General features: G+C 68.9%; 56 protein-coding genes (2 of these 56 cut by a window edge). 36 read left to right on the top strand and 20 right to left on the bottom strand.

The genetic code is table 11. From position 1 onward, the window contains the following. A protein-coding gene (gene rpoB, locus IM25_RS00855) for a DNA-directed RNA polymerase subunit beta (RefSeq protein ID WP_065995654.1) crosses the window boundary here: on the top strand, positions 1-1,490 show its 3' portion. Its footprint begins 2,017 nt before the window's first position; only the last 1,490 of its 3,507 coding nucleotides appear in the window; its start codon lies beyond the left edge, outside the window; the stop codon is at positions 1,488-1,490. A gap of 115 nt (positions 1,491-1,605) precedes the next feature. Continuing rightward, entirely contained in the window at positions 1,606-5,577 is a 3,972-nt protein-coding gene (locus IM25_RS00850; protein ID WP_065995653.1) for a DNA-directed RNA polymerase subunit beta', read from the top strand. A gap of 150 nt (positions 5,578-5,727) precedes the next feature. Here the strand turns inward: IM25_RS00850 and IM25_RS00845 are convergent, their stop codons facing one another. After that, positions 5,728-6,219, bottom strand: coding sequence for a SixA phosphatase family protein (locus IM25_RS00845; RefSeq protein ID WP_016694772.1), 492 nt, complete (start codon positions 6,217-6,219; stop codon positions 5,728-5,730). Then, entirely contained in the window at positions 6,216-7,028 is an 813-nt protein-coding gene (locus tag IM25_RS00840) for an acyl-[acyl-carrier-protein] thioesterase (RefSeq protein WP_065995652.1), read from the bottom strand. The genes IM25_RS00845 and IM25_RS00840 overlap by 4 nt, the downstream gene beginning before the upstream one ends. A gap of 166 nt (positions 7,029-7,194) precedes the next feature. On the opposite strand from IM25_RS00840, the gene IM25_RS00835 reads away from it, so the two are divergent. The 4 genes from IM25_RS00835 to IM25_RS00820 all read left to right on the top strand — a co-directional run bounded on the left by IM25_RS00835 (position 7,195) and on the right by IM25_RS00820 (position 10,153). Then, positions 7,195-8,871, top strand: coding sequence for an FAD-dependent oxidoreductase (locus IM25_RS00835; protein ID WP_019291241.1), 1,677 nt, complete (start codon positions 7,195-7,197; stop codon positions 8,869-8,871). An 89-nt stretch (positions 8,872-8,960) separates the two neighbouring features. After that, the gene (locus IM25_RS00830; RefSeq protein WP_019291242.1) at positions 8,961-9,416 is read left to right on the top strand and encodes a Rieske (2Fe-2S) protein; all 456 of its coding nucleotides are present in this window, start codon (positions 8,961-8,963) and stop codon (positions 9,414-9,416) included. 25 nt (positions 9,417-9,441) lie between these two features. Continuing rightward, the gene (locus IM25_RS00825; RefSeq protein ID WP_016690879.1) at positions 9,442-9,807 is read left to right on the top strand and encodes a YidH family protein; all 366 of its coding nucleotides are present in this window, start codon (positions 9,442-9,444) and stop codon (positions 9,805-9,807) included. Between the two features lie 13 nt (positions 9,808-9,820). Next, on the top strand, positions 9,821-10,153 hold the full coding sequence (locus IM25_RS00820; RefSeq protein WP_016690880.1) for a DUF202 domain-containing protein: 333 nt from the start codon (positions 9,821-9,823) through the stop codon (positions 10,151-10,153). A gap of 37 nt (positions 10,154-10,190) precedes the next feature. On the opposite strand, the gene IM25_RS00815 is transcribed toward IM25_RS00820, so the two are convergent. Continuing rightward, positions 10,191-11,216, bottom strand: a complete 1,026-nt coding sequence (locus tag IM25_RS00815) for a YeiH family protein (RefSeq protein WP_065996449.1) — start codon at positions 11,214-11,216, stop codon at positions 10,191-10,193. Positions 11,217-11,317: 101 nt separating this feature from the next. Here IM25_RS00815 and IM25_RS00810 point away from each other — a divergent pair, with 101 nt between their 5' ends. Then, on the top strand, positions 11,318-12,211 hold the full coding sequence (locus tag IM25_RS00810) for a LysR family transcriptional regulator (protein WP_016690882.1): 894 nt from the start codon (positions 11,318-11,320) through the stop codon (positions 12,209-12,211). 23 nt (positions 12,212-12,234) lie between these two features. On the opposite strand, the gene IM25_RS00805 is transcribed toward IM25_RS00810, so the two are convergent. Further along, entirely contained in the window at positions 12,235-13,098 is an 864-nt protein-coding gene (locus IM25_RS00805; RefSeq protein ID WP_065995651.1) for an EamA family transporter, read from the bottom strand. A 94-nt stretch (positions 13,099-13,192) separates the two neighbouring features. Here IM25_RS00805 and IM25_RS00800 point away from each other — a divergent pair, with 94 nt between their 5' ends. The 3 genes from IM25_RS00800 to IM25_RS00790 all read left to right on the top strand — a co-directional run bounded on the left by IM25_RS00800 (position 13,193) and on the right by IM25_RS00790 (position 16,447). Then, on the top strand, positions 13,193-13,987 hold the full coding sequence (locus IM25_RS00800; RefSeq protein ID WP_065995650.1) for a TIGR03084 family metal-binding protein: 795 nt from the start codon (positions 13,193-13,195) through the stop codon (positions 13,985-13,987). Between the two features lie 82 nt (positions 13,988-14,069). Then, positions 14,070-15,218 carry an acyl-CoA dehydrogenase family protein gene (locus tag IM25_RS00795; protein WP_026060885.1) on the top strand — a complete coding sequence of 383 codons (1,149 nt, stop codon included), beginning with the start codon at positions 14,070-14,072 and terminating at the stop codon, positions 15,216-15,218. 68 nt (positions 15,219-15,286) lie between these two features. Then, positions 15,287-16,447: an acyl-CoA dehydrogenase family protein gene (locus tag IM25_RS00790; protein ID WP_016690886.1), complete on the top strand. Its 1,161-nt coding sequence runs from the start codon at positions 15,287-15,289 to the stop codon at positions 16,445-16,447. Here IM25_RS00790 and IM25_RS00785 read toward each other — a convergent pair. Continuing rightward, positions 16,444-17,118 carry a TetR/AcrR family transcriptional regulator gene (locus IM25_RS00785; protein ID WP_016690887.1) on the bottom strand — a complete coding sequence of 225 codons (675 nt, stop codon included), beginning with the start codon at positions 17,116-17,118 and terminating at the stop codon, positions 16,444-16,446. The two genes, IM25_RS00790 and IM25_RS00785, sit on opposite strands and share 4 nt — an antisense overlap. A gap of 161 nt (positions 17,119-17,279) precedes the next feature. Between IM25_RS00785 and IM25_RS00780 the strand changes: the two genes are divergently transcribed. From IM25_RS00780 to tuf, 7 genes are all read left to right on the top strand, one after another. Further along, entirely contained in the window at positions 17,280-17,909 is a 630-nt protein-coding gene (locus tag IM25_RS00780) for a TetR/AcrR family transcriptional regulator (protein WP_016690888.1), read from the top strand. Between the two features lie 10 nt (positions 17,910-17,919). Then, complete coding sequence (locus IM25_RS00775; protein ID WP_052039926.1) at positions 17,920-18,471, top strand: DUF3558 domain-containing protein; 552 nt, start codon at positions 17,920-17,922, stop codon at positions 18,469-18,471. Further along, positions 18,468-19,001, top strand: a complete 534-nt coding sequence (locus tag IM25_RS00770; RefSeq protein WP_065995649.1) for a DUF3558 domain-containing protein — start codon at positions 18,468-18,470, stop codon at positions 18,999-19,001. The genes IM25_RS00775 and IM25_RS00770 overlap by 4 nt, the downstream gene beginning before the upstream one ends. Positions 19,002-19,325: 324 nt before the next feature. Continuing rightward, on the top strand, positions 19,326-19,700 hold the full coding sequence (rpsL, locus tag IM25_RS00765) for a 30S ribosomal protein S12 (protein ID WP_006552258.1): 375 nt from the start codon (positions 19,326-19,328) through the stop codon (positions 19,698-19,700). Beyond that, positions 19,700-20,170: a 30S ribosomal protein S7 gene (rpsG, locus tag IM25_RS00760; protein WP_006552257.1), complete on the top strand. Its 471-nt coding sequence runs from the start codon at positions 19,700-19,702 to the stop codon at positions 20,168-20,170. The genes rpsL and rpsG overlap by 1 nt, the downstream gene beginning before the upstream one ends. Positions 20,171-20,316: 146 nt before the next feature. Then, complete coding sequence (fusA, locus tag IM25_RS00755; RefSeq protein WP_024101663.1) at positions 20,317-22,419, top strand: elongation factor G; 2,103 nt, start codon at positions 20,317-20,319, stop codon at positions 22,417-22,419. A 92-nt stretch (positions 22,420-22,511) separates the two neighbouring features. Further along, positions 22,512-23,702, top strand: coding sequence for an elongation factor Tu (tuf, locus tag IM25_RS00750; protein ID WP_065995648.1), 1,191 nt, complete (start codon positions 22,512-22,514; stop codon positions 23,700-23,702). A 102-nt stretch (positions 23,703-23,804) separates the two neighbouring features. Here the strand turns inward: tuf and IM25_RS00745 are convergent, their stop codons facing one another. After that, positions 23,805-24,968, bottom strand: a complete 1,164-nt coding sequence (locus tag IM25_RS00745) for a serine hydrolase domain-containing protein (RefSeq protein WP_033096099.1) — start codon at positions 24,966-24,968, stop codon at positions 23,805-23,807. A 109-nt stretch (positions 24,969-25,077) separates the two neighbouring features. Next, complete coding sequence (locus IM25_RS00740) at positions 25,078-25,656, bottom strand: TetR/AcrR family transcriptional regulator (RefSeq protein WP_033096098.1); 579 nt, start codon at positions 25,654-25,656, stop codon at positions 25,078-25,080. Positions 25,657-25,755: 99 nt separating this feature from the next. Here IM25_RS00740 and IM25_RS00735 point away from each other — a divergent pair, with 99 nt between their 5' ends. Then, on the top strand, positions 25,756-26,931 hold the full coding sequence (locus tag IM25_RS00735) for an oxygenase MpaB family protein (protein WP_033096097.1): 1,176 nt from the start codon (positions 25,756-25,758) through the stop codon (positions 26,929-26,931). Between the two features lie 22 nt (positions 26,932-26,953). Here the strand turns inward: IM25_RS00735 and IM25_RS00730 are convergent, their stop codons facing one another. The 5 genes from IM25_RS00730 to IM25_RS00710 are packed head-to-tail and all read right to left on the bottom strand — an operon-like array spanning position 26,954 to position 29,474. Continuing rightward, complete coding sequence (locus IM25_RS00730) at positions 26,954-27,517, bottom strand: hypothetical protein (protein WP_065995647.1); 564 nt, start codon at positions 27,515-27,517, stop codon at positions 26,954-26,956. Continuing rightward, positions 27,514-28,521, bottom strand: a complete 1,008-nt coding sequence (locus IM25_RS00725; protein WP_033096095.1) for a DUF6286 domain-containing Asp23/Gls24 family envelope stress response protein — start codon at positions 28,519-28,521, stop codon at positions 27,514-27,516. Before IM25_RS00725 ends, IM25_RS00730 begins: the two co-directional genes overlap by 4 nt. After that, positions 28,514-28,708, bottom strand: a complete 195-nt coding sequence (locus IM25_RS00720; RefSeq protein WP_065995646.1) for a DUF2273 domain-containing protein — start codon at positions 28,706-28,708, stop codon at positions 28,514-28,516. Before IM25_RS00720 ends, IM25_RS00725 begins: the two co-directional genes overlap by 8 nt. After that, positions 28,705-29,016, bottom strand: coding sequence for a hypothetical protein (locus tag IM25_RS00715; protein WP_065995645.1), 312 nt, complete (start codon positions 29,014-29,016; stop codon positions 28,705-28,707). Before IM25_RS00715 ends, IM25_RS00720 begins: the two co-directional genes overlap by 4 nt. Then, positions 29,013-29,474 carry an Asp23/Gls24 family envelope stress response protein gene (locus IM25_RS00710; RefSeq protein WP_026060889.1) on the bottom strand — a complete coding sequence of 154 codons (462 nt, stop codon included), beginning with the start codon at positions 29,472-29,474 and terminating at the stop codon, positions 29,013-29,015. The genes IM25_RS00715 and IM25_RS00710 overlap by 4 nt, the downstream gene beginning before the upstream one ends. Positions 29,475-29,685: 211 nt before the next feature. Between IM25_RS00710 and IM25_RS00705 the strand changes: the two genes are divergently transcribed. From IM25_RS00705 to IM25_RS00695, 3 genes are all read left to right on the top strand, one after another. Further along, positions 29,686-30,891: an NAD(P)/FAD-dependent oxidoreductase gene (locus IM25_RS00705; RefSeq protein WP_033096094.1), complete on the top strand. Its 1,206-nt coding sequence runs from the start codon at positions 29,686-29,688 to the stop codon at positions 30,889-30,891. Positions 30,892-30,958: 67 nt separating this feature from the next. Beyond that, positions 30,959-31,762, top strand: coding sequence for a glutamate racemase (locus tag IM25_RS00700; protein ID WP_033096093.1), 804 nt, complete (start codon positions 30,959-30,961; stop codon positions 31,760-31,762). A 188-nt stretch (positions 31,763-31,950) separates the two neighbouring features. Continuing rightward, positions 31,951-33,201, top strand: a complete 1,251-nt coding sequence (locus tag IM25_RS00695) for an MFS transporter (RefSeq protein WP_016690903.1) — start codon at positions 31,951-31,953, stop codon at positions 33,199-33,201. Positions 33,202-33,253: 52 nt separating this feature from the next. Here the strand turns inward: IM25_RS00695 and IM25_RS00690 are convergent, their stop codons facing one another. After that, positions 33,254-34,309 carry a ferredoxin--NADP reductase gene (locus IM25_RS00690; RefSeq protein WP_016690904.1) on the bottom strand — a complete coding sequence of 352 codons (1,056 nt, stop codon included), beginning with the start codon at positions 34,307-34,309 and terminating at the stop codon, positions 33,254-33,256. Between the two features lie 299 nt (positions 34,310-34,608). Here IM25_RS00690 and mdo point away from each other — a divergent pair, with 299 nt between their 5' ends. The 3 genes from mdo to madC all read left to right on the top strand — a co-directional run bounded on the left by mdo (position 34,609) and on the right by madC (position 38,622). Beyond that, on the top strand, positions 34,609-35,880 hold the full coding sequence (gene mdo, locus IM25_RS00685) for an NDMA-dependent methanol dehydrogenase (RefSeq protein WP_016690905.1): 1,272 nt from the start codon (positions 34,609-34,611) through the stop codon (positions 35,878-35,880). 80 nt (positions 35,881-35,960) lie between these two features. After that, positions 35,961-37,049: a MadB family AAA-type ATPase gene (locus IM25_RS00680; protein ID WP_016690906.1), complete on the top strand. Its 1,089-nt coding sequence runs from the start codon at positions 35,961-35,963 to the stop codon at positions 37,047-37,049. Positions 37,050-37,167: 118 nt separating this feature from the next. After that, positions 37,168-38,622 carry a MadC family VWA domain-containing protein gene (madC, locus tag IM25_RS00675; protein ID WP_231911933.1) on the top strand — a complete coding sequence of 485 codons (1,455 nt, stop codon included), beginning with the start codon at positions 37,168-37,170 and terminating at the stop codon, positions 38,620-38,622. Between the two features lie 7 nt (positions 38,623-38,629). On the opposite strand, the gene IM25_RS00670 is transcribed toward madC, so the two are convergent. Together IM25_RS00670 and IM25_RS00665 are read right to left on the bottom strand one after the other, a co-directional pair. Next, entirely contained in the window at positions 38,630-39,115 is a 486-nt protein-coding gene (locus tag IM25_RS00670; protein ID WP_016690908.1) for an SRPBCC family protein, read from the bottom strand. Positions 39,116-39,169: 54 nt separating this feature from the next. Beyond that, positions 39,170-39,529, bottom strand: a complete 360-nt coding sequence (locus IM25_RS00665) for an ArsR/SmtB family transcription factor (protein WP_016690909.1) — start codon at positions 39,527-39,529, stop codon at positions 39,170-39,172. A gap of 159 nt (positions 39,530-39,688) precedes the next feature. On the opposite strand from IM25_RS00665, the gene ggt reads away from it, so the two are divergent. The 4 genes from ggt (at position 39,689) to IM25_RS00645 (ending at position 45,190) form a co-directional block, all read left to right on the top strand. Continuing rightward, entirely contained in the window at positions 39,689-41,683 is a 1,995-nt protein-coding gene (gene ggt / locus IM25_RS00660) for a gamma-glutamyltransferase (RefSeq protein WP_065995644.1), read from the top strand. Between the two features lie 230 nt (positions 41,684-41,913). Beyond that, positions 41,914-43,146 (top strand): iron-containing alcohol dehydrogenase, encoded by a 1,233-nt coding sequence (locus IM25_RS00655; RefSeq protein WP_016690911.1) that lies wholly within the window; start codon positions 41,914-41,916, stop codon positions 43,144-43,146. Then, positions 43,143-44,516 carry a MadS family sensor histidine kinase gene (locus IM25_RS00650; RefSeq protein ID WP_016690912.1) on the top strand — a complete coding sequence of 458 codons (1,374 nt, stop codon included), beginning with the start codon at positions 43,143-43,145 and terminating at the stop codon, positions 44,514-44,516. The genes IM25_RS00655 and IM25_RS00650 overlap by 4 nt, the downstream gene beginning before the upstream one ends. Then, positions 44,513-45,190, top strand: coding sequence for a MadR family response regulator transcription factor (locus IM25_RS00645; RefSeq protein ID WP_016690913.1), 678 nt, complete (start codon positions 44,513-44,515; stop codon positions 45,188-45,190). The genes IM25_RS00650 and IM25_RS00645 overlap by 4 nt, the downstream gene beginning before the upstream one ends. A gap of 19 nt (positions 45,191-45,209) precedes the next feature. Here IM25_RS00645 and IM25_RS00640 read toward each other — a convergent pair whose 3' ends face one another. Then, on the bottom strand, positions 45,210-45,554 hold the full coding sequence (locus IM25_RS00640) for a winged helix-turn-helix transcriptional regulator (RefSeq protein ID WP_016690914.1): 345 nt from the start codon (positions 45,552-45,554) through the stop codon (positions 45,210-45,212). Positions 45,555-45,687: 133 nt separating this feature from the next. On the opposite strand from IM25_RS00640, the gene IM25_RS00635 reads away from it, so the two are divergent. After that, positions 45,688-46,578 (top strand): NAD(P)H-dependent oxidoreductase, encoded by an 891-nt coding sequence (locus IM25_RS00635; RefSeq protein ID WP_016690915.1) that lies wholly within the window; start codon positions 45,688-45,690, stop codon positions 46,576-46,578. Here the strand turns inward: IM25_RS00635 and IM25_RS00630 are convergent. The 3 genes from IM25_RS00630 to mftR form a co-directional block, all read right to left on the bottom strand. Next, a complete protein-coding gene (locus IM25_RS00630) occupies positions 46,501-46,944 on the bottom strand; it encodes a hypothetical protein (RefSeq protein ID WP_016690916.1) in 444 nt (147 codons plus the stop codon). The two genes, IM25_RS00635 and IM25_RS00630, sit on opposite strands and share 78 nt — an antisense overlap. Before the next feature lie 82 nt (positions 46,945-47,026). After that, the gene (mftM, locus tag IM25_RS00625) at positions 47,027-47,830 is read right to left on the bottom strand and encodes a mycofactocin oligosaccharide methyltransferase MftM (protein WP_006553548.1); all 804 of its coding nucleotides are present in this window, start codon (positions 47,828-47,830) and stop codon (positions 47,027-47,029) included. After that, complete coding sequence (gene mftR / locus IM25_RS00620; protein ID WP_065995643.1) at positions 47,827-48,492, bottom strand: mycofactocin system transcriptional regulator; 666 nt, start codon at positions 48,490-48,492, stop codon at positions 47,827-47,829. The genes mftM and mftR overlap by 4 nt, the downstream gene beginning before the upstream one ends. A 120-nt stretch (positions 48,493-48,612) precedes the next feature. Here mftR and mftA point away from each other — a divergent pair, with 120 nt between their 5' ends. From mftA to IM25_RS00585, 7 genes are read left to right on the top strand one after another with little or no spacing between them, the layout of a single operon-like run. Further along, a complete protein-coding gene (mftA, locus tag IM25_RS00615) occupies positions 48,613-48,708 on the top strand; it encodes a mycofactocin precursor MftA (RefSeq protein WP_006553546.1) in 96 nt (31 codons plus the stop codon). A 40-nt stretch (positions 48,709-48,748) separates the two neighbouring features. Next, positions 48,749-49,042, top strand: a complete 294-nt coding sequence (gene mftB / locus IM25_RS00610) for a mycofactocin biosynthesis chaperone MftB (protein ID WP_065996448.1) — start codon at positions 48,749-48,751, stop codon at positions 49,040-49,042. Between the two features lie 19 nt (positions 49,043-49,061). After that, positions 49,062-50,303, top strand: a complete 1,242-nt coding sequence (mftC, locus tag IM25_RS00605) for a mycofactocin radical SAM maturase (protein ID WP_019291268.1) — start codon at positions 49,062-49,064, stop codon at positions 50,301-50,303. 23 nt (positions 50,304-50,326) lie between these two features. Beyond that, positions 50,327-51,535 carry a pre-mycofactocin synthase MftD gene (mftD, locus tag IM25_RS00600; RefSeq protein WP_033096090.1) on the top strand — a complete coding sequence of 403 codons (1,209 nt, stop codon included), beginning with the start codon at positions 50,327-50,329 and terminating at the stop codon, positions 51,533-51,535. Between the two features lie 13 nt (positions 51,536-51,548). Continuing rightward, on the top strand, positions 51,549-53,450 hold the full coding sequence (locus tag IM25_RS00595; protein ID WP_033096089.1) for a mycofactocin system FadH/OYE family oxidoreductase 1: 1,902 nt from the start codon (positions 51,549-51,551) through the stop codon (positions 53,448-53,450). Positions 53,451-53,500: 50 nt separating this feature from the next. Then, positions 53,501-54,313, top strand: coding sequence for a mycofactocin-coupled SDR family oxidoreductase (locus tag IM25_RS00590; RefSeq protein ID WP_024101647.1), 813 nt, complete (start codon positions 53,501-53,503; stop codon positions 54,311-54,313). 2 nt (positions 54,314-54,315) lie between these two features. After that, complete coding sequence (locus IM25_RS00585; protein WP_033096088.1) at positions 54,316-56,301, top strand: mycofactocin system FadH/OYE family oxidoreductase 2; 1,986 nt, start codon at positions 54,316-54,318, stop codon at positions 56,299-56,301. Here the strand turns inward: IM25_RS00585 and IM25_RS00580 are convergent. Further along, a protein-coding gene (locus IM25_RS00580; RefSeq protein WP_033096087.1) for a GNAT family N-acetyltransferase crosses the window boundary here: on the bottom strand, positions 56,276-56,589 show its 3' portion. Its footprint extends 670 nt past the window's final position; only the last 314 of its 984 coding nucleotides appear in the window; its start codon lies beyond the right edge, outside the window; its stop codon occupies positions 56,276-56,278. The two genes, IM25_RS00585 and IM25_RS00580, sit on opposite strands and share 26 nt — an antisense overlap.

Here is a 56,589-nt window from a genome sequence, read left to right as displayed (position 1 = left end):
AGCGTCCGATCGTGGACGAGGGACAGCGCGTCGAGTCCGGCCAGGTCCTCGCCGACGGCCCCTGCACCGAGAACGGTGAGATGGCGCTCGGCAAGAACCTGCTCGTGGCGATCATGCCGTGGGAGGGCCACAACTACGAGGACGCGATCATCCTGTCGCAGCGCCTCGTGGAGGAGGACGTGCTCACCTCGATCCACATCGAGGAGCACGAGATCGACGCCCGCGACACCAAGCTCGGTGCCGAGGAGATCACCCGCGACATCCCGAACGTCTCCGACGAGGTCCTTGCCGACCTCGACGAGCGTGGCATCGTCCGCATCGGTGCCGAGGTCCGCGACGGCGACATCCTCGTCGGCAAGGTCACGCCGAAGGGCGAGACCGAGCTGACCCCCGAGGAGCGCCTGCTCCGCGCGATCTTCGGTGAGAAGGCGCGCGAGGTCCGCGACACCTCGCTGAAGGTGCCCCACGGTGAGAACGGCAAGGTCATCGGTGTTCGCGTGTTCTCGCGCGAGGACGACGACGATCTGCCTCCGGGTGTCAACGAGCTCGTCCGCGTATACGTGGCGCAGAAGCGCAAGATCCAGGACGGCGACAAGCTCGCCGGCCGCCACGGCAACAAGGGCGTCATCGGCAAGATCCTCCCGCAGGAGGACATGCCGTTCCTGCCCGACGGCACCCCGGTCGACATCATCCTGAACACCCACGGTGTTCCGCGTCGTATGAACATCGGCCAGGTCCTCGAGACGCACCTGGGCTGGATCGGCAAGGCCGGCTGGCAGATCCAGGTGGCCGACGACGGCAGCCGTCCCGAGTGGGCACAGAACCTCTCCGAGGAGATGCTCGCCGCCGAGCCCGACACCAACATCGCCACGCCGGTGTTCGACGGTGCCCGCGAGGAGGAGCTGACGGGTCTGCTGTCCTCGACGCTGCCGAACCGCGACGGCGAGGTCATGGTCGGCCCCGACGGCAAGGCGACGCTGTTCGACGGTCGCTCCGGCGAGCCGTTCCCGTACCCGGTGTCGGTCGGCTACATGTACATCATCAAGCTGCACCACCTGGTCGACGACAAGATCCACGCGCGTTCGACCGGTCCGTACTCGATGATCACGCAGCAGCCGCTCGGTGGTAAGGCGCAGTTCGGTGGTCAGCGCTTCGGTGAGATGGAGTGCTGGGCGATGCAGGCCTACGGCGCCGCCTACACCCTCCAGGAGCTGCTCACGATCAAGTCCGACGACGTCGTCGGTCGCGTCAAGGTCTACGAGGCGATCGTCAAGGGCGAGAACATCCCCGAGCCGGGTATCCCCGAGTCGTTCAAGGTGCTCCTCAAGGAACTCCAGTCGCTGTGCCTGAACGTGGAGGTCCTCTCCAGCGACGGCGCGGCCATCGCGATGGCCGACGGCGACGACGAGGACCTCGAGCGGGCGGCCGCCAACCTGGGCATCAACCTTTCCCGCAACGAGTCGGCCACGGTCGACGACCTCGCGAACTAGGAGCCGAGCCGATGCGGTACGCACCCCGACACCACCGGGCGCGTACCGCATCGGGCCCCGGCAGCGATAGCGACAACTAGCAGCAATACAACCCGCACAGGGGAAAGGAAGTTACGTGCTCGACGTCAACTTCTTCGATGAACTCCGGATCGGCCTGGCCACCGCCGAGGACATCCGTAACTGGTCGTACGGCGAGGTCAAGAAGCCCGAGACCATCAACTACCGCACGCTCAAGCCCGAGAAGGACGGCTTGTTCTGCGAGAAGATCTTCGGTCCCACCCGGGACTGGGAGTGCTACTGCGGCAAGTACAAGCGTGTCCGCTTCAAGGGCATCATCTGCGAGCGCTGCGGCGTCGAGGTGACCCGCGCCAAGGTCCGCCGTGAGCGCATGGGCCACATCGAGCTCGCCGCTCCGGTGACGCACATCTGGTACTTCAAGGGTGTGCCGAGCCGCCTCGGCTACCTGCTCGACCTCGCGCCGAAGGATCTCGAGAAGATCATCTACTTCGCCGCGTACGTCATCACGTCGGTCGACGACGAGCTGCGCCACAACGAGCTCTCCACTCTCGAAGCCGAGATGGAGGTCGAGAAGAAGTCGGTCGCCGACCAGCGCGACGCCGACCTCGAGGCCCGCGCGCAGAAGCTCGAAGCCGACCTCGCCGAACTCGAGGCCGAGGGCGCCAAGTCCGCCGTCCGCCGCAAGGTCAAGGACGGCGGCGAGCGCGAGATGCGTCAGCTCCGCGACCGTGCGCAGCGCGAGCTCGACCGCCTCGACGAGATCTGGACGACCTTCACGAAGCTGAAGCCGAAGGATCTGATCGTCGACGAGATGATCTACCGCGAGCTCCAGGACCGCTACGGCGAGTACTTCACCGGTGCCATGGGTGCCGAGGCGATCCAGAAGCTCATCGAGAACTTCGACATCGACGCCGAGGCGGAGTCGCTGCGCGAGACCATCCGCAGCGGCAAGGGACAGAAGAAGCTCCGTGCTCTCAAGCGCCTGAAGGTCGTCGCGGCGTTCCAGCAGTCCGGCAACTCGCCCATGGGCATGGTGCTCGACGCCGTGCCGGTGATCCCGCCGGAACTGCGTCCGATGGTGCAGCTCGACGGTGGCCGCTTCGCGACCTCCGACCTCAACGACCTGTACCGCCGCGTCATCAACCGCAACAACCGCCTCAAGCGACTGATCGACCTCGGTGCCCCCGAGATCATCGTCAACAACGAGAAGCGGATGCTGCAGGAGTCGGTCGACGCCCTGTTCGACAACGGCCGTCGTGGCCGGCCGGTCACCGGTCCCGGTAACCGTCCGCTCAAGTCGCTGTCCGATCTGCTCAAGGGCAAGCAGGGCCGCTTCCGTCAGAACCTGCTCGGTAAGCGCGTCGACTACTCGGGCCGTTCGGTCATCGTCGTCGGTCCGCAGCTCAAGCTGCACCAGTGCGGTCTGCCGAAGCTCATGGCGCTCGAGCTGTTCAAGCCGTTCGTCATGAAGCGTCTCGTCGACCTCAACCACGCGCAGAACATCAAGTCCGCCAAGCGCATGGTCGAGCGTCAGCGCCCGCAGGTGTGGGACGTCCTCGAAGAGGTCATCAACGAGCACCCGGTTCTGCTGAACCGTGCTCCCACGCTGCACCGCCTCGGTATCCAGGCGTTCGAGCCGCAGCTCGTCGAGGGCAAGGCCATCCAGCTGCACCCCCTCGTGTGTGAGGCCTTCAACGCCGACTTCGACGGCGACCAGATGGCCGTGCACCTCCCGCTGTCCGCGGAGGCGCAGGCCGAGGCCCGCATCCTGATGCTGTCGTCGAACAACATCCTGTCGCCGGCATCGGGCCGCCCGCTCGCCATGCCGCGTCTGGACATGGTCACGGGTCTGTTCCACCTGACCCGTCTGGTCGAGGACGCCCCCGGCGCCTACAAGGCCGCGACCGCCGACGAGCCCGAGCAGGGCGTCTACTCGTCGCCGGCCGAGGCCCAGATGGCCGTCGACCGCGGCGTGCTGTCGGTCCAGGCTCCGATCAAGGTGCGCCTGACCCAGCTGCGTCCGCCGCGCGACGTCGAGAACGAGCTGTTCCCGGAGGGCTGGAAGTACGGTCAGGCGTGGACCACGCACACGACCCTCGGTCGCGTGCTGTTCAACGAGCTGCTGCCGACGAACTACGCGTTCGTCAACGACATCATGCCGAAGAAGCGCCAGGCCGCGATCATCAACGATCTGGCCGAGCGGTACCCGATGATCGTCGTCGCGCAGACCGTCGACAAGCTCAAGGACGCCGGCTTCTACTGGGCCACGCGTTCGGGTGTCACCATCTCGATGGCGGACGTGCTCGTTCCGCCGGAGAAGAAGGACATCCTCGAGCGGTACGAGACGCAGGCCGACGCCATCCAGCGGCAGTACGACCGAGGCAAGCTCTCGGAGGACGAGCGTCGCGATTCGCTCGTCAAGCTGTGGCAGGAAGCGACCGAAGAGGTCGGTCAGGTCATGGAGGCGCACTACCCGGACGACAACCCGATCCCCACGATCGTCAAGTCCGGTGCTGCGGGCAACATGACCCAGATCCGCTCGCTGGCGGGCATGAAGGGTCTGGTGACGAACCCGAAGGGCGAGTTCATCCCGCGCCCGATCAAGTCCTCCTTCCGTGAGGGCCTGACCGTCGCCGAGTACTTCATCAACACGCACGGCGCGCGTAAGGGTCTGGCCGACACCGCTCTCCGTACCGCCGACTCGGGTTACCTGACCCGTCGTCTGGTCGACGTCTCGCAGGACGTCATCGTCCGCGAGGTCGACTGCGGCACGCCGCGCGGCATCGAGATGACCATCGCCGAGCTCGCACGCGACGCGACCGGTCAGCCGACCGGTGAGCTCGTGCGCGACGCTCACATCGAGACCAGCACCTACGCCCGTACGCTGGCGACGGACGCGGTCGACGCGAACGGCAACGTCGTCGTCGAGCGTGGTTCCGACCTCGGCGACCCGGCGATCGAGGCGCTGCTCGAGGCCGGCATCCAGAAGGTCAAGGTCCGCTCGGTCCTGACCTGCGACACCGGCACCGGCGTCTGCGCGACCTGCTACGGCCGTTCGATGGCGACGGGCAAGCTCGTCGACATCGGCGAGGCCGTCGGTATCGTCGCCGCCCAGTCGATCGGTGAGCCCGGTACGCAGCTGACGATGCGTACCTTCCACCAGGGTGGCGTCGGTGAGGACATCACCGGTGGTCTGCCCCGCGTCCAGGAGCTGTTCGAGGCCCGCGTCCCCAAGGGCAAGGCCCCGATCGCCGATGTCTCCGGCCGCATCCGCCTCGAGGACGACGATCGTTTCTACAAGATCACGATCATCCCCGACGACGGTGGCGAGGAGGTCGTGTACGACAAGCTGTCCAAGCGTCAGCGTCTGCACGTCATCCGCAAGGCCGACGGCACCGAGGGCGTGCTCGCGGACGGCGACCACGTGGAGGTCGGTCAGCAGCTCCTCGAGGGCTCTGCCGATCCGCACGAGGTGCTGCGCGTGATGGGCCCGCGTCAGGTTCAGGTCCACCTGGTCCACGAGGTCCAGGAGGTCTACCGGAGCCAGGGCGTGTCGATCCACGACAAGCACATCGAGGTCATCGTGCGCCAGATGCTGCGTCGCGTGACGATCATCGACTCGGGCTCGACGGAGTTCCTGCCCGGTTCGCTCGTCGAGCGCAGCGAGTTCGAGGCTGCGAACCGTCGTGTGGTCCAGGAGGGTGGCGAGCCGGCTGCCGGCCGTCCGGTCCTCATGGGCATCACGAAGGCGTCGCTGGCCACCGATTCGTGGCTGTCGGCGGCGTCCTTCCAGGAGACCACTCGCGTGCTCACCGACGCGGCGATCAACTGCCGCTCGGACAAGCTGATCGGTCTCAAGGAGAACGTGATCATCGGCAAGCTGATCCCCGCCGGTACCGGTATCAACAAGTACCGGAACATCGAGGTCCAGCCGACCGAGGAGGCCCGCGCGGCCGCGTACGCCATCCCGGCGTACGACGACCAGTACTACTCGCCGGACGGCTTCGGCCAGAACACCGGCGCTGCAGTGCCGCTGGACGACTACGGTTACTCCAACGACTACCGGTAGTTCGCTGCCGTAGTAGACGACGAAGGTCCCGCCCTCTTCTCTTCGGGGGCGGGGCCTTCGTCATGTGTTCTCGACGGTGATCGTCGTCGTTGCTTCGCCGCGAGCATCTCGCAGCGGTTCCGCGCGGGGTAGGTCAGCGCGGGGTGTGGGTCAGCGCGGGATGTGGAAGTCCACGAGTTCGGCCGTGCCCCGCGACAGCTCGGACCACGATCCGCTCACCGTGAGGACTGCGATCGCGGAGGTGGGGAACTTCTCGGCCACCTGATGGGCAGCGTCGGTGCTGTGGTCCGTGATGAGTCCGAGGACGGTCGCGGAGAGGGTGGGCTCGTGCCCGATGACCAGCAAGGTCTGCACGTCGTCGGCGGTTCCCCGGATCTCGGCGACCAGGGATTCCGGATCGGCGTGGTACAGGCTGTCGCGGTACTCGACGGGAGCCTCCACGGCCGCTTCGGCGAGTGTCTTGCGTGTCCGGGTCGCGGTGGAGCACAGAACGGCGTCCACCTCGGGCAGGTTCGCCCGGATCCAGCGACCGGCGAGACCGGCCTCGCGGCGTCCGCGGGGGGAGAGGGGACGCTCGTGATCGTCCACGTCGTCCGGGTACGCGGACTTGCCGTGGCGCAGCAAGATCAGGGTACGGGTCATGGGGTCCACCGTAGAGCGTCCGGATTCCGGCCGATCCACGCGACCGCGCGAGTGTGATCCTCGACCGTGAACCAGACCGTCAGTCCGTCCTCCCGCAGGGTCGTCCGCAACGTGAGGGTCTCGCCGGCGGCGACGGGGCGCAGGTGCTCGATCACCGCTCGGTACGGCGCGTCCGGGACGTCCGGCCGGAGGGACAGAAGCTCTTCGACACCGTGCCAGTAGACGGCGTTGTTGACGTGCCCGAAGGGGTCGAGGTCGGTGGCGCGCGGGGGGAAGACGCGTTCGTCGTCGACCCCGTCGGGTGCGCGACCGGGCAGCCACGCCGTCCACTTCAGGCGTGTGTCGTGCGCGTAGCGGGCCATGTGCTCGAACAGGCCGTCGCTGATGCGGGTGGGAGCGCCGGTGGTGGGGCCGATGTCGATCCAGAACGCCGCGGTCTCGATCAGCGGACCGTCCGGGGCGTCGTCGGGGTCGTCGAGGCGGACCCGCACGTTCGCCCACCGTGTCGACAGGGCGTCGCACCAGCGCCGCAACCGGAGCGTGCGGCCGTACTCGGCGGGGCGGTGCACGTCGACGATCGTGCGCCGGACGATCCAGAGCGGGTCGGTCTCGGACGCGCCGACGGCGGCGAGGTTGTCGGTGCCGATGTCCTGGAGATAGCGGGCGATGCCGTCGAGTCGCAGTCGCTTACCGGTGTCGACGTCGCCGGTACGGACGGTGCGCTCGGTGGAGAAGGGATCCGCCTCCTCGGGCAGTTCCGTCAGCGGTCGCGTCCGAGGCAGGTCGGTGCTCGGCGTCGACGTGGCCATGTGTCCCCCCGGGTCGGATGTCCGATCGTGCGATTCTCGCAGCTTCGGGGGGTGGTCGCAGGTTCTCTTGCGAACCCGCGGTGACAGCCGCTACAGTCGAATTAACTGTTACGGATCGTTACATGAAAATCGCGGACGCTCCGCCCGGCTGCCGAGGACCCTTCCCATGGCCTATGTGATCACCCAGACCTGCTGCAACGACGCGAGCTGCGTCGCGGTCTGCCCCGTGAACTGCATCCACCCCTCGCCGGACGAGCCCGAGTTCGCCACCGCCGAGATGCTGCACATCGATCCGAAGACCTGCATCGACTGCGGCGCCTGCGCCGACGCGTGCCCGGTCGAGGCGATCCTGCCCGACGACAAGCTCGATCCCTCCCAGAAGCGGTTCGCCGAGATCAACGCGGCCTGGTACGAGGACCACCCGGCGCCGGAGGGGTGGCAACCCCTCGTGCCCGCCCCGGCGCCTCCGCGCGATCGCGGAACGCTGCGGGTCGCGATCGTCGGCGCCGGCCCCGCGGCCTGCTACGCCGCCCAGGAACTGCTCGAACGGTCCGACGTCGAGGTCGAGATGTTCGACCGGCTCCCGACTCCCTTCGGTCTCGTGCGCGCCGGTGTCGCCCCCGATCATCCGGGGACCAAGGCGGTCACCGAATCGTTCGAATGGTCGTTCCGACGCGAGGAGTTCGCCCTGCACCTCGCCACCGAGATCGGTCGCGACATCAGTCACGCCGAACTGCTCGAGCATCACCACGCCGTGATCTACGCGACCGGTGCGTCGTCCGACCGCCGACTCGGGATCACGGGCGAGGACCTGCCCGGCAGCCACGCCGCCACCGAGTTCGTCGCCTGGTACAACGGCCACCCCGACTACGCCGACCGCACCTTCGACCTGTCCGGCGAACGCGCCGTCATCGTCGGCAACGGCAACGTCGCCCTCGACGTCGCGCGGATCCTCACCATGGACGTCGACGAACTGGCGCGCACCGACATCGCCGACCACGCCCTGAAGGCGCTGCGGGAGAGCAACATCCGCGAGGTCGTCCTGCTCGGCCGGCGCGGCCCCGCCCAGGCCGCCTACAGCAATCCGGAGTTCCTCGCCCTCGGCGACCTCACCGGGGTGGACGTCGTCGTCGACGACGCCGACCTCGAACTCGATCCGGTGAGCTCTCGGGCCGTGGAGGACGACGCGGCGACCGCGCTGCGGGTCCGTCTCGCCCGTGAGTACGCCGGACGGCCCGTCCGTCCCGGTCACCGTCGCATCGTCTTCCGGTATCTCGCTGCCCCGAGCGAACTGCTCGGCGACGACCACGTGACCGGCGTGCGGGTCGAACGCACCGAACTCGTCGACGACGGTGGCCGCCTCACCGCCCGACCCACCGGCCGGTTCGAGGACCTGCCCGCCACGCTCGTGCTCCGGTCGATCGGTTATCGCGGCGTTCCCGTGCCGGGTGTGCCCTTCGACGACGTCCGTGGCGTCGTTCCCAACACCGGCGGTCGCGTCGACACCGGCGTCTACGTGACCGGCTGGGCCAAGCGCGGGCCGAGCGGTGTCATCGGCACCAACAAGGGGTGCGCGAAGGAGACCGTCGCGGCGCTGCTGGCCGATTTCGACTCCGGTGCGCTCGCCGATCCCCGCGGCGACCGTCGCGCGCTGAACCGGTTGCTCGGACAGCGCAGGCCCGATCGGGTGGACCTGGACGGCTGGAAGACCATCGACGCCGCCGAGCGGCAGGCCGGACGGGCCCAGGGCCGGCCCCGCGTCAAGATCACCGATCGCGGGACCCTCGTCGAACTCGGTCGTCGCCGACGCCGTCTTCCGCTGCTCGCTTCGCTGCGTCGCTGACGCAGTCGCGGGTGACGCAGGTCGCGGCCCACCCGGGCGTTCGTCGATAGGCTCGGGAGAACCGAATCCCTACCCGAACGGACATGTGCATGAGCAGCGACAACCTCGACCGCACGGCGCTCACGCGCCGCACCCTCATCGGCGGCGCCGGTGTGGTGGCGGCCGGCGCGGCCCTCACGGCCTGCGGATCGTCCGGCGACACCGGCGAGGCACGATCGGCGGTGCCCGCACCGACCACGACCGCGCCTCCCGGACCCGACGCGGAGGTCGTAGCCACCGTCGCGGACGTGCCGGTCGGCGGGGGCGTCATGCTCGAATCGAAGAGGCTCGTCGTCACCCAGCCCGCGGAGGGCGACTTCCGCGCGTTCATCGCGATCTGTACCCATCAGGGCTGCAATCTCAGCGGGGTCGAGGGCGACCGCATCATCTGCCCGTGCCACGGCAGCCGGTACGACCTCGACGGCGCCCCGGTCGAAGGACCGGCGAAGCGGCCGCTGAAGACCCGTCCGGTGGCGGCGCGCGGGTCCGATCTCGTCGTGGGCTGATCGGTCCGGGGATAGAGTCCGCTCCGTGGAGACCAGCGGAGGCTGGCGCCCGAAGGCGCTGCGTGACGGTACGGACCCGGACCCTCGTTTCACGCTGGCCAACGAGCGCACCTTCCTCGCCTGGGTGCGGACCGCGCTCGGCGTCATCGCCGCGGCGGTCGCGCTGGAGACCTTCGCGGGCGGCATCGTGTCGGAGGGGCTCCGCACGGTGCTGGCGTGTGCGCTGCTCGGATTCGCCGCCGTGCTCACCGTGTTCGCGCTGATCCGCTGGCACCGCGTCGAGCACGCGATGCGCACCGGACGTGCACTCCCGGTGCCGTGGGTGGCCTACCTGCTCGCCGTCGCCCTCGGGGTCTCCGGGGTCGTGCTCGCCGTCGCGATCGCCTGGTGAGACGAGCGGCATCGTGAGCCCGGACGATCTGCGGCACGGCGACGCCGGTCTGCAGCCCGAACGGACCAGTCTGGCGTGGCTGCGCACCGCGTCGGTGCTCGGGGCGGTGGTGCTCGGATTCATGCGGTTCGTGCCCGGCCCGGGTGCGGTGGTCGCGACGATCGGCCTGGTCTGCCTCGTGCCCGTGCTCGCGGTGCTGCTCGCCTCCCGGATCGGTCACCGCGCGCGTGTGCGCGGATTGGTGGCGGGGCGCGCGCCCTATTTCTGGTGGCGGAACGTCGCGGTCACCGCCACGGTCGTGGTGCTCGCGATCTCGTCGGCCGTACTGATCGTCACGGCCCACTGATTGTCACGGACCACTGATCGTCACCGCTCGCTGATCCTCACTGCCCGCTGATCGACGACACACCGATCAGCGCTATCGCGGCGACCCAAACAGTCGCCGCTGCCGCGAGTGCGATCGGGCGCCATCCGACCCCGCGAAGCACCTCCCGGCGCACCCCCGCGCCCAGGGCGAACATCGCGACCGTCAGCAGTGCCCTCTGCACCGTGCCCGCAGCCTCCACCACGATCGGATCGAGCAGTCCGGTCGAGCGCAGCGCGACACACGCGAGGAAGCCCAGCAGGAAGACCGGCACGATCGGGGGAGTGCGCTCGTCGCGGCGGCCCTCACCGCGCCGCCGGGCGACGACCCCGACGATCGCCACGACCGGAGCCAGCAGTGCCACCCGCGCGAGCTTGACCGTCACGGCCGCGGCGAGCACCCCACCGGCGGTGGCCTCGAGAGCGGTGCCGGTCGCGACGACCTGGGCGACCTCGTGGATCGCCGCACCCGCCCACAGACCGGCGGTCCCGGGGGTCAGCCCGAGCATCCCGGCGGCGAGCGGAACGAGCGGGATCATCGCGGTGCCGAAGACGACCACCAATGCGACGGTGGTGACGAGTTCGCGTTTGCGCGAATCGATCACACCGTCGACCGCCGCCGCGGCCGCGGCTCCACAGATCGAGAAGCCGCACGCGATGAGCAGGCGCTGGGTCCAGCCCACCCCGAGCCACCGGCCGAAGGCGAGTGAGCCGCCGATGCCCGCGACGACGACGGTCGCCGCGACGAGCGCTGTGCCCCACCCGAGGTCGACGAGATCGGAGACCGCGAGCTGCACGCCGAGCAGCGCGACGCCCACTCGGAGCAACCGCTTCGATGCCGTACCCAGACCCGGCTCCAGAACCTCGACCACCGGTGCGGGCAGACCGACGTTCGCCACGACCACACCCAGGACGATCGCGACGAGCAACGGGCTCGCCCCGGGGATCAGGTGCGCGGCTCCCAGTGCGACGCCCGCGCCCGCCGCGGCCACCAGGAGACCCGGGACGACGGTGGGCCGGGACACGGGCGCGTGGACGGTGAGCATGCCTCGACTCTTCCGTTGCAGCGGTGTCCGCACCAGCCGTCGATCGGACATGAGCTCATATCGAATGGATATGAGCAGAGGGTCCGGCATATCGTTCGTGCATGACCAGCTGGCCGGATCTCGTTGCTCTGGAACTGCTCGTCGGGGTCGACGACCGGGGCGGGCTCGGCGCCGCGGCCCGCGCGGCCGGTCTCGCCCAGCCCAACGCGACCCGCATGCTGCGCCGGCTCGAACGGCAACTCGGCGCGGTCCTCGTGCGGCGGGGCCGGACGGGTTCGGTGCTCACCCCGGAGGGCACAGTGGTCGCGCACTGGGCTCGGGAGGTCCTGGCCGACGCGGAACGCCTCCTCGACGCCGCCGCCGCACTGCGCGTCGAGCAGCAACCCGAACTGGTGGTCGCGGCGTCGATGACGGTCGCCGAACACCTCATCCCGCGGTGGCTCGGCGCCTTCCGCACCCTCCGCGACGACGTCCAGATCCAGTTGCAGGTCCACAACTCGATGCGGGTGTGCGACGTCGTCGCCGAGGGCGGATGCGACGTCGGGTTCGTCGAAGGACCGACGGTGCCGGAGGGACTGCACAGTGTCGCGGTGGCACGCGATCGCCTCGTCGTGGTCGTCCCGCCGCAGCATCCCTGGGCGCGGCGGCGTCGGCCGCTCACCGTGGCCGAACTCGCGGCGACACCACTGGTCGTCCGCGAGGAGGGCTCCGGCACCCGCCGCACCCTCGACCTCGCGTTGCAGGAGTACGACCGGGCCGCACCGCTGCTCGAACTCGGGAGCGGAGCAGCGGTCCGCACGAGCGTGCTCGGGGGTACGGGCCCGGCGGTGCTGAGCACCCTCGCGGTGGAGGAGTATCTGGACTCCGGTCGCCTGGTCGCGGTCGCGGTCGACGGACTCGACCTGCAGCGCGTGCTCCGTGCGGTCTGGAGGCCGCCGCGGGTGTTGTCCGGCCCGGCGGGGGAGTTGGTCCGACTGATCACCCGTACCCGCTGACCGGGCCTGCACCCGGTACCGGGTCACGCGCGCGAGTGCTGCAACGCGCCGGCCCCCGCGATCACGACGAGTGCGATGCCTACGAGAGCGAGAGGTTCGACGACCTGCCCCAGCACCAGAGCGCCGGCGAGCGCTGCGGCGGCGGGCTCGAGCGCGATGAGGATCGCGAACACCCTCTTCGGCAGGTCGCGCAGGGCACGGATCTCGAGGGGGTACGGGATCGCCGACGACAGCAGCGCCACGGCGAGTCCTGCGAGCGCGAGGTCGGGCCGGAGGAGCTCGGTGCCGGCCGTCGCCGCGCCGAACGGCAGGACGACGACGGCCGCGATCGTCGTCGCTCCCGCCAGTCCGGCCGATCCGGGCAGGGTCGTCGCCACACGTGAGCCGGCGATGATGTACCAGGCCCATCCCGATGCGGCGACCAGCGCGAAGGCGACCCCGAGCGGATCGAGACCGGTGGACAGCCCGGCACCGTCACCCACGCCGAGCAGGACCACTCCGGCCAACGCGAGCACCACCCACAGGGCGTCGCGGAGGCGTCGGGACAGGATCGCGGCCAGTCCGAGTGGGCCGAGGAACTCGATGGTGACGGTTGCGGCGAGGGGCAGCCGCGTCAGCGCCCCGTAGAAGGCCGTGTTCATCAGCGCGAGACTTGCGCCCAGTGTCACCACCGCCCGCCACTGTTCCGGTGTCCACGTCCGCGGCCGGGGCCGGGTGAACGCGCAGAGGATCACGGCCGCGAACAGCAGGCGCAGGGTCACCGTGCCGAGGGCGCCCGCCCGGTCGAACAGGGTCGCGGCGAAGGCCGCCCCGAACTGCATCGACAACACCGCGGTGAGGACCGCGACGACAGGCCCGACGGTGTGCGTGCGGGAGTCGTCGGCCATCCCGTCAGTCTGTCCGACAGGCCCGGACGACGTCTGCCGCAAAAAACAATCACGCGTGCTTGATTTTAGAGCTGTGACGTGTGACGCTTGCCGCATGTCCGATCTGCACACCGTGCTCGACGATCTCCGCGCGGAGGGCGACGATCTCGACGCTCTCGTCGCGAACCTGCCCGACGAGAGCTGGGCGCTGCCCACTCCGGCGGAGGGTTGGACCATCGCCCACCAGATCGGCCACCTGTTGTGGACCGACCGGGCGGCGCTCACCGCCGTCCGCGACCCGGACGCCTTCGTGAAGATGGTCGAAGCGGCGTTCGGCGACCCGCTGGGATTCGTCGACGTCGGTGCCGCGGAACAGGCGGGCCGGCCGCCCGCGGAGTTGCTCGCCGACTGGCGCGACCCCCGCCGCGAACTCGCCGACGCGCTCGCCGAGGTCCCGCGCGGTACGAAGATCCTGTGGTTCGGACCGCCGATGTCGCCGGCCTCGATGGCGACCGCGCGGCTGATGGAGACCTGGGCGCACCGGGGAGACGTCGCCGACGCCCTCGGCGTCACCCGCACACCCACCGCGCGCCTGAAGAACATCGCGCACCTGGGGGTGCGGACGCGCGACTTCGCGTACGTCATCCGCGACCGGAAGCCACCGGCCGAACCGTTCCGCGTGGTGCTCACCGCCCCCGACGGTGACAGCTGGGAATGGGGTCCGGAGGACGCGGCGCAGTCGGTCACCGGCCCGGCTCTCGACTTCTGCCTGCTCGTCACCCAGCGCATCCACCGCGACGACACCGCCCTCGTCACCGACGGCCCGGACGTGGAGGAATGGCTCGGCCTCGCCCAGGCTTTCGCCGGTGCCCCCGGCGCCGGACGTGAAGCCGGCTCGTCCGCCTCCTGAAGACACCCGCACCCCAGTCGAGACACCCCCGGTCGACAGCTTCGACCGGAACATCCTCGGCCGAAACACCATCGGAGACATCGTGAGCATGTGGACCACCCCCGAGCGTCTCGCCCTCCGCGAGACCGTCACCGGTTTCGTGAAGCGCGAGATCCTGCCCCACCTCGACGACTGGGAGCGCGCCGGCGAACTGCCCCGCGAACTGCACGTCGAGGCCGCGAAGGTCGGCCTGCTCGGCGCGGGATTCCCCGAGGAGGTCGGCGGTTCCGGTGGCGACGGTGCCGACACGCTCACCGTGTGCGAAGCGTTCCATGAGGCAGGTGCCTCGGGCGGCGCGTTCGCATCACTGTTCACGTGCGGCATCGCACTGCCGCACCTCATCGCGGCCGGCGATCCCGATCAGATCGACAAGTGGGTACGGCCCACTCTCGCAGGCGAACTCGTCGGATCCCTCGCGATCACCGAACCGGGCGGCGGATCGGACGTCGGCCATCTGACCACCACCGCGGTGCGCGACGGCGACCACTACGTCGTCAACGGCGCGAAGACCTACATCACCTCGGGATGCCGCGCCGACTTCGTGGTCACCGCCGTCCGCACCGGAGGTCCCGGCGCCGGAGGAGTCTCGCTGCTCGTGATCGAGAAGGGCACACCGGGTTTCACCGTCTCCCGCAAACTCGACAAGATGGGCTGGCGCGCGTCGGACACCGCCGAGTTGTCCTTCGCCGACGTCCGCGTGCCGGTCACCAACCTCGTCGGCGCGGAGAACACCGGATTCTGGCAGATCGCACAGGGTTTCGTCTCCGAGCGGATCGCCCTCGCCGCCCAGGCCTATTCGGGTGCGCAGCGGTGCCTGGACCTGACCGTCGCGTGGTGCCGCGATCGCGAGACCTTCGGCCGGCCACTGATCACCCGCCAGGCCGTGCAGCGCACGCTGTCCGAGATGGCGCGTCGCATCGACGTCGCGCGCGTCTACACCCGGCACGTCACCGAACGCGCCGTGGCGGGGGAGACCGACCTGATCGCCGAGGTGTGTTTCGCGAAGAACACCGCGGTCGAGGCCGGCGAGTGGGTCGCCAACCAGGCGGTCCAATTGTTCGGCGGACTCGGGTACATGGCCGAATCCGAGGTCGAACGGCAGTACCGCGACATGCGCATCCTCGGTATCGGCGGTGGCACCACCGAGATCCTCACCGAACTCGCCGCCAAGCGGCTGGGTTACGGCGCCTGACACACCTGATCCTTCACGCGACCGTCCACGGCCGCGCGTCCTCTCACCCGAACCCGGAAGGCATCCCCGTGAGCATCATCGAGACCGAAGAACAGAAGGAACTGCGCGCTGCGGTCGCGGCTCTGGCCGAGCGCTACAACTACGTCGACTACGTGCTTCCCAAGTCACGCGCGCACGAGCCGCTCACCGAATTGTGGGCGGAGGCGGCCAAGCTCGGCTTCCTCGGCGTGAACCTCCCGGAGCAATACGGCGGCGGCGGCGCCGGCATCTACGAACTCGCGCTGGTGCAGGAGGAGCTCTCCGCCAAGGGCGCAGGGTTGCTGCTCGTCGTGGTCTCGCCGGCCATCTGCGGCACGATCATCTCCAAGTACGGCACCGACGCGCAGAAGCAGGAATGGCTGCCCGGGCTCGCCGACGGCTCCCGCATCATGGCCTTCGGCATCACCGAGGCCGACGCCGGATCCAACTCGCACAACATCACCACCATCGCCCGCCGCGACGGTGACGACTGGATCCTCTCCGGCAGCAAGGTGTACATCTCCGGTGTCGACCAGGCCGACGCCGTGCTCGTCGTCTCCCGCACCGAGGACGCGAAGACCGGCAAGCTCCGTCCGGCCCTGTTCATCGTGCCGACCGACGCTCCGGGCTTTACGAAGACGCCCATGGAGATGGACATCCTCGAGCCGGACTACCAGTTCTCCCTGTTCTTCGACGACGTCCGGCTTCCCGCCGACGCACTGGTCGGTGAACCGGAGGCCGCGCTGATGCAGCTGTTCGCCGGACTGAACCCCGAACGGATCATGGGCGCGGCGATGGCAGTGGGGATGGGCCGGTACGCCCTCGACGCCGCGGTGCGCTACGCCAACGAGCGCACCGTCTGGAAGCAGCCCATCGGCGCGCATCAGGGCATTGCGCACCCGCTGGCGCAGCGCAAGATCGAGCTCGAACTCGCCAAGCTCATGATGCAGAAGGCCGCCGTCCTCTACGACAGCGGCGACGACTTCGGGGCCGCCGAGGCCGCGAACATGGCCAAGTACGCCGCGGGTGAGGCCGCGATCGCCTCGCTGGACCAGGCGATCCAGACCCACGGCGGGGCCGGCCTCACCCGGGAGTACGGCCTCGCGGCGATGCTCGGCGCCGCGCGCATCGCACGCGTGGCGCCGGTCAGCCGGGAGATGATCCTCAACTTCGTGGCCCAGCACTCGCTGGGCCTGCCGAAGTCGTACTAGGCCGACGCTTCGGTGTTCGACGCTTCGGTGTTCGATGCTTCCGGGTTCGAGGTGTCGGGATTCGACACCTCGGACCCGGAGGTACCGAGGTTCGGCGGGAAGGAATCCGGCGGGAAGATACTGGCCGCCTCCTCCGCCGGGAGCAGCGTCCCCAGCAGATAGGCGAGGGACCACCGCAACGAGTTCACGTCCTGCAGCGGCACGGTCTGCTGGTAGCCCACGAGCGTGTACAGGGCCAGCCTTGCGAACCGCTCGGCCTGTTCCCTCGAACCGAGATACTGGGCCACCGCTTCGGCCACCACCGCGTAACGCAGGTCGTCGACCTTGCTCTGCACCTCGTGGACCCCGGAGTCGCTGTGCGACCAACCACGGATGGCGGATTCGGCGGAGTGGGGGAGACTGCACGCGAATTCGACGAGCAACCGGAGCCGTCGGGTCATCGAACCCTCGAGGCGCGCCGCGGCGGCGAGCTGCAGCGTCTGGCTCTCGAGCCAGTGCTGGAGGAATTCGGTCTTGAACTGCGCCCAGCTCTCGAAATAGTTGTAGAACGAGCCGGTCGTCACCTCGAGGTGACTGCACAACCGTGCCTGCTTGAGCCCGGCATGGTCGTTGGTGGCCAGGATGGCCAGCGCGGCGTCGAAGTAGTCCTCGCGCCTGACGATGGTCGCCACGTGGTGCTCCCCTTTCGCCCCGACCTGTTATACGAGTGTACGGATGATGAGCTTTGCGTACGGTCTCGGGGTCGCACGAATACCCGTTCGGCGGAAGATCAGTCGTGACGGAACGGTCGTGACCGGGTGGTCGTGACGAAACAGCAGGAGCAGGAGGCCCGATGGCGCGAGAACCGAAGCAGGACCGCAGCCGCGCCACGCGGCGGCGACTGCTCGAGGCGACGATCGACTGCCTCGCCGAATCCGGTTGGGCCGCAACCACGGTGAGCGTGGTCGCCGAGCGGGCAGGAGTGTCGCGCGGGGCCACCCAGCATCACTTCCCGACCCGGGAGGATCTCATCACCGCATCGCTCGAGTTCATGTTCGACAGTCGCATCGAACGGGTCCGCACCGAGCCGTTCGACGTGCCCGAGGGCGTCGGCCGCACGGAGGCGGTGGTCGAGCGGATCGTCGACCAGTGCACCGGCAACATGTTCAAGGCCGCCCTGCAGGTGTGGACGGCCGCGGCGGCCGATCCGGCCCTGCGCGAGATGCTCCTGCCGCTCGAGGAGAAGTTCGGGCGTGTCTCGCACGCGGTCGCCGTCGAGCAGCTCGGCGCCGACGACACCGATCCGGTCGTGCACCGGACGGTGCAGGCGACTCTGGATCTCGCGCGCGGCCTCGGCCTGGCCGACGTGCTGACCGACGACTCGGCCCGCCGGCGGGAGATCGTCCGCCACTGGGCCGCGCAGCTCGACGAGGTGCTCCGGGAGTCCTCGAGTCGTCGCACACAGGCGGGCCCGGCTCGGTAGTCTTCCCGCCATGCCTCTCCCGCGCATCGGAAGGACGGCGGCTGCCGTGGCCACGGTCGGCCTCATGGGTCTCGGTGCGGCGGCGTGCGGGAACTCCGACGACGCCGGACAGGCAGAGACCTCGCCCACCGCGTCCGTCACCGACCCCGGCCCGTTGTTCGACGAGTGCGGCGCGATGTCCGACGACGAGGTGGCGGCGGCCTTCGGTCTCGGAAGTTTCACGACGGTGACGCGCAACTCGGTGGGCTGCGAGTGGGAGATCTACGTCGGCGGCCCCAGCGTGAGCTTCTCCTGGTACCGGGGAAGTCCCATCGGCCGCGAACGCGCCGGCTCCGATCTCATCGGCCGGCCCGCCGCCGACGTCGAGATCGGGGGACGGTCCGGCTTCATGGGGTCCTACCAGAACGAGCTGGGGCAGACGACGCTGTGCGAGATCGGCGTGGAGTTCGGCGGCGACTTCGTCCACTGGTCGGTCTCGTACTCGAACCTCACGCCCGTCGCCGACGCCTGCGTCGTCGCTCGCGGCCTGGCCACCACGAGTGTGGAAAGAGTGCAGAAGTGACCGCCCGCCGCTGGGGCGCCGCACTCGCGACCGTCCTCACGACGGGTGCTCTGCTCACCGGATGTACCCGCACCATCGAGGGGCGGGCCGTCCCGGAGGGGATCGGCGGCGGCACGGGCGCCGAGTTCACCCGGCTGCTCACCGAGTGCGATGCGGTCGCCGACGAGAAGATCGCCGAGGCCGTGGGCGCGGACTACGTCTACCGCGGGTTCTTCGGTGCGATCTGCCGCTGGGACGGTGAGGGACCCACGGGAGTAGTGAAGGTCACCTTCAACTGGTTCGAGACCGGTTCCCTCGACCACGAACGCGCCGCCGCCGAGGGACTCGGTTACGAGATCGAGAACACGACCATCGAGGGCCGGCGGGCACTGCAGATGCGCCGACCCGGCGATCTGCTGTCGTGCGGGGTCAGTTCCGGGGCGTCGACGACCGGCATCTTCGGCTGGTGGGTGCAGTACACCTCCGGGGGAGCGGACCCGTGTGAAGCTGCTGCTACGTTGGCCCGGCTCACACTGAACCTCAGCAGTTGACGGTGTGTGCGGATCCTCGGGAGGGTGCGCGCTCCTCACTTTGACCTCATGCGCGCACGCCGGGTATCGTTGTGGGTCGTGTCCGGCATGCCCGGGCCGGTCTGTGTGCCTATGCGAGGTAGTGCCGTGCGCGCGGTCTGTGGATATCTGCAGGAGCGAGCCCCCGGCTGCCTGTGTGGGGGTACGCGACACACCCGACCTCGTGTGCACACGAGGGGCGAGTGCGGGGCAGCAGCTTTCTTGCCCCAACCGATGGATCCCTAATTTCAGAACAGCCGAGGTTGCTCGAAGTGAGCAGCTTCAGACAACGAAGAAAGCCGGTTAATGCCAACCATCAATCAGCTGGTCCGCAAGGGCCGCCGCGACAAGGCCGCCAAGGTCAAGAGCGCGGCGCTCAAGGGCAGCCCCCAGCGTCGCGGTGTGTGCACTCGCGTGTACACCACCACCCCGAAGAAGCCGAACTCGGCTCTCCGTAAGGTCGCCCGTGTGCGCCTGACCTCCCAGGTCGAGGTCACCGCCTACATCCCCGGTGAGGGCCACAACCTCCAGGAGCACTCGATGGTGCTCGTGCGTGGCGGTCGTGTGAAGGACCTCCCGGGTGTGCGCTACAAGATCATCCGCGGCTCGCTCGACACCCAGGGTGTCAAGAACCGCAAGCAGGCCCGCAGCCGCTACGGAGCGAAGAAGGAGAAGGGCTGATGCCACGTAAGGGTCCCGCTCCCAAGCGCCCGCTGATCGCCGATCCGGTCTACGGTTCGCCGCTGGTCACCCAGCTGGTCAACAAGATCCTGCTGGACGGCAAGAAGTCCACCGCCGAGCGCATCGTCTACCAGGCGCTCGAGCAGGCTCGCGAGAAGACCGGTACCGATCCGGTCGTCACCCTCAAGCGCGCGCTCGACAACGTCAAGCCCGCCCTCGAGGTCCGCAGCCGTCGCGTCGGTGGTGCCACCTACCAGGTGCCGGTCGAGGTTCGCCCCGGTCGTTCCACCACGCTCGCGCTGCGCTGGCTGGTGACGTTCTCGCGTCAGCGTCGCGAGAAGACCATGGTCGAGCGGCTCGCCAACGAGCTCCTCGACGCGAGCAACGGCCTCGGCGCCTCCGTGAAGCGCCGCGAGGACACGCACAAGATGGCTGAAGCCAACAAGGCGTTCGCGCACTACCGCTGGTGAGTCGTCGCCGACCGGGAGATGCCGTCATCACGGACCTCCCGGTCGGCTGCTCGCACAACTGTGTCGGTCCCGTAAAGGCCGGCTGACAACACAAGAACATGTGGTCCGCACCCAAGGACCGACACGAGCTACGAGCGGGGTTACCTGTGGCACAGGAAGTGCTGACCGACCTGAACAAGGTCCGCAACATCGGCATCATGGCGCACATCGATGCCGGCAAGACCACCACCACCGAGCGCATCCTCTTCTACACCGGTGTCAACTACAAGATCGGTGAGACGCACGACGGTGCCTCGACCACCGACTGGATGGAGCAGGAGAAGGAGCGTGGTATCACCATCACCTCCGCTGCTGTGACCTGTTTCTGGAACAAGAACCAGATCAACATCATCGACACCCCCGGCCACGTCGACTTCACGGTCGAGGTCGAGCGGTCGCTGCGCGTCCTCGACGGCGCAGTCGCCGTGTTCGACGGCAAGGAGGGCGTCGAGCCCCAGTCCGAGCAGGTCTGGCGCCAGGCTGCCAAGTACGACGTTCCGCGCATCTGCTTCGTCAACAAGATGGACAAGATGGGCGCGGACTTCTACTTCACCGTGCAGACGATCATCGATCGCCTGGGCGCGAAGCCGCTGGTCCTCCAGCTCCCCATCGGTGCCGAGGATGCCTTCGACGGCGTCGTCGACCTCGTCGAGATGAAGGCGCTCACCTGGCGTGGCACCACCGACATCGGCACCGAGGCCACGGTCGAGGAGATCCCGGCCGACCTCGCCGACAAGGCTGCCGAGTACCGCGAGAAGCTGCTCGAGACGGTCGCCGAGTCCGACGAAGAGCTCATGGAGAAGTACTTCGGCGGCGAGGAACTCACCGTCGCCGAGATCAAGGCGGCCATCCGCAAGATGACCGTCAACTCCGAGCTCTACCCGGTGCTGTGCGGCTCCGCCTTCAAGAACAAGGGCATCCAGCCCATGCTCGACGCGGTCATCGACTACCTGCCGAACCCGCTCGACATCGGCGACGTCATCGGCCACCAGGTCGGTAACGAAGAAGAGGAACTGCGTCGTAAGCCTTCGAAGGAGGAGCCCTTCTCGGCTCTCGCCTTCAAGATCGCTGCGCACCCCTTCTTCGGCAAGCTGACCTTCGTCCGCGTGTACTCCGGCCGGATCGACTCGGGCACCCAGGTGCTCAACTCGACCAAGGGCAAGAAGGAGCGCGTCGGCAAGCTGTTCCAGATGCACGCCAACAAGGAGAACCCGGTCGACGAGGCAGTCGCGGGCCACATCTACGCGATGATCGGCCTGAAGGACACCACGACCGGCGACACCCTGTGCGCGCAGGACGCCCCGATCGTCCTCGAGTCGATGACCTTCCCGGACCCGGTCATCCAGGTTTCCATCGAGCCGAAGTCGAAGGCCGACCAGGAGAAGCTGTCGACGGCCATCCAGAAGCTCGCCGAAGAGGACCCGACCTTCTCGGTCGAGCTCGACGACGAGACCGGCCAGACCGTCATCGGCGGTATGGGCGAGCTCCACCTCGACATCCTCGTCGACCGCATGAAGCGCGAGTTCAAGGTCGAGGCCAACGTCGGCAAGCCGCAGGTCGCGTACCGCGAGACGATCACCAAGCCGGTCGAGAAGCTCGAGTTCACGCACAAGAAGCAGACCGGTGGCTCGGGCCAGTTCGCAAAGGTCATCATCGGCCTCTCGCCGTTCGTCGGCGAGGACGGCGCGACCTACGAGTTCGAGAACAAGGTCACCGGCGGTCGCATCCCGCGCGAGTACATCCCGTCGGTCGACGCGGGTGCTCAGGACGCCATGCAGTACGGCGTGCTCGCCGGCTACCCGCTGGTGAACCTGAAGGTCACCCTCATCGACGGTGCGTACCACGACGTCGACTCGTCCGAAATGGCGTTCAAGATCGCCGGCTCGCAGGCACTGAAGGAAGCGGCCCGCAAGGCCGCCCCGGTGATCCTCGAGCCCCTCATGGCGGTCGAGGTCACCACGCCCGAGGACTACATGGGTGAAGTGATCGGCGACCTGAACTCCCGCCGTGGCCAGATCCAGGCCATGGAGGAACGCAGTGGTGCCCGTGTCGTGAAGGCGCTGGTTCCGCTCTCGGAGATGTTCGGTTACATCGGCGATCTGCGGTCGAAGACCCAGGGTCGTGCGAACTTCTCCATGGTGTTCGATTCCTACGCAGAGGTTCCCTCGAACGTCGCGAAGGAAATCATCGCCAAGGCGACCGGCGAGTAGCCTCCGGGTTATCCCTCGGTCACCTGCACGACCAAGTAATACAAACCGCACTGCTGCATACAGCAAGCAACAACAGTCCAGGAGGACATCCAGTGGCGAAGGCGAAGTTCGAGCGGACCAAGCCGCACGTGAACATCGGCACCATCGGTCACGTCGACCACGGCAAGACCACCACCACGGCTGCGATCACCAAGGTGCTTGCCGACAAGTTCCCCGACCTGAACGAGAGCTTCGCTTTCGATCAGATCGACAAGGCACCTGAGGAGAAGGCTCGTGGTATCACGATCAACATCTCCCACGTCGAGTACCAGACCGACAAGCGCCACTACGCGCACGTCGACGCCCCGGGTCACGCGGACTACATCAAGAACATGATCACCGGTGCCGCCCAGATGGACGGCGCGATCCTGGTCGTGGCCGCCACCGACGGCCCGATGCCCCAGACGCGTGAGCACGTGCTGCTCGCCCGCCAGGTCGGCGTTCCCTACATCCTCGTCGCCCTGAACAAGGCCGACATGGTCGACGACGAGGAAATCCTCGAGCTCGTCGAGATGGAGGTGCGCGAGCTCCTCGCTTCGCAGGAGTTCGACGAGAACGCTCCGGTCGTCCCGATCTCCGCTCTCAAGGCTCTCGAGGGTGACGAGAAGTGGGTCCAGTCGATCGTCGACCTCATGCAGGCCGTCGACGACTCCATCCCGGCCCCGGTCCGTGAGACCGACAAGCCGTTCCTCATGCCCGTCGAGGACGTCTTCACCATCACGGGTCGTGGCACCGTCGTCACCGGCCGTATCGAGCGTGGCGTGATCAACGTCAACGAAGAGGTCGAGATCGTCGGCATCCGCCCCGAGTCGACCAAGACCACGGTCACCGGCATCGAGATGTTCCGCAAGCTGCTCGACCAGGGCCAGGCCGGCGACAACGTCGGTCTCCTCGTCCGCGGCATCAAGCGCGAGGACGTCGAGCGTGGCCAGGTCGTCGTCAAGCCGGGCACCACGACTCCCCACACGGAGTTCGAGGGCCAGGCCTACATCCTCAACAAGGAGGAGGGCGGCCGCCACACGCCGTTCTTCAACAACTACCGCCCGCAGTTCTACTTCCGTACCACGGACGTGACGGGCGTTGTGACCCTCCCCGAGGGCACCGAGATGGTCATGCCCGGTGACAACACCGAGATGTCCGTCAAGCTGATCCAGCCGGTCGCCATGGACGAGGGCCTCCGCTTCGCGATCCGCGAGGGTGGCCGCACCGTCGGCGCCGGTCGCGTCACGAAGATCATCAAGTAGGCACCGCCTACGGGATCATCAAGTGAGCTAGTCCTCACTGACGCTCGAACGGCGTCCACCCTCCGGGGTGGGCGCCGTTCGGCGTTTCGGGATCACCGGCGATCAGCCGACGATCTCCTTCAGCTGGTTCGCCACGGGGGTCACCGGTTCCTCCCCGTCGGCCGTCGGGATGTCGCTGTTCACGGCGGCGACGACCACGGCCCGGCGTTCGGGCAGATATCCCACGTAGGTGTTGAAACCGGGGAGCTCGCCCGTGTGGCCGAGCCAGCCGTTCTCGATGCCGAGCCCGAGGCCGTAGGCGCGGGTGTCGGTCGCACCGGGGACGTCGAACAGGAACGAATCGAGACGGAGCTGCTGCATCTCGGGGGAGAGGATGCCCTTGCCCGTCCCGAGGGCCGTGCCCCACAGCTCGAGATCGTCGACGGTGGAGATCACCGCGCCGGCCGACCATCCCCACGACGGGTTCCATCCGGTCGCATCGGCCGTCTGCCCGTCCGGCTGTCCCTGTTCGGTGATCCCGTACAGGTGCGGTGACGCGATGGCCGCGTCGGTGGGCATGACGGTGTCGGCCATGCCCAGGGGTTCGAAGACGTTCGCCCGGAAGTACTCGTGCAGGCTCTGCCCGGAGACCTGCTCGACGACCAGCCCGAGCGCGATCGTGTTGGTGTTGGAGTACTCGAACCGCTCCCCGGGAGCGAAGTTCGGTGCGTCACCGCGCACGTAGTCGAGGAGTTCGTCCGGGGTCCACGGTGCCTCCGGATCGTCGAAGAGTTGCTGCTGGAATTCCTCGTCGAAGGTGTAGCTGGAGATACCGCTCACCATCGAGGCCAGCTGACCCAGGGTGGCGACGTCGCCGTTCGGCAGGCCCGGCACATAGCGGCCGATCGGATCCTCCAGCGACAGGCGGTCGTCCTCCGCCAGTTGCAGTAGAGCGGTGATCGTCATCGTCTTCGTGATGCTGCCGATGCGGGTGTGGTCGTCCGGGCCGGGTTCCTCCGATCGATCCGCACCGATCGTTCCGGACGAACCGGTCCACTCGTATTCCGGGGTGACCACGCGCGCAACGACTCCCGGGAATCCGACGTCCTCGCGGACGCGGTCGAGCACGTCCTGGAATTCGTCGGCGGGCGCCGCGCCGGTAGCGGTCGCATCGGTCGCTGTTGCTTCGGACGTTGCGGCGGGCGGTGATTCGCCCGAGGTGTCGTTGCCGCAGGCGGCCACGACGGTGAGGATCACGGCGGACAACACGATCGGTAGTCGACGCACGGCACTCTCCCCGGTCGAGACGACGGTGTGAGAACGACAGTGATCAGTATGTGCCGTTCGGCAGGACGTCGGGTCTGTTTTCGGCCCGAAGCGAATCCAGCGTCGTGTATCAGGCGCTCTCGATCGCGGCGAGGAGCATCCGCGCCGTCACCGCGATCATCCGGGTCCGATCGGATCTCCGGGGCCGCAGGAGGGCGATCCGCGAGCACAGGCTCGCCGTCGCTCCCATCACGATGAACACGAGATCGTCGAGCGCTGCGTCGTCGAGATCGGGTCGCAGCCGCGCCGGGATGATGCGTCCGAGCGGCCGCAGCGGACCTTCGACCTCGGCCCACGCGAGCCCGAACTCGATCTCCTCGGAGGTGTACGACACCCGGAGCACCGCGGCGTGTTTCTCGAAGGCGGCGGTGAGGCTCTCCACCACCGTCACCATGGCCTCCTCCGGCTCCTGGTCCATCGCCCGCCCGATGGCGGTGGACAGCGAGGTGGTGATCGCGTGGACGGCGGTCATGCGGAGTTCGTCGAGCACGGCGTCGACGTCGGGGAAGTACCGGTAGACCGTCCCGATGCTCACGTGGGCGTGCTCGGCGAGTGCCGTGGTGCTGATCCGCGCGGTGGGGCTACGCTCGAGCAACTCGTACGCAGAGGTGAGAAGCAACTTGCGAGTGTCGTGACTCCGCTGCTGCACAGGACGTTTCCGAGGGGTTCTGCCTGCGGTTCTGTTGCCGCGCGGGGAGCTCATGAAAAGTGAATAGTAAGTGAGGATTCCTCGTGTTTCCATGGATGTATGGAGCGACGTATCCCACGTGATCTCGTCAACGCCGACCTTGTGGTGCGCCGATACGCAGATCTCGGCGAGCGCTGGCTCGACGGCATGTGGCAGGCCGACCCGCCGGCCGACGCCGTGGTGAACGACGACTTCGGTCCGAACTCCGCGACCGACGCCGTGCGCGTCGCACTCGCCGACGGTGTCGACGCGGTCCCCGGGGCACCCGACTCCCTGCGAGAGCTGTTCGCCTTCCTCGACGACGAACCCGCCTGGGTCGACCACGACCGCATCGACAACGCCGCCGACGCGCTCGTGCGGCACACGCCGATCCTCGGCATGGTGCTCGGTGCCGCCTCGCTGCTGCGCGGTGCCGGAAACTTCATCGCCGGAAAGCCTCTCGCGCTGACGGGCCGCTACGTGAGTCAGCCGGCCGTGCGGTCGGTCGAGGTCGGGGAGTGGTTACGGCACGTCCTCACGCGCGGCGGAATGCGCCGCGACGGAGGCGGATTCGCGTTCACGGTGCGGGTGCGCCTGATCCACGCCCACGTGCGCAAGGGCATCCTCGCGAGCGGGGTGTGGGACGAGGACGCCTGGGGAGTGCCGATCCCGCAGTCGTACATGGCGCTGACGATGGCCGAGTTCGGGCACATCGCGGTCGAGGCGATGCAGATCCTCGGGGTGCGCTTCACCGATCGCGAACTCGACGACATCTACCACCTGTGGCGATATGTCGGGCACGTGATCGGGATGGGCGAGGAACTGGGCCTGCGCACCGAACGCGACCACATCGCGGTCGAGGACCTGTACCGGCTCACCTCGCCCGGCCCGAGCGACGAGGACCGGGAGTTCGTCACCGCGCTGACCGAGCAGTATCTCGTCCCGGAGCTGGCGAACCTGCTGCCGGGCACCGCACCGATCCGGACGACGGTCGCCCGCACGGTGATGCACTCGCTGCAGCGGGTGTTCATCGGTGACGCCGACGCCGACGCCCTGCACATCCCCGACAGCCCGCTCAAGCACGTCCTCGGACGCGTCGGGCCGCTGCTCGCGCTCGTCAACCGCGTCCAGGAACTCCGCTATCCGGACCTCGAACGCACCACACAGCGGGCGTACAAGGTGCGCGACGTCGCGATGGACCGGATGCGCGTGGACTACCGCGTCGAGCACGACCTCGTGGACGCGGCCCGAAGCTGAGCCGCCCCTGGGCGGGGTGGGCTCAGTGGACGTCCACGGCGGGGTCGAGATGCACCAGGACCTGCGTCGCCACGTGCGCCCCACCGAGCGCCCGCGCGACCCGCTGGGCGGCATCCTCCGCGGCTTCCGTCAGCTCGGTGACGTCGATGGTCGGGTCGGCGTGCACCACCACCGAGAGCGTCGGCAGGTGGCGTTCGACGACCGCGCGTCCGCGCACGACCCGCACGCCCGGCAGGGCGGCGAGTTCGGCTGCCACACCGTCGGCGACGGGACCGAGTTCGACACCGAGGGTGGCGTCGGTGACCTGGTCGTAGAGCTGCACGGTCGACGTGCGCCGGCGCGACAGGTTGACGGCGAGCAACGCGATGCCGAGCACGAGTCCGCCCGCGAAGACCGACCACAGGGCCGGTGTCCACCACGACTGGTCCGGGACGTCGGTCACGCGGGGACGGTCGAGACGCGAGAGTTGCTCTCGGGCTAGGGGACCCTGCCACACCCACGCCAGGGCGAACGCGCCGGCACCGGCGAGGGCGAGGCCCGCCAGGAAGGTGACGAGCCGATTCGCCAGCACGGTACGGAGTTTCACCGCGCCACCTCCACCACGAGTTCGACGGGGTCGGCGAGCGCCGCGAGGTTCGGGGCGACCGCGCCGCGCACGGACGCGGTGATCTCGTCGACCGGTGTCTCGTCCTCGATCGAGATGCGCACCACGGCACGGCGACGGTCGACGACCGTGCGGGCCGTGCGCACGCCGGTGAGCGCGGACGCGTGGGCGCTGCACATGCGTGCGACGTCCGTGCGCCGCATCCACACCGTGGGCACCGGCCCCGCGACCTGCAGCGGCACATGCGTCCGGCGGCGGGGTTTGAGGGCGACGACGATCAGGACGATCCCGAGGACGAGACAGACGCCCGCGACGGGGGCGAGCCAGGTGTGCCAGTGCAGGCGGCCGAACCACTCGAAGGAGTTGCGCAGCCACGGGGCACCGCCGTACGTCCCGTTGACGATGAGCAGTTCCCGCGCGGCGACGAACGACAGGGCGAGCGCCGCGATCGCCACGATCGCGGCGGCGGGTGCGGCCGCGGGCGGCGCCAGCGGCGGCAGGGGAGCGACGGTGGGGATGTCGGGATGCGGAGTGGTCCGCGCCGCGACGATGTCGGATTCCAGGTACTCGACGGGTGGCTGCGCCTCGTCGGTCTCGCCGTCCTCGACGAGCGCGGTCGCGACGATGAGCACGTTGAGTTCGCTGATGCGCATGCCCGTCAGGTCGTGCAGCTGGCGTTCGACCGCGTCGTGGACCCGGCGGGTGAGCATCGCCGCGTCGTACGGCCATTCGGCGGCGATGTAGAGATTCACCGCGACGGCCTTCGCGCCGGTGGTGACGTCGGCCCGGGGCAGGTCGCGGCCGGTGAGACGCAGGATGCCACCTCCGCTGTGCCGCACCACACCGGGAACGCCGAGCGCGGCGGCCGCGGCGATGCGTTCGATCGCACGGTCCTTGACGACGAGGTTGCCGCGTTCGCCCGGGGGAACGACCCCGGTCCCGGTGTCGTCGGATGTCCCGACGTCGGACGCGGTGGGATCAGCCACGGCCCCGACTCCTCAGCAGGGCGCCGAGGTCGAGGTGGCCGTCGCGGTGGGCGCCGATCGCGGCACCGAGCGCGCCGAGCAGCACGGCGAACAGCAGACCGCTGACCCCGCCGATGATGCCGGCGAGGGCCAGGAGCAGCCCCGCGAGGAGTCCGACGACGGTGTTGCTGACGGGTGTGTGGTTCACGATGGGGCTCCTTCTCGTTCACCGGCGTGGACGTCTTCGATGGTCACCTGGACGGGCACGTCCACCAGCGGGGACACCCGGACGCGGACGGCGTCGGCGACGGCCGGGAGATCGGCGGGGGTCCGCACGACGATGTGCACCGCGCACAGCTGATCGGTCAGCCGCACACCTTCGACCCGTCGGCCGGGCAGATAGGTGGCGACCTCCCCGAATGCGCCGCGGTGCAGACCCACGACGCCGGGAACGGACAGCGCGGCGTCCGCGACCAGGTCGGCCGCGTTCGCCTGCGCTGCGGATCCGGGGTTCACTGCACGCGGGGTTTGGCGTCGTCGGTGAGGGCCGCGGCCTCTTCGTGGAGCATGACGTCGAAGACCGTGATGTTGACCTCGGTGACCTCGAGTCCCGTCATGCGCTCGACCGCAGCGATGACGTTGTGCCGGATGGCGACGGCGAGTTCGTGCAGCGCGACGCCGTATTCGGCGACGATGCCGATGTCGATCGCGGCCTGACGTTCACCGACCTCGACGGCGACACCCTGTCCGTGGTTGATGCGCGCACCGGGGATGCGGTCGCGCAGTGCGCCCACGACGCGGGCGGTGCCGGCGCCCACCTCGATGACGCCGCTGATCTCGCGGGTCGCGAGCCCCGCGATCTTGGCCACCACCGCGTCCGCGATGATCGTGCGGCCCTGCGGATCGGCGGGTCCGGAGGAGGTTCCGGCGCCGAACTGTATGCGGCTGATACCTGCGCCGCTGTCGCTGGTCATGAGGGGCTCCCAGGTAGGTGTACCGGTCGTGTTCCGTGCTCGATCCTGTGCTGGATCCCATTGTCCTCACGGTGCCTCGAACTCTAACGGCCGACGTAGGTCTGTCGCCCGTCGTCGCCGTTTGGTAAGAACGTGGGACGCAGGGTGGGATGCATCACTACCGCGCGGCACGCGCATGCGTGTCACAGACGAAGCGAAGGATGGGCCGAGGGTGTCGAACGAGCGGGAGACCGAGAGTACGCCGGAGCGCGTCGTCGTCGTGGGCGCCGGCCTGGCGGCGGTGCGTACCGCCGAAGAGCTGCGCCGGGCCGGATACGAGGGCGAACTCGTGCTCGTCGGCGACGAGACGCACCTGCCCTACGACCGCCCGCCGCTGTCGAAGGAGGTCCTGCGCGGCGACCGCGACGACACGACCCTCCGTCCCAGCGAGTTCTTCGGCGAGAACCGCATCGAGCTGATGCTCGGTGCCGCGGCTCGCTCGGTCGACACCGCGTCACGCACCCTCACCCTCACCGACGGCACCGAACTCGGCTACGACGAACTCGTGGTCGCCACAGGGCTGCGGCCCCGCCGCATCCCCGGTCTGCCCGATCTGGCGGGGGTCCACGTCCTGCGGTCGCTCGAGGACAGCCGCGCCCTGCGCGAGGCGATCGTTCCGGGTGCCCGCGCGCTGGTCGTCGGTGCCGGGTTCATCGGGTGCGAGGTCGCGGCGAGCCTGCGGGCGCGTGAGGTGGAGGTCGTGCTGGTCGAACCGCAGCCCACCCCGCTCGCGTCGGTGCTCGGTGCCGAGGTCGGTGCTCTCGTCACGCGGCTGCACACCGCCGAGGGCGTCGACGTGCGTGCCGGAGTCGGTCTGTCGGAGATCCGCGGCGACGGGCGTGTCACCTCCGCCGTCCTCGGCGACGGCAGCGAGATCGACGTCGACCTCGTGGTGCTGGGCATCGGTTCGATCCCGGCCACCGAGTGGCTCGAGGGATCGGGTGTCGAGGTCGAGAACGGTGTCGTGTGCGACGGCACGGGCCGCACCTCCACCCCGCACGTGTGGGCGGTCGGCGACGTCGCGTCCTGGCAGGTACCGGCCGGTGGGCGCAGGCGCATCGAGCACTGGACGAACGCCGGCGAGCAGGCATCCGTCCTGGCGAAGACCATCATGGGCGTCGAGGCCGGGGCCGCCGCGCAGGTGCCCTACTTCTGGAGCGACCAGTACGACATCAAGATCCAGGGCCTCGGTGCGGTCACCGCCGACGACACGGTGCACGTCGTGCGCGACGACGGCCGCAAGTTCCTCGCGTACTACGAGCGCGACGGCAGGCTCGTCGGCGCTGTGGGCGGCGGCCTGCCCGCGCTGGTCATGAAGTCGCGCGCGAAGATCGCCGCGGGCGCCCCGATCGACGAGCTGCTCGCAGCGGCGGTCTAGGGGAGTGGGCTGCGCGCCGGAACGACCGCAATCGGGCCGGCCGCGCGCGACCCGCTAGATTCGTAGGGTGATCGTTGCGCTCATCGACTCGGGTCTCGGGCTGTTGCCGACGTCCGCGTGGCTGCGACGGTTGCGTCCCGATCTCGACCTCATGTTGTCGACGGATCCCGACGGCGCCCCGTGGGGCCCGAAGTCTCCGGACTGGGTGATCGACCGGGTCGTCACCACCGCCCGTCGCGCCGTCGATCGCGGCGCCGAGGTGGTCGTGCTCCCGTGCAACACCGCATCGGTGACCGCCCTCGAACACGTCCGGGCCGATCTCGGTCCGTCGGTGCCCGTGGTGGGCACGGTCCCCGCGGTCAAGCCCGCGGCCGCCGCGTGCGATTCGGTGGCGATCTGGGCCACCGCGGCGACCACCGCGAGCAGGTACCAGGCGAATCTGATCGAACAGTTCGCGAACGGGTCCGAGGTCGTCGGCGTGGCGTGTCACGGACTTGCCGACGCCATCGATGCGGGTGATCGGGTGGCCGTCGCCGCAGCGGTCGCCTCCGCGGCCGAGCGCACCCCTCGGGACGTCCAGGGTGTGGTTCTCGGCTGCACCCACTACCCGCTGGTCGCCGACACCATCACCGAACACCTGCCGGCCGGGGTGCGCCTGTTCGACAGCGCGGAGGCCGTCGCACGGCAGACGCTGCGCCGGATCGATGCGCTCGGGCGACCCGCCTCGGGTTCGGGCCGTGTCGAGGTCTTCCGCAGCGGTGTGCCCGGAGAGTTGCCGCCGGCAGCGACGGTCTTCGCCGCCGGTCGCGCCCTGCTCGCGGCGCCCGGCGACATGCGGGACGAGGACGTCGAGGACGCCACCTCCCTCTGAGTGTCCGAGCCGCCCCGGTGGGCGGCCGGAGGAATACTTCGCTGAGCGAAGTATGTTGGTGAAGGGGTGTTCACCGATCCGCGCGGGGGCGCATCGTTCGTCTCCGCGCGGAACACGCCGTTCGTGTCCGCGTGGAACACGCCGTTCGTTTCCCGCGTGGAACGCGCCGATCACCTTATGGAGGTTCGATGACTGCTCCCGTACAGCCCCGCGGCCGCATCCGCTCGTTCGGTTTCGCCGTGGTCGGCCTGGGAGCGTTCACCCTCACCGCGTCGTCGTCGGCACCGTCACCGCTGTATCCCGTCTACCAGCAGATGTGGGGATTCTCCGCGGCGATGCTCACGGTGGTGTTCGCGGTCTACGTGCTCGCACTGCTCGCGGCGCTCGTGACGGTGGGGTCGCTGTCCGACCACGTCGGGCGCAGACCCGTGATCGTGACGGCCCTGCTGCTGCTCGCGGCGAGCATGGTGGTGTTCATCGCCTCCCCGGGCGTGGGGTGGCTGATTCTCGCGCGGATCCTGCAGGGTCTCGCGGTGGGCGCGGCGACGAGCGCGCTGGCCGCCGCCGTGATCGAGATGCAGCCGAACAGACACATCGGCCCGCTGATCAACACCGCGGCGCCGTCGCTCGGCCTCGCGCTCGGCGCGGCGGGAGCGGGCGTGCTCGTGCAGTTCGCGCCGTTCCCGACGGTCCTGAGCTATGCGGTCGTCGGCGTTCTCGCCGTCGTGCTGGCGATTGCGCTGATCTTCGTGCCCGAGACGTCGCCGTCGGTGGGTTTCCCGTCGCGACGCGACGCCCTGCGGAGCCTGGTGCCGAGCGCGTCGGTGCCCCGTGAGGTCCGGGGCCGCTATCTGCTCATCCTGCCCAGCCTGATGTCGGCGTGGGCGCTCGGCGGGCTGTACATGTCGCTGGGACCGTCGATCGTCGACTCGGTGTTCGGTATCGACAACCGTCTCGCTGCGGGCCTGGCGATCGGCACCCTCTTCACGGCGGGCACCGTCGCGGCGACCACCACGGCCCGCCGCGACCCGCATCGCATCGTGGTCCTCGGGGCCGTGCTGCTCGCGACGGGACTGGCCGCGGTGATCACCGCGCTCCTCACGGGATGGGTCGCGGTGTACTACGCGGGTACCGCCGTCGCCGGTTTCGGCTGGGGCTCGACCTTCGTCGCGGCCATGGGCGTCGTCGGCTCGCTCGGCCGACCCCATGAGCGCGGCCGGATCTTCGCGACGACCTTCGTCGTCTGCTACTTCGCGTTCTCGGTGCCCGCGATGGCCGCCGGGGTGGCGGCCGGATCGTTCGGCCTGATGTCCACCGCCGTCGGCTACGGCGTGGTCGTGGCCGTGCTGGCGCTCGTGGCCGGGGTCGGCGTGCTCGTGCGCAAGCCGAAGCCCGACTCCGCCGGGATGCGGGAAGTGCCCGTCCCCGCACGTTCGTAGGGGCCGGGCACTTCCGCAGAGGGAGCGGGCAGCGGGGCGTGCCCCCGCCGGTTCAGAACTCGATCTTGAGGTGGTCGGTCACCGGCCGGGCCTGGCAACCGAGGATGTAGCCAGCCTCGATGTCCTCGGGGTCGAGCACGTCGCAGTTCTCCATCTCGACCTTGCCCTCGAGCACGGTGCACGCGCACGACCCGCATTCGCCCTCCTGGCACGAATACGGCACGTCGATGCCCTTCGCGAGCATGATGTCGACGAGGGTCTGCTTGCGCGGCCACGACAGCTTGTGGACCTCGCCGTCGAGCTCGACCTCGACGGTCGCGGCGTCGGCGGCGTCCTCGTCGCTGACCTCGACCGGCGCCTGGTCGGCGAACGGGTCGCCCGACAGTGAGTTGAAGACCTCGGCGTGCACGCGGGCGCGGGGCATGCCCACGGTGTTCAGGGCCTGGTGGACCGTGTCCATGAACGGTCCGGGGCCGCACATGAACGCCTCGTACGACTCGTAGGGCGCTGCGATCGCCGCGAGCTGGTCGGCCGTGGGCAGACCCTGCACGGACTCGAGCCAGTGCACGACGGTCAGGCGCGTCGGGTACTTCTCCGCGAGCGCCCGCAGCTCCTCGGCGAAGATGACGGACTTCTCGTCGCGGTTGGCGTAGACCAGCACCACCTTGCCGCCGCCCTGGGTGAGCGCGGACTTGAGGATCGAGATCACCGGGGTGATGCCGCTGCCGGCGCCGAACAGCAGGAAGTCGTGGTCGAGCGACTTCGGGGTGAAGACGCCCGCGGGAGGCAGCACCTCGAGGGTCTGTCCGGTCGCGATGTTGTCGCACAGCCAGTTGGATCCGTAGCCGTCGGAGGTGCGCTTGACGGTGACCTTGGGGGCGTCGTCGGTGAACGGCGAGCTCGCGAGCGAGTAGCAGCGGGCCACCGAGCCCGTCCGGTCGCTCGGGATGCGCAGGGTGAGGAACTGGCCGGGCCGGTAGGCGAATTTGTCGCGCAGCTCGTCCGGGACGGCGAACACGATCGACCGCGTGTCGGCGGTCTCCTCGACGACGGCGGACACGGTGAGGATCACCGAGCGTGAGCCGTGGGGCACCTCGACAGTCGTCATGGGTGGGTCTCGTCCTCTCCTGCAAAGATGGCCGCGCACGACCGAATCTAGAACGTGTTCTAATTCAGGTTACCAGCGCGCATGGGATGAGGAAAACGGTACCGGCACTGCTCGGGCGGGTGCGGAGCCCACCCGGTCAGCGGGAGGTCCCCTACCCGAACGGGCGGTGCCCCCGCAGCGACCGGACGGTTTCGGCCGCTGTGTCTTTCACGCCTCGCGACTCTGGTCGATGGTGAATCGCGGATGAGGTCCACATCACACTCCCGATCCGGTACACCCCCTCTGCGAGGAGATACACCATGGCAATCGAGCTCAATCAGATCTGGGACTTCCCGATCAAGGAATTCCATCCCTTCCCCCGCGCGCTGATGGGCGTCGGTGCCCACGACATCCTCGGCGTCGAGGCGAAGAACCTCGGTTTCAAGCGCGCCCTGCTGATGACCACCGGCCTGCGCGGATCGGGGATCATCGAGGAGCTCATCGGCAAGATCGAGTACCAGGGCGTCGAGGTCGTCCTCTACGACAAGGTCGAGTCCAACCCCAAGGACTACAACGTCATGGAGGCCGCGGCGCTCTACCAGAAGGAGAAGTGCGACTCGATCATCTCCGTCGGCGGCGGATCGAGCCACGACGCCGCCAAGGGCGCGCGCGTCGTGATCGCCCACGACGGCCGCAACATCAACGAGTTCGAAGGCTTCGCGAAGTCCACCAACAAGGAGAACCCGCCGCACATCGCCGTCTCCACGACCGCCGGCACCGGCTCCGAGACGTCCTGGGCGTACGTCATCACCGACACCTCCGACATGGACCACCCGCACAAGTGGGTCGGCTTCGACGAGGCCACGATCGTCACCCTCGCGATCGACGACCCGCTGCTCTACTACAGCTGCCCCCAGCACTTCACCGCCTACTGCGGCTTCGACGTCCTCGCCCACGGCTCCGAGCCGTACGTCTCCCGGCTGGACTTCGCGCCGTCGCTGGGCAACGCGCTCTACTCGATCGAGCTGGTCGCGAAGAACCTGCGCGAGGCCGTCTTCGAGCCGCGCAACCTCAAGGCCCGCGAAGGCATGATGAACGCCCAGTACATCGCCGCGCAGGCCTTCAACTCCGGCGGCCTGGGCATCGTGCACTCCATCTCGCACGCAGTCTCCGCCTTCTTCGACAGCCACCACGGCCTCAACAACGCGATCGCGCTGCCCCGCGTGTGGGAGTACAACCTGCCCTCCCGTTACGAGCAGTACGCCCGCATCGCCACCGCGATGGGCGTGGACACCCGCAACATGACCACCGTCCAGGCCGCCGACGCGGCGGTCGAAGCGGCGATCCGTCTCGCGAAGGACGTCGGCATCCCCGACAACTTCGGTCAGGTGCGCACCGACTCGTACGAGAAGAACCAGATGAACACCAAGAAGTACGCGGGTCGCGGAGACACGATCCGCGGCGACGAGAAGACCGTCCGGGCGATCTCCGAGCACATCCAGGACGACTGGTGCACCCCGGGCAATCCCCGCGAGGTCACGGTCGACTCGATGATCCCGGTCGTCGACCACTGCATCAACCGGTCCTACTGAGAACCCGCGCTCCCGGGGCGTCCCCTGCGCCCCGGGAGCGCCCTGCTCCGCTGCGACCACGCCAGACAAGGAGACCCCGGATGACCCCGTTCGCCTCGGGCGCCGAGTTGAAGGATGCGCTGCGCCGGCACGACTACATCGCCGACGACGAGTTCGCGACCGTCGTGCACCTCGCCACCGCACTCGAGCGGCCCCTGCTGCTCGAAGGCCCCGCCGGGGTCGGCAAGACCGAACTGGCCAAGGCGCTCGCCGCGGTCGGCGGCCGGAAACTGGTGCGGCTGCAGTGTTATGAAGGGCTCGACGACAGCCGCGCCCTGTACGAGTGGGACTACGCCAAACAGTTGCTGCACGTGCAGATGCTGCGCGACCGCATCGGCGAACTGCTCGCCGGTCACGCCGACCTCGCGGACGCGTCGAAGTTCCTCGCGCAGCAGGACTTCGGCCTGTACTCGGAGACCTTCCTGTCGGTCCGTCCGCTGCTCGAGGCCGTGCTCTCGGAGGAGCCGGTGGTCCTGCTCGTCGACGAGGTGGATCGCACCGAGGAGTCCATGGAGGCACTGTTGCTCGAGGTGCTCGCCGAACGGCAGGTGACGATCCCCGAGGTCGGCACGTTCACGGCACGGTCCACACCGTGGGTGATCCTGACCTCCAACGACACTCGCGAGTTGTCGCCCGCCCTCAAGCGTCGCTGCCTGCACTACCACGTCGGATACCCGACACCCGAACGTGAACGCGAGATCGTCACCGCCCGGGTGCCGGATGTGCGCCCGGGAACGGCCCACCAGATCGTCGATCTGTCCCGGACCCTGCGCGATCTGCCGCTGCGCAAGAGCCCCTCGATCTCGGAGGTCATCGACGCCGCGCGCGCAGCGACGGTGATGGGACACGACGCCGACGACCCGGATTCGCTGGGCGGCATGCGCGACGTGCTGTTGGCGACCCTGCTCAAGTACACCGGCGACGTCGACCTCGCGAAGACGCGGCTCGGCGGGGCGGCACCGGCAACCGCGACGTCCGAACCGGATATGTCCGAAGCGATTGCGGCCGAACCTGTTCCGTCGCACGAACGTGTGACGGTCGCATCACGCCCGGCGAACACCACGACCTCCGTCTTCCGGGGACGCGGTGGTGGCGGTCGCGATGCCGCGGGCAGCGGACTGCGGGGGTGACCCCGCGATGTACGCATCCCGAGTGGGGCGGGTGTCCACACCCCGGGCGACACGGGTGACCGCGCTCGACGAGCGTCGCCCCCGCTACGTGCTCGACGTGGTGGCGGCGGTGTTCGGCATGCTCCTGCGACGCCACGGTGTCGCGGCGTCACCGGCCGAGAGCATCGAGGTGCGCCGGGTGCTCGACCGGGTCCCCGTCCGCGAGCGGGATTCACTGCGCTCGTGCTTGCGGGCGGTGTGCGCCAAGTACCCGCACGAGAGGGCCGGCTTCGAGCGCGCCTTCGACGAGTTGTTCGGTGCGGTCGACGCCGCCGTCGCCGCGAGCGGCGGCGGTCCCGCCCGCGCGCAGTTCGCGGAGTCACTGCCGGCAGCGCTCGAGATCGGCGACGACCCGAGTGTCGCGCGCTACGCCGAGTACAACGAACGCGCAGCCGAGGTCGGCGACCACTTCGACACCCCGGAGGCCCGCAAGGGATTCAACCCGCACAAGGACGACGACGATGTGTCGATGACATCGTCCGACGCCGATCTGTCGGTGGACACGGGTGCGGACTCGGGCCGTCGCGGCGTCACCTACACCGTCGACGTCGAGAATGCCGCGACCACGACGGTGGGTGATCTGTCCGGTGAACCCGGGGCCGCGGTCGTCGGATCGTTGTCGTGGGACGACCCGGCGTCGATCCTCGCGTGGCTCGACGCCTACGACCCGCACCGCACGTACGGGGAAGAGGTCCTCGACGAACCTCTCTCCGCCTCGCAACTCGCGCGACTCGTGGACGCGGTCGAGGCATTCGTGGCATCGCTCGCCGCCGCGGTGCCGGGGACCGAAGGCGTCGAGGCACCCGAATCGCACGACACCGCCGGTATCGACCGTGCCGAGATCGAGCTCGCATGCCACGAGGTGCTGCGCCGCATGCGCGGACCGGTCCGGCCCCATCCGCGTGAGCGGACCCGCGGACGGCTCGACATGCGCAGGACCGCCCGAGCGGGGATGCGGACCGACGGCGTGCCCTTCCGGCTCGTCGTCCGCGCGCCCCGCCCCGACCGGGTGCGGCTGCTCGTCCTCGCCGACGTCTCGTTGTCGGTCCGTCCGATCACCGCGTTCACGCTCCGGCTCGCCCAGGCGATGCACGGGCGGGCGCACCGATGCCGGGTGGTCGCCTTCGTCGATCGTCCGGTGGACGTGACGACGCAGTTGCTCGCTGCCGGCGGTGACGGTGCTCTGGCCGCCGTACTCGCCCATCCCGCAGTCGATCTCGAAGCGAGCAGCGACTACGGCCGGATGTTCGACGAACTGCTCACCGAGCACTCCGGATCGATCGACGGCCGGACGTCGGTGCTGGTGGTGGGGGACGGGCGCTGCAACGGTCTTCCCCCGCGCACCGATCGGCTCGAGGAACTCCGTCGCCGCGTGCACCGCCTCGCGTGGATCACGCCCGAGCCCGAGCGGTACTGGACGCAGGCAACCTGCGCGATGCCCGACTACGCCGAGGTGTGCGACGAGGTGGTCGTCGCCCGCGACGGCGCGCAACTGCTCGCGCGCGCCGCCGAACTCGGCCACGCCCTGCGGTGAGCGGCGCTCACCGTGTCGCGGACCCGGCCAGCAGCTCCTCGAGTCGTTCGAAGCCCTCGGTCAGGCCGGTCTCCATACCCGATTCCGCCATGCCGTCGCGGGCCTCCTGGCTCGGGTACACGGAATGGCCGACCAGCTTGCAGCGGCCGTTCCCGAGGTCGACGAAGGTGAGCGTCTCGAGGCTCACCACATCCGGGAATCCGAGATATTCGAAGGTCTGGACGATGAGCTCGTTCTCGCGCACGGTGTGGAAGACACCCGCGAAGCGGTAGCTGCCGCCGTCGTCGGAGTGTTCGTAGCGGTACGAACCACCGGTGCGGAGGTCGTACTCCTCGATCTTCATCTCCATGCCGCGCGGGCCGAGCCACTGCGCGACGAGATCGGGGTCCTTGTGGGCACGGAAGACGTCCTCGAGGGGGAAATCGAACTCCCGCTCGTAGTCGATGAAGGGGACGCCCTCGGGGATCGAGAGGGTGACTGCGTTGCTGGTCATGATGGTCCTCCGGAGACCGGGGTGCGCTGTGCACACTGTGAGGATCGGGGTGGGCTACACACCCCGTGGACGATCGGGGGCCGCTTCCCGGGCCAGCACGGCGTCGAGATCGCGGAACTGCTGCTCCTTCACCAACCGGTAGCGGTCGATCCAGGAGGTCAGCATCTCCAGCCGTGCAGGGTTCAGATGGACGGGCCGGCGCTGGGCGTCGCGCGTGCGCGTGACGAGACCGGCGTGTTCGAGCACCCGAATGTGTTTCGAGATCGCCTGCGTGGTGATCTCGAAGGGTTCCGCGAGTTCGGTGACCGTGGCCGGGCCCCGGCTGAGCCGGGCGACGATGCAGCGGCGGACCGGATCGGCCAGTGCGGTGAACGCCAGGTCGAGTGCGGTGTCGTCCGTCTCGTCGTCGTACACGATCGCCTCCGCTTTGTGAACCTTCCGGTTTATCAACCATCCGGTTGAATAAAGGATGCTCCCCGGGGGACGGCCGCGTCAAGGGGTCCGGCGCACGGACGCGAGCCGATCGCGGTCGAATTCCCTACGGCCACTCACGCGCCCGGTTACGGTCGGGGAATGGTCCTGCCCTCGAGAGTCCGGTCCGGTGTCCGCGCGGCCTTCGCCGCGACCGTCTCGATCACCCTCCTCGGCGCGTGTACGTCCGCGTCCGGTGATACGGAATCCGACGGTGCCGCCGATGTGCAGGAGACCGCGGCGGCCGCGACCTGCACCGCCGAACCGAACGGCACCCCGATCACCGACACGCAGCCGACGGAGACCGGGGATCGCGACATCTCCACGAACCCCGAGATCGCGACCGGTTACCGCGCCGGCATGACAGCGGTGACCACCTCCTCCTTCGCCGTGTCGACGGCCAATCCCGTCTCCACCGAAGCAGCGTGTGAGGTCCTGCGCGACGGCGGGACCGCAGCCGACGCACTTGTCGCGGCCCAGATGGTTCTCGGCCTCGTCGAGCCCCAGTCCTCGGGTATCGGCGGTGGAGCGTTCCTGGTCTACTACGACGCCGCGTCCGGTGAGGTGACGGCATACGACGGCCGCGAGACGGCACCGATGTCCGCGACCGAGAACTACCTGCGCTGGATCAGCGACACCGATCGCACCGAACCCCGCCCCGACACGCGTGCGAGCGGCCGGTCGATCGGCGTGCCCGGCGTCGTGCGGATGCTCGAAACCGTCCACGCGGAACACGGGAACGCCGCCTGGGGCGAGTTGTTCCGCCCCGCCATCGATCTCGCCGACCAGGGCATCGTGATCAGCGACCGCCTGGCGCAGTCGATCGCCGATTCCGCCGAACAGCTCGCCGTCGACGACGAGGCGCGCGCCTACTTCCTGCAGGCCGACGGCTCACCCAAGGCCGCGGGTGAGACCCTCACGAATCCCGCCATGGCCAAGACGCTCTCGGCGATCGCCACCGACGGCGCGAATGCCTTCTACACCGGTGACATCGCGGCCGGCATCGTCGAGTCCACCGGCACCGATTTCGGCGGCCGTACACCCGGAACGATGAGCCTCGAGGATCTCGCCGTCTACCAGGCGAAGGAACGGCAACCACTGTGCACCCCCTACCGCGAGTACGAGATCTGCGGCATGCCCAATCCGTCCTCCGGTGGCATGGCGGTCGCGGCGACGCTCGGCATCCTCGAGAACTTCGACCTCGCGTCACTGCCGCCGGGTGATGTCGACGCCGACGGCGGCGTCCCCGACGCGGACGCGGTGCACCTGATCTCCGAGGCCGAACGACTCGCCTACGCCGATCGCGACAAGTACGTCGCCGACGCCGATTTCGTCCCCCTGCCGGGCGGCTCACTGGAGACCCTGGTGGACCCGAACTACCTGTCCGAACGCGCAGGGTTGATCGATCTCGGCAAGAGCATGGGCGAGGCGCAGCCCGGCGACTTCGGTCCGGTCCCGCTCGGTATGCCGCCGCAGAGCCCCGAGCACGGCCCCAGCCACATCTCGGTCGCGGACAGCTACGGCAACGTCGCGTCCATGACGACCACGATCGAGTCGGCCTTCGGCTCGTTCCACATGACCGACGGCTTCCTGCTCAACAACCAGCTCACGGATTTCTCGGCAGAGCCGGTCGACGAGGAGGGACTGCCCGTCGCCAACCGCGTCGAACCCGGCAAGCGGCCGCGCAGCTCGATGGCCCCGACGCTCGTCTTCGAACGCACACCCGACGGTGGTCGCGGCGACATCAGGATGGTGGTCGGGTCGCCGGGCGGTTCGGTGATCATCCAGTTCGTCGTCAAGACGCTCGTGAACACCCTCGACTGGGGCCTCGACCCGCAGCAGGCCGTCTCGGCCGTGTCGTTCGGCGCCGCGAACACCCCCGTCACCGGGGTCGGCGGCGAACATCCGGCGATCGACGGTGCCGACGACGGAGCGAACGATCCGCTCGTGCAGCAGCTCCGCGACATGGGCCACGAGGTGTCCGTCGCCCCGCAGTCCAGTGGATTGAGCGCGCTGCTGCGTCAGGGGCAGGGATGGGTCGGTGGCGCCGACCCCCGCCGCGAGGGCGCCGTGATGGGCGATACCGGCGGGCAGTGACGTATCGGCGCAGAACTGTCGACGTATCGGTGCAGGACTGTCGATGTATCGGTGCACGCCGTAGGGGGAGATCCGCCGCGCGCCGACCCGCTTCGGTGACCTACCCTGTCGGATAGGTGCCGACCTCGCCATCGGTCCGGTGCGTCCCGTGCCCGCTCCGCCCGACAACCCGTGCACCGTAAGCTGGATCACACAGGTGCGCGGATCGTGCGGATCGTCAGGAGTGAACAGTGGCCGTCGTCATGCCGGGACACCAGAACACGACCCATCCCCGTGCTTCCGCGACCCCTCGGGACGACCACCACGCTTCGGGGCCGGCCCTGGTCAAGTTCCACGCCCCCGAGATCGTCTTCGGGGAAGGCTCGCTCGTCGAAGCGGCCCACGCCGCCGTCCGGCTCGGCGGTGTCCGCCCCATGCTCGTCACCGATCCGGGGCTTATCGAGGCCGGTTGGGTCGACGAACTCCTCGGATACCTGCGTGACCAGGGTGTCGAAGCCACGGTGTGGGCCGGGCTCACCCCCAATCCGAAGGACCACGAGGTCGCCGCCGGTCACGAGCTGTACCGATCGCGGGGCTGCGACGTCCTCGTCGCCCTGGGCGGTGGCTCGGTGATCGACGCCGCGAAGGGCGTCGCGATCCTCGCCGCGAACGGCGGCAACATCCTCGACTACGAGGGCGTCGACCGCGCGCCGCTTCCCATTCCGCCGATGGTCATGGTGCCGTCGACGTCCGGGACAGGAGCCGACGTCTCCCAGTTCTGCGTGGTCACCGACACCGCTCGTGGCAGCAAGATCACCATCATCGGGCGGTCGCTCGTCCCCGACCTCACGGTGATCGATCCGCGACTGCTCACCACCATGCCCGCCGACCTCAACGCCGCCACCGGACTCGACGCTCTCACCCACGGCATCGAGGCGTTCGTCTCCCGTGCCCACAACCCCCTCACCGACCATCACGCACTGCGGGCGGTCGGCATGGTCACCGGCACACTCGTACGCACGATCGACGACCCGACCTACATGCCCGCTCGCGCCACCATGGCCCAGGCGAGCCTCGAGGCCGGACTCGCGTTCACCAACGCGATTCTCGGCGCCGCCCACGCGATGAGCCATCAGGTCGGCGGGCTGCTGGATCTGCCGCACGGGGTCATCAACGGCGTGCTGTTGCCGCACGTCATCCGGTTCAACGGCGCCGATAATCCCGAGCCGTTCGTCCAGGTCGCGGCGACCCTCGGTCTGGAGGAGGCGCGCGGTGCCGCGCCCGAGGCCGTCGAGGCCGTCGCGGCGCGCATCGACGCTCTCGCCCGGCAGGTGGGTGTGCCGCGCGGACTGCGCCAACTCGGTGTGCGGGAGGAAGACCTGCCGCGACTCGCGGAGGGGTCCCTGCGCGACGCGTGCATGTCGACGAATCCGCGCACCGCGACCCGCGAGCAGATGATCGAGTTGTTCCGGACGGCGATGTGAGTGCTCCCGACCTGTCGGCACTGACCGGACTCCGCTCCGGGAAGTCGACCTTCTATCCGCAATATCGCGGCGCCGCCGAGCGACTCGAACGCGTCGTCCACGCACTCGAGCTGATCTCCCGGGCGCTGGTGCGCACGGTCGAAGGGCCGGAGACGCTCATCTGCGCCGTTGCCGAGGCCGCCCGCGCGCACCTGAGTGCGACGTGGGTGGCCTTCGCTCTCGCCGACGGTGTCCTGCCCGATGCCGGACCGCGCAGGCTCGTGCTCGGCCCCGACGCGACCCCCTTCCTCGTCGACAACGTCGAGGGGCCGCCCCTGCCCGACGAGGTCGTGGCCCTGCTCGACGCGGTGCGCACCGGTGCCGTCGAGCGACGCGAGCTGGTCGAGAACCACCACGCGTTCGTGCCCATCGTCCTCGACGGGGGAGTCGCCGGTGCCATCGCCGCGTGGACACCGGAGCACCGAGCCCTCGACACGACCGACCGCGCCGTTCTGTCGATCCTCGCAAGCCAGACCGCGGTGGCGCTGCAGAACTCCGCTCTTTACCAGCGCGGGCAGCTCCTGCTCGAACGCGCCGAACAGGCCTACCGCGAAGCGAACCGCGCCGCCGCCGACCTGCAGGCACGCAACGAGGAACTCGAAGCGACCCTGAAGAAACTCGCCGTCACGCAGCGGCAGCTGGGCGTCGCCCACCGCAACCAGGCGCTCGACGAGGAACGCCACCGCATTGCACGCGAACTCCACGACAGCGTCACACAGGCCGTGCTCTCGGCGGGCATGCAGATCGAGGTGTGCCGCAGCGACATCCCCGACACCGAACGCAGCGAACGACTCGATCTTGCCAAGGAACTCACCCGCGGCGCCGTCGAGCAGTTGCGGTCGGCGATCTACGCGCTGAACCGGCCGTCCGATTCCGAACGGATGTCGTTGCCGGAGATGCTCGAACAGCTCAGCGTGGCTCACATGCCGGGCGAACTCGAGGTCAGGACGAGGATGGGCGGCACGCCGGTCGAGCTGAGCGGCGAGGCCGAGCACGCCCTGCTCAGGATCGCCGGCGAAGCGCTGTTCAACGCGGCGGTGCACGCCAACGCGAGTCGCGTGGTGCTGCGGCTCAGTTACGGACGCGACGCGGTCCTGCTGTCGGTGGCCGACGACGGTGACGGCGACCCGGCGCGTCTACGGGTGATGTTGCGACTCGCCGCCAACGACCTCGACGGGAGCCATCGCGGTCTCGCGAACATGCAGGCCCGCGCCCGCGAACTCGGCGGCACGCTCGAGGTGCGTCGTTCGCGACTCGGCGGTGTGCGGATAGCGGCCCGGATTCCGTTGCAGGACAATGCTGTAGCTCAACAGGTGGGAGAACCGTCATGACCGTCACGCCGCCGCAGGCGACCCCGCGGGCGCGGCCCGGCACGGTGCGCATCGCACTCGTCGACGACCACGCGATCCTCCGCCAGGGACTCCGCTCGATCCTCGACCGCGAGCCGGATCTCGAAGTGGTGGGGGAGGCTTCGACGGACGCGGAGGCGCTCGCACTCGTCGACCGCATGCGCCCCGACATCGTGCTGCTCGACCTCAAGCTCTCGGCCGGATCGGACTTCGAGGGACTGGGATTGTGCGGTCGGTTGTCCTCGGCGCATCCGGGTATCGGCCTGCTCGTCCTCACCACCTTCCTCGACGAACAGCTCGTCGTGCGGGCCGTGCACGCCGGCGCGCGCGGCTACGTCGTCAAGGACGTCGACACCACCGAGTTGGTGCGCGCCATCCGGGCGGTTTCCCGCGGCGAGAGCGCCTTCGACTCGCGCAGTGCCGCGGCGGTCGTGCGTTCGCTCAACGGGCAGGGTGCGCCGGCCGAACAGTTGACCGGCCGCGAACTCGAGGTGCTGAAGCTTCTCGCCGCCGGCATGTCGAACGTGAAGATCGGTGAGCAGCTGTTCATCTCGGCCACCACCGTGAAGTTCCACGTCAGCAACATCATGCGCAAACTCGGGGTGAGCCGCCGCGCCGAGGCGGTCTACGCCGCCAGCAAGCAGGGCCTGATCTGACATCCGGTCCTTCCGCCACTCAGCTCTGCGCGGAGAGCCTGCTGCTGTAGGCCGCACCCCAGTCGTCGAGCCACGCGACGGCCGGCTCGAGGGTTCGGCCGAGTTCGGTCAGTTCGTACTCCACCCGTGGCGGTACCTCGGCGAAGACCGTGCGCGACACGATCCCGTCGGCCTCCAGTTCGCGGAGCTGCCGGGTGAGCACCCGCGCGCTGACGGGACCGACACGCCGGCCCAGCTCGCCGAACCGACATGGCCCGTCGATCAGGTTCTTGACGATCGTGAGCTTCCACGCGCCCCCGAGGACCGCCACGGCGATCTCCACCGGGCACACCTGCATCGCCGTCTCCACGGCCTTCCGTGTCATCGGAACCCCCGTGTCATCGAACTTTCCTCGGTCATCAGGAATCCCTGGTCATCGCCGATCGTTACCTCCCGGTCCGTATGTGATCGCAAAGTGCGTACTTCCCATATCGTTCCCGTCCCCAGACTATGGAGACATGGCCGAGAAGAACAGTGCAGAAAAGGACAGTGTCGAGAAGGGCAGCGTTGAGAAGGGCAGCGTTCTGTGGGTGCACGCCCACCCGGACGACGCCTCACTGGGGCACGCCCTCGTCCGCTCGGGGGCGGCACGACTACGCGAGTCGGGCACGCACGTCGCGATCTCGGATCTCTACGCGATGAACTGGAATCCGGTGCTCTCCGACGCCGACTTCGGTACGGCGCCGGGGAGCACGTTGTCGGAGCGGCAGAAGAACGCCACAGCCACCGGGCTCCTCGCCGACGACATCCGTCGCGAACAGGACGCGCTGCGCGCCGCCGACCACTTCGTGGTGTCTTTCCCACTGTGGTGGTACGGCATGCCGGCGATCCTGAAGGGATGGTTCGACCGCGTGTTCACCAACGGCTTCGCGTTCGGTGTCCGCGACGAGCGTGGCCGCGTCCGCAAGTACGGCGACGGGGGACTGGCCGGCAGAACGATGCTCGCCGTCGTCACGGCGGGCGATCGGGCCGCAGCGCTCGGACCGCGCGGAATCAGCGGGTCGATCGATCACGTGCTGTGGCCGCTCCTGCACGGTACGGGCTTCTACACCGGAATGCGGGTACTGCGACCGCATCTCGTCGCGAGTGCCGACCGGCTCGACGAGGAGACCTTCCTGCGCGAGGAGCGTCGTCTCCACGATCGTCTCGACGGCTTGTCGTCGGAATCCGCAATTCCGTACAGGCCGCTGCGCGGAGGAGAGTACGACCGCGAGCACGTGCTCGTCGACCACGTCCGCCCGGGCGAGTACGGCCCCGACGTCCACACCGCCTCAGCGCCCGCTCGGAGCAGACGAGTGCAACGGTACGAGTACCGACAGTGCGCCGGTGTACACGATCAGGCGCAGTAGCGGTCCGCCTCCGAGAAGTTGTCGGGTGATCTCCCGGACCCGTCGGCCCTCGTCCTCACCCGGCGGTGCGGCGAGCACGATCGCGGGACCGGACCCGGGCCGGGTCGCGGTGACGAGCAGGCACTCCTCCGAGGCGGTGAGTACCGGAATGTCGTTCTCGCCGTCGGTCTTTCCGATCGTCACGGCGTCGTAGTCGGAGTCGTCCGCGTCGTCGTGGTAGACGAGCAGTCGCACGTCCGGCCGCTCGGGGAGCGGCCGGCAGTCCGTCACCACTCCGGACGAGGACATCTGCCGGTCCGCGGCGCGGCGGGGAAGGACGACGCGGCGGGTCGTCCGGCCGAAGTGGCTCTCGGCGATGTGGTTCATCACGCCACCTCCTTCCGTCCACACCGGGTATTCGTCGCCGGACGGGAAACGGATGGGCGGGCAGGCGGATGGCCCGGGTGGATCACCCGATGACGAGCCACCCACCGTGGTGTTCGAACACCTCGAAGGGACGCCCCGTACTGCGGCCCAGTTCCTCGAGTGCGGGCAGGTCGAAGGTGCGCACGTGTCCGTGGCAGGCCGTCGCCTCGTCCTCGAACGGCACCGCGACCACCACCCGCTGCCGGGCGATCCGCAGCGCCTCGGCGAGGATCGTGGCACCGAGGGCGTCGTCGACGTGCTCGAGCAGGTGGATCGCGGTGACTGTGTCGGCGCTGCCGTCGGGCACCGGGACGTTCGCCGCGTCGCACACGAGCGTGTCGACGTGCAGCCCGAGCCGCGGTGCGACCGCATCGAGCAGGCGCATCGTGCCGGGCAGGATGTCGGTGGCGGTGACGGTGGTGCCGGCGGCGGCGAGCCGCAGCGGCAGGAAGCCGAAACACGACCCCAGGTCGAGCACGCTCCCACGCACGAGTTCGGCGGCCCGATTATGGATGGGCGCGAAATCGGCTGTACCGTCGAGCAGTTCGCCGAGCGAGTTGCGGTAGTAGGTGACCCACGAGTCGAGGGCGCCGGGCACCGTGGAGCGGACAAGTCCCACCATCGTCAGCTCGAACTCGTCCTGACCGAACTCGATGTCCTGGATCGAGGCGGTGACCTCGGCGACGAGTCGCTCGCTGATCTGCTCGGCCGTGAGGGAATGCGTGACGTGGAGTCGGTCGTCCTCGCGCCGGACGTTCAGCGGCCCGGCGGGGACGCGTTCGACCGTCACGTGATCGTGTGTCCACCGGCCCGGGCTGCAGGGAGCGAGCGAATCGAGCAGGGTCATTGTTTCGCAACCTTTTTCGGAGGTGTGGAAGGGGGCGGTGTGGAAGGGGAGTGCGGGTCACTGTAGTCGAGACCGGCCGTCAGTGTCCCCATCCCGGTGGCCAGTAAGTCGTGCAGATCCGATCGGGGTTCGTCGAGCCACGCCTCGTAGGCGGAGATCGCGACACCGAGCAGCAGATAGCCGACGGTGCGGGGGATGTGGTCGTCGGGATCGGCCCCGATGCGACGGGCGACGAACTCGGCGACGACACGTCTCCAGCCCTGGTACATCACCGACGAATAGCCCTGCAGCGCGGGCGTGTGCAGGATGAGACCCATCCGCGCGCGGTGTCGTTCGGCCTCACTGTCGGGGAAGGTGTTGAAGTCGTGCAGGGCGGTGGTCAGCGCTTCCGAGAGCGGAACGTCCTCGGGGATCGTTTCGAGGCTCGCGCGCATGCCGGCGAGGGGTTCGTCGAAGTTTCCCCAGGCCACCTCGTTCTTCGACGGGAAGTAGCGGAAGAAGGTGCGTCGCGCGATGTCGGCCGCCTCGGCGATGTCGTCGATGCTCGTCTCGTCGAAGCCCGCCTCCATGAACAGCTCGATGCCGATTGCGGCGAGTTCCTCCTTCGTGGTGGACGGGCGGCGACCTATCCGAGCGGACGGTTTCCCGCGACTACGCGTCATTCTTCCTCCCGAAGGCGTGACATTCTGCACTCGATGCCATTACAGTGGTGAACCGTCTCACAGTGCAAGTCCCGCTGTGACGACCGGCTCCGATCCAGGAGAAGAAACCGAGGAGGAAACATGTCCGATCGTGACAACGCCGTGATCGAATCCGATCTGATAGAGGAGTCCCTCGTCGAAGAGGTCTCCATCGACGGCATGTGCGGCGTGTACTGACATGACCGCGCCCGGAGCCACCGACGTGTCCCCCCTGGCAATGGACACCGAGACAGCAACGGACACCGAGATGTTCGATCCGGGTGCCGGCTGGCGGCTCCCCCCGCAGGTAGCGCTTCGCCCCGAGCCGTTCGGGGCGTTGCTCTACCACTTCGGCACCCGCAAGTTGTCGTTCCTGAAGAACACCGTCATCGTCGACGTCGTCCGATCCCTCGGCGACCACGGGTCGGTGCGAGACGCGTTGCGAGCGCACGGGATCGACGAGAACGCCGAGCGGCCCTACGTGCGTGCCCTGGGCACCCTGGCCGATTCGCACATGATCGTTCCTGTCTGACGTCTGTAAGGACCAGCCCATGACCTCGCTGCTCGAACCGCCCACAACCTCCGCCCCACCGAAGGTCGGTCGCCTCGTCGACCAGTTCGAGAAGGGCCTCGACGCCCCGATCTGCCTGACCTGGGAGCTCACCTACGCCTGCAACCTTTCATGTGTGCACTGCCTGTCCTCGTCGGGCAAGCGCGACCCGCGTGAACTGTCGACCGAACAGTGCAAGGCGATCATCGACGAGCTGCAGCGCATGCAGGTCTTCTACGTCAACATCGGCGGCGGCGAACCCACCGTGCGATCCGATTTCTGGGAACTCGTCGACTACGCCACCGAACACCAGGTGGGCGTGAAGTTCTCGACCAACGGTGTGCGCATCGACAAGAAGGTCGCCGCCCGGCTGGCCGCCTCCGACTATGTCGACGTGCAGATCTCCCTCGACGGCGCCACCGCCGAGGTCAACGACGCCGTGCGCGGGCCGGGTTCGTTCGCGATGGCCGTGCGTGCCCTGGAGAACCTGTCCGAGGCGGGCTTCCGCGACGCGAAGATCTCCGTCGTCGTCACCCGCCAGAATGTCGACCAGCTCGACGAATTCAAGGCTCTCGCCGACCGTTACGGCGCGACCCTGCGCATCACGCGACTGCGCCCGTCCGGCCGCGCCGTGGACGTGTGGGACGACCTGCATCCCACCCACGAGCAGCAGCGGCAGCTCTACGACTGGCTCGTCGCCCACGGCGAGGGCGTGCTCACCGGCGACTCGTTCTTCCACCTGTCCGCCTTCGGCGGCGAGGGCGGCGGCTCGCTGCCCGGACTGAACCTGTGCGGTGCGGGACGCGTGGTGTGCCTGATCGACCCGGTCGGCGACGTCTACGCGTGCCCGTTCGCGATCCACGAGAACTTCCACGCCGGAAACATCCTCACCGACGGTGGTTTCGCGTCGGTGTGGAAGAACTCCGAGCTGTTCCGCGAACTGCGCGAACCGCAGTCCGCCGGTGCGTGCGGCTCGTGCAACTTCTTCGACGCGTGCCGCGGCGGCTGTATGGCCGCGAAGTTCTTCACCGGCCTGCCGATGGACGGACCCGATCCCGAGTGCGTGCAGGGCTACGGGCAGTCCGCGCTCGAAGCCGAGCGCACCGTGCCGCAGTCGAGCGTCGACCACTCGCGCACCGGCAAGCGCGCCGAACGGCGCACCCCGGCCGCACCGGTACCGCTGACCCTGCTCACCAAGCCCCCCGCCAAGTTCTGCGACGAGAATCCGCTCGCAGGGCTCTAGATCTTCCGAGGAGACGACCGACGATGGCCAAGCCTTCCTGGTTGAAGAATCCGTGGGCCCAGGACCCATGGTTCGAGACCGTCGCAATCGCACAGCAGCGCGCCCGTAAACGCCTGCCCAAGTCCGTCTACGGCGCACTCGTCGCCGGATCCGAGGCCGGCATCACGGCCGACGACAACACCACCGCCTTCCGCGAACTCGGGTTCGCCCCGCACGTCGCGGGACTGTCGGACAAGCGGGAGATGTCTACGACCATCATGGGACAGGATGTGTCCCTGCCCGTGATGATCTCGCCGACCGGTGTGCAGGCCGTGCACCCGGACGGTGAGGTCGCCGTGGCCCGCGCGGCCGCCGCCCGCGGCACCGCGATGGGTCTGTCGTCGTTCGCGAGCAAGTCCATCGAGGAAGTCGCGGCGGTCAACGACAAGACCTTCTTCCAGATGTACTGGGTCGGCAGCCGCGACACGCTGATCCAACGCATGGAACGTGCCCGCGCTGCGGGCGCGAAGGGTCTGATCATGACCCTGGACTGGTCGTTCTCCAACGGTCGAGACTGGGGCAGCCCCGCCATCCCGGAGCGGATGAACCTCGAGGCGATGGTCAAGTTCGCCCCCGAGGGCATCACCCGGCCCAAGTGGCTCCTCGAATGGGCGAAGACCGGTGCCGTGCCGGATCTGACCACCCCCAACCTCACACCGCCGGACGGCCAGGCCCCGACCTTCTTCGGCGCCTACGGCGAGTGGATGACCACGCCCCTGCCCACCTGGGAGGACGTCGCGTGGCTGCGTGAGCAGTGGGGCGATGCACCGTTCATGCTCAAGGGCGTCATGCGCGTCGACGACGCCAAGCGCGCCGTCGATGCCGGGGTCACCGCCATCTCGGTGTCCAACCACGGTGGCAACAACCTCGACGGCACCCCGGCGCCGATCCGGGCCCTGCCGGCGATCGCCGAAGCGGTGGGCAAGGACGTCGAGGTGCTGCTCGACGGCGGTATCCGCCGCGGCAGCGACGTCGTCAAGGCGATCGCGCTCGGCGTCAGGGCCGTGCTCATCGGCCGCGCGTACCTGTGGGGTCTGGCCGCGAACGGTCAGGCAGGCGTGGAGAACGTCCTCGACATCCTTTCCGGCGGAATCGGTTCCGCCCTCATGGGTCTGGGCAAGAACTCGATCCACGAGCTCACCCCCGACGACGTCTTCGTGCCGGACGGCTTCCGCCGCGATCTCGGCATCTGACCGAACCGACGGCATGAGCCCCGCGCTCACCGAACCGATCACCCTCGCCGGACGCACCGCTCCGTCGAGGGTGATCTTCGGTCCGCACGTCACCAATCTCGGTGACGGCCGGTCGTTCTCGGACCGTCACGTCGCGTACTACGCGCGACGTGCGCAGGGTGGGTGCGGGATCGTCGTCACGGAGACGGCGTCGGTGCACCCGTCCGACCACCCTTACGAACGCGCACCGCTGGCCGAGTGCTGCGGGGACGGCTACCGGCGGATCGTCGAGGCCTGCCGTCCGCATGGCACACTCGTGCTCGCCGGCCTCGGTCATCGCGGCCTGCAGGGTTCGAGCGCGTGGACCCGGGCACCGCTGTGGGCACCCTCGCGCGTGCCGGATCCGGTGACACGCGAACTGCCTGCCGAGGCGATCGAGCGTGAAATCGCCGAGCTCGTCGAGTCCTTCGCCCGTGCTGCCGTCGTCGCCGCGGAAGCGGGTCTCGACGGAGTGGAACTCGACGCCGGACCGACCTCGCTGCTGCGGCAGTTCCTCTCCGGGCTGACCAACCGTCGCGACGACGCATACGGCACCGAACGCCTGCGGCTGCTGCGTGAAGCGATCGCCGCCGTTCGCGCGCGAATCGGCTCGGATCACATTGTTGCACTGAGACTCTCGTGCGACGAGAACGCGCCGTGGGCGGGCATCACACCCGACATCGCCGCCGGATACGTCCGCGCGATCGCATCATCGGTCGACCTGCTCACCGTGGTGCGCGGTGGATTGTTCTCACCCGAGTCGTATCGGCCCGACGCACATGTCGCCGCCGGATTCAACGACGACCTGTGCCGCCGCATCCGGGACGAGATCTCCGGATCGGTCCCGATCGCTCTGCAGGGCAGCATCGTCGACGCCGGCCACGCGCAGCGGGCCCTCTCCGACGGTGCGTGTGACCTGGTCGAGATGACCCGCGCGCAGATCGCCGACCCCGACCTCGTCGTCGCCGTCCGTCGCGGTCGTCGGCCGCGTCCCTGCGTGCGCTGCAACCAGGCGTGCCTCGTCGACGACTTCCACAACCCGATCGTGGGGTGCATCGCGAACCCGGAGGCCGGCGACGAGACACGGAACTCTCCCGGACCGGTGGACTCCGCACGCGACGTACTCGTGGTGGGTGCTGGACCCGCCGGTCTGGAAGCAGCGCGCGTGGCAGCGACGCGCGGTCACCGTGTCGTCCTGGTCGAGGCGGACGAACGGGTCGGTGGGACGATCGCCGCCGTCTCGCGCGGTGGCCGGCCCGACTTCGCTGCGCTCGTCGACTGGCTCGAACAGCAGTGCCTGGAGTCCGGCGTCGACATCCGTACCGGCACGGAAGTGAGCGCTGCCGACATCGAGAGTGCGCTCGCCGCGGGTGCGGAGGTCGTGCAGGCCACCGGCGGGCTTCCACGTCCACCCTCCTTTCCGGTGACCGAGCCCGAGCGGTACGCGACCGCCGCGGAGGTGCTGTCGGGGATTCGGCCGCCTGCGTCACGGATGGTCGTGTGGGATCCGACGGGTGGTCCGGTGGCGAGTGCCGTCGTCGACCGTCTCGTGGAGCGCGGCGCGGAGGTCCACTATGCGACGGGTGACCCGGTCGCCGGATCACGACTTGCGCCGACGGGGGACCTCGTCGCCTTCGACGTCCGCATGCAGCGGGCGGGCGTGGCGAGACATCTCGGGTGCCGGGTCGGTTCGGTCGATGCCGACGGCGTCGTGCTCGTCGACCGGGTGTCCGGGGAATCCAGGCCGGTGGCGGGCGCTGTCCTGGTCGACTGCGCACCCCCGTTACCGGCAGAAGTGTCCGAGTGGCCGGGATCGCGGTCGATCGGCGACCAGGTGGCCCCGAGGACCGTGCGCGAGGCCGTCCGAGAGGGATACCGGGTGGCCACGGCGCTGTAACGTGGGGCACACTGAAACGCGTTCTAATTTGGGTCTACGGAAGGGCCGACATGGGAGATTTCGACGGCAAGGTCGTCTTCATCACCGGGATCGCGCGCGGGCAGGGCCGCAACCACGCCATCCGGTTCGCGCGTGAGGGCGCGTCCGTCATCGGCGTCGACATCGCGGCCCCGGTATCGGAGTACGTGACCTACGAGCAGGCCACCGAGGACGACTTCCACGAGACGGTCCGCCTCGTGGAGGAGGCCGGCGGGAAGATCCTCGCCCGTGTCGCGGACGTGCGCGACAGTGCCGCACTGAAGGCCGTCGTCGACGAGGGCGTCGCCCAGTTCGGGCGACTCGACGTGGTGGTCGCCAATGCCGGCATCTGCAGCTGGAACCGCTTCTGGGAAATGCCCGACGACCAGTTCGAAGAGCTGATCGACATCAACCTCACCGGTGTCTTCAAGACCCTCAAGGCCGCTGCCCCCGCGATGATCGAGGCCGGTAACGGCGGATCGATCATCGTCGTCAGCTCGGTGGCGGGCCTCAAGGCGATGCCAGGCCAAATCAACTACGCGGCAGCGAAATTCGGCCTCGTCGGTATCACGCAGGCAGCGGCGAAGGAACTCGGCCCGTACCGTATCCGGGTCAACTCCATCCACCCCTACGGCGTGAACACCCCGATGGGCACCGACGTCAGCGTCCTGAAGCTGTTCGAGAAGAACCCGTCGTGGGGACCGAACTTCGTCCCCATCCTCACCGAGAAGCCTGCGGCCGACCCCGACGACATCTCGGAGACCGTGTTGTTCCTCGCGAGCGATCGGGCCTCCACGATCACCGGCAGCCAGATGGCCATCGACCAGGGCAACTCGAAGGTCTGACGGTGACGCGCACGGCGACCGGCACCGTTCCGCACGCGTCGTTGCGGATCGGTCCGGTCAGCCTGCGCAACCGCATCGTCTTCCCGGCGCACCTGACCAACTTCTCGGTCGACGGCACCGTCACCGACCGTCACATCGCGTACTACGAAGCCAGAGCCCGAGGCGGCGCGTCGATGATCGTCACCGAGGAGCACACCGTGCACCCCTCGGACCGGCCCTACGAGAAACTGATCCGGGGCTGGGACCCGGACATCGTCACCGGTTACCGCCGCCTCACCGACGCCGTCCACCGACACGGCACGCGGATCCTCGCGCAGCTCAACCACAACGGCGCGCAGGGCACCTCGATGTACACGGGGCAACCGCTGTGGGCGCCGAGCCCCGAGCCCGACCCGCTCTTCCGCGAGGTCCCACGCGTGATGACGGAATCCGACATCGCCGAACTCGTCGCGGGCTACGCCGACGTCGCCCGCCGCTGTGCCGAGGGCGGCTTCGACGGTGTCGAGATCCAGTGCTCCCAGGCATCCGTCCTGCGCGCTTTTCTCGCATCCGCGACGAACCGTCGCACGGACCGCTACGGCGGGGATCTCGCCGGGCGGGCCCGTCTGCTGCTCGAGGTCGTGTCCGCGGTACGGGCGGCCGTCGGGCGCGACCGTGTCGTGGGCGTGCGACTGACGGGTCACGACGGCACCGACGGCGGTGTCGGTATCGACGACGCCGTGCAGGTCGCGCGGATGCTCGAGGCGAGCGGCGACGTCGACTACCTCAACACGTCCGTGGGCGTCGCGACCGAGACGTTGCATCTGGTCGAAGCGCCGATGTCCACCCCGCACGGTTATTCCCTGTTCGTCCCCGACGCGATCCGGGCGGCGGTGTCGCTGCCGGTCGTCGGGGTCGGGCGCTTCACCCGACCCGAACAGATCGGTGCCGCGCTCGCCGACGGAGTATGCGATCTGGTCGGCGCCGTGCGCGCGCAGATCGCCGACCCGGAGTTCGCGAACAAGACCCTCTCCGGACGCGACGACGAGATTCGGCCGTGCATCGGCTGCAATCAGGAATGCATCGGACGGGTCGGGCTCAACCGTCCCATCGCGTGCGCGGTCAATCCCCAGGCCGGGTACGAATCCGACGCTCCTGCCGCGCCCGCCGTACCGCACCGGGTCGTCATCGTCGGCGGCGGACCCGCGGGCCTGCAGGCGGCGGTAACGGCTGCCGGAGAAGGACATTCGGTCACCTTGCTCGAACGGAACCGGTGCACCGGCGGCCAGATCCGTGAGGCGGCTGCAGCCCCGCACCGTGCCGAACTGCTCGGTGCGGTGACCCACCTCGACGCCGAGTGCCGCCGCAGGGGAGTGGAGGTGCGTACCGGTGTGACCGCCGATGCCGCGACGCTGCACGCGCTCGCGCCCGACGTCGTGGTCGTGGCGACGGGTGCGCGCCCACACCGGCCCGCCTGGGCGGGTTCGTCGGCGCGGGTGAGCGACGTGCGCGACGTGCTCACCGGTCGCGCCGCACCCTCCGGCCGCGTCCTCGTCGTCGACGATCTCGGTTTCCACCAGGCGACCTCGGTCGCCGAACTACTGGCCGACCGGGGGAGTGCGGTGACGGTGTGCACGCCGGGAATGCTCGTGGGCCAGGACCTCGGCCTGACGCTCGAGCTCGACGGCTGGTTGCGCCGCGCCCACGACAAGCGGATCGGGCGACTCACCGGCGTCGCCGTCGGCGGTGTCGTGGACCTGCCGGACGGCGCCGAGGTCACCCTGATCCACCACGCGACCGGCGAACCGGCGACGCTCGCGGTGGACGCGGTCGTCGTCGCCACCCATCAGGATCCCGTCGACGAGCTGTGGCAGGAGCTTTCGGCATCCGGCACGAGAGTGATCCGTGTGGGCGACGCGGTGACGCCACGCCGCCTGCACGCCGCGATCGTCGAGGGGGATCGGGCCGCCAGGGACCTGGCTCTTACGTCTTCAGCCCGCGGCGCATGACGATGCGCGGCCAACGGTCGAGGCCGTGCTTCCGTTCCTCCACGCGGATCCGGGTGAGACCAGGGGAGAGGGCATCGTCCGCGACCGTGCGGAAGCCGAGACGCGCGTAGTACGGGCCGTTCCACGGCACGTCGCGGTAGGTGGTCAGCGTCAGCGATCCGAACCCGGCGTCCCGCGCCCACCCCGCGACGTGGTCGATCAGCTCGCGGCCGATCCCGCGACGCGCGTGATCGGGATGCACCGACACCTGCTCGATGTGAACGCCGTTGTCGACGATGTCGGCCACGA

This window comes from Rhodococcus sp. p52 (assembly GCF_000763325.2).
Taxonomy (GTDB): Bacteria; Actinomycetota; Actinomycetes; order Mycobacteriales; family Mycobacteriaceae; genus Rhodococcus; species Rhodococcus pyridinivorans.
Note: the sequence above shows the minus strand (reverse complement) of the source record. Positions and strands in the feature narration are given on the sequence as shown.

What these genes read in the sequence shown, in the direction of transcription:
- IM25_RS00680 (WP_016690906.1), top strand. Translation starts at nt 35,961, where the DNA reads ATGACCCCGTTCGCCTCGGGCGCCGAGTTGAAGGATGCGCTGCGCCGG.
- IM25_RS00695 (WP_016690903.1), top strand. Translation starts at nt 31,951, where the DNA reads ATGACTGCTCCCGTACAGCCCCGCGGCCGCATCCGCTCGTTCGGTTTC.
- rpsG (WP_006552257.1), top strand. Translation starts at nt 19,700, where the DNA reads ATGCCACGTAAGGGTCCCGCTCCCAAGCGCCCGCTGATCGCCGATCCG.
- ggt (WP_065995644.1), top strand. Translation starts at nt 39,689, where the DNA reads ATGGTCCTGCCCTCGAGAGTCCGGTCCGGTGTCCGCGCGGCCTTCGCC.
- IM25_RS00670 (WP_016690908.1), bottom strand. Translation starts at nt 39,115, where the DNA reads ATGACCAGCAACGCAGTCACCCTCTCGATCCCCGAGGGCGTCCCCTTC.
- IM25_RS00595 (WP_033096089.1), top strand. Translation starts at nt 51,549, where the DNA reads ATGAGCCCCGCGCTCACCGAACCGATCACCCTCGCCGGACGCACCGCT.
- IM25_RS00800 (WP_065995650.1), top strand. Translation starts at nt 13,193, where the DNA reads ATGTCCGATCTGCACACCGTGCTCGACGATCTCCGCGCGGAGGGCGAC.
- IM25_RS00835 (WP_019291241.1), top strand. Translation starts at nt 7,195, where the DNA reads ATGGCCTATGTGATCACCCAGACCTGCTGCAACGACGCGAGCTGCGTC.
- madC (WP_231911933.1), top strand. Translation starts at nt 37,168, where the DNA reads ATGCTCCTGCGACGCCACGGTGTCGCGGCGTCACCGGCCGAGAGCATC.
- IM25_RS00690 (WP_016690904.1), bottom strand. Translation starts at nt 34,309, where the DNA reads ATGACGACTGTCGAGGTGCCCCACGGCTCACGCTCGGTGATCCTCACC.
- mftR (WP_065995643.1), bottom strand. Translation starts at nt 48,492, where the DNA reads ATGACGCGTAGTCGCGGGAAACCGTCCGCTCGGATAGGTCGCCGCCCG.
- mftA (WP_006553546.1), top strand. Translation starts at nt 48,613, where the DNA reads ATGTCCGATCGTGACAACGCCGTGATCGAATCCGATCTGATAGAGGAG.
- mftC (WP_019291268.1), top strand. Translation starts at nt 49,062, where the DNA reads ATGACCTCGCTGCTCGAACCGCCCACAACCTCCGCCCCACCGAAGGTC.
- mftM (WP_006553548.1), bottom strand. Translation starts at nt 47,830, where the DNA reads ATGACCCTGCTCGATTCGCTCGCTCCCTGCAGCCCGGGCCGGTGGACA.
- IM25_RS00590 (WP_024101647.1), top strand. Translation starts at nt 53,501, where the DNA reads ATGGGAGATTTCGACGGCAAGGTCGTCTTCATCACCGGGATCGCGCGC.
- rpsL (WP_006552258.1), top strand. Translation starts at nt 19,326, where the DNA reads ATGCCAACCATCAATCAGCTGGTCCGCAAGGGCCGCCGCGACAAGGCC.
- mftD (WP_033096090.1), top strand. Translation starts at nt 50,327, where the DNA reads ATGGCCAAGCCTTCCTGGTTGAAGAATCCGTGGGCCCAGGACCCATGG.
- IM25_RS00845 (WP_016694772.1), bottom strand. Translation starts at nt 6,219, where the DNA reads ATGACCCGTACCCTGATCTTGCTGCGCCACGGCAAGTCCGCGTACCCG.
- IM25_RS00840 (WP_065995652.1), bottom strand. Translation starts at nt 7,028, where the DNA reads ATGGCCACGTCGACGCCGAGCACCGACCTGCCTCGGACGCGACCGCTG.
- IM25_RS00645 (WP_016690913.1), top strand. Translation starts at nt 44,513, where the DNA reads ATGACCGTCACGCCGCCGCAGGCGACCCCGCGGGCGCGGCCCGGCACG.
- IM25_RS00640 (WP_016690914.1), bottom strand. Translation starts at nt 45,554, where the DNA reads ATGACACGGAAGGCCGTGGAGACGGCGATGCAGGTGTGCCCGGTGGAG.
- IM25_RS00810 (WP_016690882.1), top strand. Translation starts at nt 11,318, where the DNA reads ATGACCAGCTGGCCGGATCTCGTTGCTCTGGAACTGCTCGTCGGGGTC.
- mftB (WP_065996448.1), top strand. Translation starts at nt 48,749, where the DNA reads ATGGACACCGAGACAGCAACGGACACCGAGATGTTCGATCCGGGTGCC.
- IM25_RS00735 (WP_033096097.1), top strand. Translation starts at nt 25,756, where the DNA reads ATGGAGCGACGTATCCCACGTGATCTCGTCAACGCCGACCTTGTGGTG.
- IM25_RS00815 (WP_065996449.1), bottom strand. Translation starts at nt 11,216, where the DNA reads ATGCTCACCGTCCACGCGCCCGTGTCCCGGCCCACCGTCGTCCCGGGT.
- IM25_RS00830 (WP_019291242.1), top strand. Translation starts at nt 8,961, where the DNA reads ATGAGCAGCGACAACCTCGACCGCACGGCGCTCACGCGCCGCACCCTC.
- IM25_RS00805 (WP_065995651.1), bottom strand. Translation starts at nt 13,098, where the DNA reads ATGGCCGACGACTCCCGCACGCACACCGTCGGGCCTGTCGTCGCGGTC.
- IM25_RS00635 (WP_016690915.1), top strand. Translation starts at nt 45,688, where the DNA reads ATGGCCGAGAAGAACAGTGCAGAAAAGGACAGTGTCGAGAAGGGCAGC.
- mdo (WP_016690905.1), top strand. Translation starts at nt 34,609, where the DNA reads ATGGCAATCGAGCTCAATCAGATCTGGGACTTCCCGATCAAGGAATTC.
- IM25_RS00630 (WP_016690916.1), bottom strand. Translation starts at nt 46,944, where the DNA reads ATGAACCACATCGCCGAGAGCCACTTCGGCCGGACGACCCGCCGCGTC.
- IM25_RS00780 (WP_016690888.1), top strand. Translation starts at nt 17,280, where the DNA reads ATGGCGCGAGAACCGAAGCAGGACCGCAGCCGCGCCACGCGGCGGCGA.
- IM25_RS00710 (WP_026060889.1), bottom strand. Translation starts at nt 29,474, where the DNA reads ATGACCAGCGACAGCGGCGCAGGTATCAGCCGCATACAGTTCGGCGCC.
- IM25_RS00775 (WP_052039926.1), top strand. Translation starts at nt 17,920, where the DNA reads ATGCCTCTCCCGCGCATCGGAAGGACGGCGGCTGCCGTGGCCACGGTC.